This is a genomic window from Rhodopseudomonas rhenobacensis (assembly GCF_014203125.1).
In the GTDB taxonomy this organism is placed as follows: domain Bacteria; phylum Pseudomonadota; class Alphaproteobacteria; order Rhizobiales; family Xanthobacteraceae; genus Rhodopseudomonas_A; species Rhodopseudomonas_A rhenobacensis.
Genome location: NZ_JACHIH010000018.1, coordinates 54,037 through 97,351, shown reverse-complemented (window position 1 = coordinate 97,351; position 43,315 = coordinate 54,037). Strand labels below are relative to the sequence as shown.

General features: G+C 66.1%; 38 protein-coding genes (1 of these 38 cut by a window edge). 16 read left to right on the top strand and 22 right to left on the bottom strand.

The window, feature by feature from the left end; all coding sequences use genetic code 11:
* Positions 1-373: 373 nt before the first annotated feature.
* The 3 genes from HNR60_RS14795 to HNR60_RS14785 form a co-directional block, all read right to left on the bottom strand.
* Positions 374-1,561 (bottom strand): acetyl-CoA C-acyltransferase, encoded by a 1,188-nt coding sequence (locus tag HNR60_RS14795; protein WP_184258763.1) that lies wholly within the window; start codon positions 1,559-1,561, stop codon positions 374-376.
* Positions 1,558-3,243, bottom strand: coding sequence for a dicarboxylate--CoA ligase PimA (pimA, locus tag HNR60_RS14790; RefSeq protein ID WP_184258760.1), 1,686 nt, complete (start codon positions 3,241-3,243; stop codon positions 1,558-1,560). The genes HNR60_RS14795 and pimA overlap by 4 nt, the downstream gene beginning before the upstream one ends.
* 409 nt (positions 3,244-3,652) lie before the next feature.
* Positions 3,653-5,749, bottom strand: a complete 2,097-nt coding sequence (locus HNR60_RS14785) for a 3-hydroxyacyl-CoA dehydrogenase NAD-binding domain-containing protein (protein ID WP_184258758.1) — start codon at positions 5,747-5,749, stop codon at positions 3,653-3,655.
* Positions 5,750-5,888: 139 nt separating this feature from the next.
* Here HNR60_RS14785 and HNR60_RS14780 point away from each other — a divergent pair, with 139 nt between their 5' ends.
* The 6 genes from HNR60_RS14780 to HNR60_RS14755 all read left to right on the top strand — a co-directional run bounded on the left by HNR60_RS14780 (position 5,889) and on the right by HNR60_RS14755 (position 11,661).
* Positions 5,889-6,758 (top strand): IclR family transcriptional regulator, encoded by an 870-nt coding sequence (locus tag HNR60_RS14780; protein WP_184258756.1) that lies wholly within the window; start codon positions 5,889-5,891, stop codon positions 6,756-6,758.
* A 57-nt stretch (positions 6,759-6,815) separates the two neighbouring features.
* Positions 6,816-7,616: an ABC transporter ATP-binding protein gene (locus tag HNR60_RS14775; protein WP_184258754.1), complete on the top strand. Its 801-nt coding sequence runs from the start codon at positions 6,816-6,818 to the stop codon at positions 7,614-7,616.
* A complete protein-coding gene (locus HNR60_RS14770) occupies positions 7,613-8,323 on the top strand; it encodes an ATP-binding cassette domain-containing protein (protein ID WP_184258752.1) in 711 nt (236 codons plus the stop codon). Before HNR60_RS14775 ends, HNR60_RS14770 begins: the two co-directional genes overlap by 4 nt.
* A 20-nt stretch (positions 8,324-8,343) precedes the next feature.
* On the top strand, positions 8,344-9,222 hold the full coding sequence (locus tag HNR60_RS14765; protein WP_184258750.1) for a branched-chain amino acid ABC transporter permease: 879 nt from the start codon (positions 8,344-8,346) through the stop codon (positions 9,220-9,222).
* A 3-nt stretch (positions 9,223-9,225) separates the two neighbouring features.
* Positions 9,226-10,242, top strand: coding sequence for an ABC transporter permease subunit (locus HNR60_RS14760; RefSeq protein ID WP_184258748.1), 1,017 nt, complete (start codon positions 9,226-9,228; stop codon positions 10,240-10,242).
* A 195-nt stretch (positions 10,243-10,437) separates the two neighbouring features.
* Entirely contained in the window at positions 10,438-11,661 is a 1,224-nt protein-coding gene (locus tag HNR60_RS14755) for an ABC transporter substrate-binding protein (protein ID WP_184258746.1), read from the top strand.
* 18 nt (positions 11,662-11,679) lie between these two features.
* Here the strand turns inward: HNR60_RS14755 and HNR60_RS14750 are convergent, their stop codons facing one another.
* The gene (locus HNR60_RS14750; protein ID WP_184258744.1) at positions 11,680-12,243 is read right to left on the bottom strand and encodes a DUF3124 domain-containing protein; all 564 of its coding nucleotides are present in this window, start codon (positions 12,241-12,243) and stop codon (positions 11,680-11,682) included.
* Between the two features lie 48 nt (positions 12,244-12,291).
* Here HNR60_RS14750 and HNR60_RS14745 point away from each other — a divergent pair, with 48 nt between their 5' ends.
* Together HNR60_RS14745 and HNR60_RS14740 are read left to right on the top strand one after the other, a co-directional pair.
* The gene (locus tag HNR60_RS14745; RefSeq protein WP_184258742.1) at positions 12,292-14,016 is read left to right on the top strand and encodes a cation:proton antiporter; all 1,725 of its coding nucleotides are present in this window, start codon (positions 12,292-12,294) and stop codon (positions 14,014-14,016) included.
* A gap of 302 nt (positions 14,017-14,318) precedes the next feature.
* The gene (locus HNR60_RS14740) at positions 14,319-14,588 is read left to right on the top strand and encodes a GlsB/YeaQ/YmgE family stress response membrane protein (protein ID WP_184258740.1); all 270 of its coding nucleotides are present in this window, start codon (positions 14,319-14,321) and stop codon (positions 14,586-14,588) included.
* A gap of 197 nt (positions 14,589-14,785) precedes the next feature.
* On the opposite strand, the gene HNR60_RS14735 is transcribed toward HNR60_RS14740, so the two are convergent.
* The 3 genes from HNR60_RS14735 to HNR60_RS14725 form a co-directional block, all read right to left on the bottom strand.
* On the bottom strand, positions 14,786-15,538 hold the full coding sequence (locus tag HNR60_RS14735) for a ParA family protein (RefSeq protein ID WP_184258736.1): 753 nt from the start codon (positions 15,536-15,538) through the stop codon (positions 14,786-14,788).
* Positions 15,539-15,835: 297 nt separating this feature from the next.
* On the bottom strand, positions 15,836-17,263 hold the full coding sequence (locus HNR60_RS14730) for an alginate export family protein (RefSeq protein ID WP_184258734.1): 1,428 nt from the start codon (positions 17,261-17,263) through the stop codon (positions 15,836-15,838).
* Between the two features lie 254 nt (positions 17,264-17,517).
* Positions 17,518-18,417, bottom strand: coding sequence for a LysR family transcriptional regulator (locus HNR60_RS14725; RefSeq protein ID WP_184258732.1), 900 nt, complete (start codon positions 18,415-18,417; stop codon positions 17,518-17,520).
* A 118-nt stretch (positions 18,418-18,535) separates the two neighbouring features.
* Here HNR60_RS14725 and HNR60_RS14720 point away from each other — a divergent pair, with 118 nt between their 5' ends.
* From HNR60_RS14720 to HNR60_RS14710, 3 genes are all read left to right on the top strand, one after another.
* The gene (locus HNR60_RS14720; protein ID WP_184258730.1) at positions 18,536-19,195 is read left to right on the top strand and encodes a pyridoxamine 5'-phosphate oxidase family protein; all 660 of its coding nucleotides are present in this window, start codon (positions 18,536-18,538) and stop codon (positions 19,193-19,195) included.
* 339 nt (positions 19,196-19,534) lie between these two features.
* The gene (locus tag HNR60_RS14715; protein ID WP_184258728.1) at positions 19,535-20,251 is read left to right on the top strand and encodes an imm11 family protein; all 717 of its coding nucleotides are present in this window, start codon (positions 19,535-19,537) and stop codon (positions 20,249-20,251) included.
* Between the two features lie 145 nt (positions 20,252-20,396).
* A complete protein-coding gene (locus tag HNR60_RS14710; RefSeq protein WP_184258726.1) occupies positions 20,397-20,720 on the top strand; it encodes a YkgJ family cysteine cluster protein in 324 nt (107 codons plus the stop codon).
* A 12-nt stretch (positions 20,721-20,732) separates the two neighbouring features.
* Here the strand turns inward: HNR60_RS14710 and HNR60_RS14705 are convergent, their stop codons facing one another.
* The 3 genes from HNR60_RS14705 to nhaD all read right to left on the bottom strand — a co-directional run bounded on the left by HNR60_RS14705 (position 20,733) and on the right by nhaD (position 24,907).
* Positions 20,733-21,137, bottom strand: a complete 405-nt coding sequence (locus HNR60_RS14705; protein ID WP_184258724.1) for a hypothetical protein — start codon at positions 21,135-21,137, stop codon at positions 20,733-20,735.
* A gap of 130 nt (positions 21,138-21,267) precedes the next feature.
* Positions 21,268-23,475 (bottom strand): GGDEF domain-containing protein, encoded by a 2,208-nt coding sequence (locus tag HNR60_RS24180; protein WP_246432958.1) that lies wholly within the window; start codon positions 23,473-23,475, stop codon positions 21,268-21,270.
* 145 nt (positions 23,476-23,620) lie between these two features.
* On the bottom strand, positions 23,621-24,907 hold the full coding sequence (nhaD, locus tag HNR60_RS14695) for a sodium:proton antiporter NhaD (RefSeq protein ID WP_184258723.1): 1,287 nt from the start codon (positions 24,905-24,907) through the stop codon (positions 23,621-23,623).
* Positions 24,908-25,111: 204 nt separating this feature from the next.
* Between nhaD and nhaA the strand changes: the two genes are divergently transcribed.
* A complete protein-coding gene (nhaA, locus tag HNR60_RS14690) occupies positions 25,112-26,329 on the top strand; it encodes a Na+/H+ antiporter NhaA (RefSeq protein ID WP_184258791.1) in 1,218 nt (405 codons plus the stop codon).
* Between the two features lie 153 nt (positions 26,330-26,482).
* On the opposite strand, the gene HNR60_RS14685 is transcribed toward nhaA, so the two are convergent.
* The 3 genes from HNR60_RS14685 to HNR60_RS14675 form a co-directional block, all read right to left on the bottom strand.
* Positions 26,483-26,887: a DUF3307 domain-containing protein gene (locus HNR60_RS14685; RefSeq protein ID WP_184258721.1), complete on the bottom strand. Its 405-nt coding sequence runs from the start codon at positions 26,885-26,887 to the stop codon at positions 26,483-26,485.
* A 106-nt stretch (positions 26,888-26,993) separates the two neighbouring features.
* Positions 26,994-27,824: a DUF6537 domain-containing protein gene (locus HNR60_RS14680; RefSeq protein WP_184258719.1), complete on the bottom strand. Its 831-nt coding sequence runs from the start codon at positions 27,822-27,824 to the stop codon at positions 26,994-26,996.
* 14 nt (positions 27,825-27,838) lie between these two features.
* Positions 27,839-28,522 (bottom strand): Crp/Fnr family transcriptional regulator, encoded by a 684-nt coding sequence (locus HNR60_RS14675; RefSeq protein WP_184258717.1) that lies wholly within the window; start codon positions 28,520-28,522, stop codon positions 27,839-27,841.
* Between the two features lie 192 nt (positions 28,523-28,714).
* On the opposite strand from HNR60_RS14675, the gene HNR60_RS14670 reads away from it, so the two are divergent.
* On the top strand, positions 28,715-29,527 hold the full coding sequence (locus HNR60_RS14670; RefSeq protein ID WP_184258715.1) for an enoyl-CoA hydratase/isomerase family protein: 813 nt from the start codon (positions 28,715-28,717) through the stop codon (positions 29,525-29,527).
* Between the two features lie 116 nt (positions 29,528-29,643).
* Positions 29,644-30,036: a hypothetical protein gene (locus HNR60_RS14665; protein ID WP_184258713.1), complete on the top strand. Its 393-nt coding sequence runs from the start codon at positions 29,644-29,646 to the stop codon at positions 30,034-30,036.
* A 55-nt stretch (positions 30,037-30,091) separates the two neighbouring features.
* On the opposite strand, the gene HNR60_RS14660 is transcribed toward HNR60_RS14665, so the two are convergent.
* From HNR60_RS14660 to HNR60_RS14645, 4 genes are all read right to left on the bottom strand, one after another.
* Entirely contained in the window at positions 30,092-30,784 is a 693-nt protein-coding gene (locus HNR60_RS14660) for a nitroreductase (protein ID WP_184258711.1), read from the bottom strand.
* Positions 30,785-31,025: 241 nt separating this feature from the next.
* Positions 31,026-32,270: an acyl-CoA dehydrogenase gene (locus HNR60_RS14655; RefSeq protein ID WP_184258789.1), complete on the bottom strand. Its 1,245-nt coding sequence runs from the start codon at positions 32,268-32,270 to the stop codon at positions 31,026-31,028.
* A 273-nt stretch (positions 32,271-32,543) separates the two neighbouring features.
* Entirely contained in the window at positions 32,544-33,671 is a 1,128-nt protein-coding gene (locus HNR60_RS14650) for an acyl-CoA dehydrogenase family protein (protein WP_184258709.1), read from the bottom strand.
* 63 nt (positions 33,672-33,734) lie between these two features.
* Entirely contained in the window at positions 33,735-34,493 is a 759-nt protein-coding gene (locus tag HNR60_RS14645; RefSeq protein WP_184258707.1) for an SDR family NAD(P)-dependent oxidoreductase, read from the bottom strand.
* Between the two features lie 589 nt (positions 34,494-35,082).
* On the opposite strand from HNR60_RS14645, the gene HNR60_RS14640 reads away from it, so the two are divergent.
* Complete coding sequence (locus HNR60_RS14640) at positions 35,083-35,340, top strand: hypothetical protein (protein ID WP_184258704.1); 258 nt, start codon at positions 35,083-35,085, stop codon at positions 35,338-35,340.
* Between the two features lie 12 nt (positions 35,341-35,352).
* On the opposite strand, the gene HNR60_RS14635 is transcribed toward HNR60_RS14640, so the two are convergent.
* Positions 35,353-36,012: a TetR family transcriptional regulator gene (locus HNR60_RS14635; RefSeq protein WP_184258702.1), complete on the bottom strand. Its 660-nt coding sequence runs from the start codon at positions 36,010-36,012 to the stop codon at positions 35,353-35,355.
* A 252-nt stretch (positions 36,013-36,264) separates the two neighbouring features.
* On the opposite strand from HNR60_RS14635, the gene HNR60_RS14630 reads away from it, so the two are divergent.
* The gene (locus HNR60_RS14630) at positions 36,265-37,806 is read left to right on the top strand and encodes an acyl-CoA synthetase (RefSeq protein ID WP_184258700.1); all 1,542 of its coding nucleotides are present in this window, start codon (positions 36,265-36,267) and stop codon (positions 37,804-37,806) included.
* Positions 37,807-37,815: 9 nt separating this feature from the next.
* Here the strand turns inward: HNR60_RS14630 and murD are convergent, their stop codons facing one another.
* From murD to HNR60_RS14610, 4 genes are all read right to left on the bottom strand, one after another.
* Positions 37,816-39,231 (bottom strand): UDP-N-acetylmuramoyl-L-alanine--D-glutamate ligase, encoded by a 1,416-nt coding sequence (murD, locus tag HNR60_RS14625; protein WP_184258698.1) that lies wholly within the window; start codon positions 39,229-39,231, stop codon positions 37,816-37,818.
* 175 nt (positions 39,232-39,406) lie between these two features.
* A complete protein-coding gene (gene mraY / locus HNR60_RS14620; RefSeq protein ID WP_184258696.1) occupies positions 39,407-40,492 on the bottom strand; it encodes a phospho-N-acetylmuramoyl-pentapeptide-transferase in 1,086 nt (361 codons plus the stop codon).
* Positions 40,493-40,503: 11 nt separating this feature from the next.
* A complete protein-coding gene (locus tag HNR60_RS14615) occupies positions 40,504-41,943 on the bottom strand; it encodes a UDP-N-acetylmuramoylalanyl-D-glutamyl-2,6-diaminopimelate--D-alanyl-D-alanine ligase (RefSeq protein ID WP_184258694.1) in 1,440 nt (479 codons plus the stop codon).
* On the bottom strand, positions 41,940-43,315 hold the 3' portion of the coding sequence (locus tag HNR60_RS14610; protein ID WP_184258787.1) for a UDP-N-acetylmuramoyl-L-alanyl-D-glutamate--2,6-diaminopimelate ligase. 82 nt of this gene lie beyond the right edge of the window; 1,376 of the gene's 1,458 nt are visible here — the last part of the coding sequence; its start codon lies beyond the right edge, outside the window; its stop codon occupies positions 41,940-41,942. The genes HNR60_RS14615 and HNR60_RS14610 overlap by 4 nt, the downstream gene beginning before the upstream one ends.

Here is a 43,315-nt window from a genome sequence, read left to right as displayed (position 1 = left end):
CCCCCCCCCCCCGCGGGGGGGGGGGGGGGGGGGGGGCCCGCGGCGGGGGGGGGGGGGGGGGGGGCCCCCCCCCGCCGCGTTCTGCCGAAACGCCCCCTCACCCGACCCGGCTTCGCTCCGCTTCGCCGGGTCGACCTCTCCCCGCCTGCGGGGAGAGGTGAAGTCAGTGCTTGTGTCGGCGCTGTGCCTGCCCCACGATCTTCGCAAAACCGGCGCGCCCGATTAGTTCTGTCATTCCGGGATGCACCCCAGACGGCAAGGCCGGCTGGGGTGCAGGCCCGGAATCCATACTCCCTGTGGGGGTTATGGATTCCGGGCTCGCTCGCAGCTTGCGCTGCTCGCGCCCCGGAATGACGCATTCTGTTGCGCGTGCTTACTGCACGATCTCGAACAGACCGGCCGACCCCATGCCGCCGCCGACGCACATGGTGACGACCGCGTACTTCGCCTTGCGACGACGGCCTTCGATCAGCGCGTGGCCGGCGAGCCGCGCGCCGGACATGCCGTAGGGATGGCCGACCGCAATCGCCCCGCCGTCGACGTTGATCTTGTCCGGATCGATGCCGAGCTTGTCGCGACAATACAGCACCTGCACCGCGAAGGCTTCGTTGAGCTCCCACAGGTCGATGTCCTCGATCTTCAAGCCGTGGCGCTTGAGCAGCCGCGGCACCGCATAGACCGGGCCGATGCCCATCTCGTCCGGCTCGCAGCCGGCGGACACGAAGCCGCGGAAGATGCCGAGCGGCTTCAGGCCCTTCTGCGCGGCGAGCGTATCGCTCATCACCACGGTGGCGCTGGCGCCGTCGGAAAGTTGGCTGGCGTTGCCGGCGGTGATGGTGAAGCCCTCGCCGCGCACCGCCTTCAACGCCGCCAGGCCTTCCGCCGAGGTGTCCGGGCGCGGACCTTCGTCCTGCGACAGCGTGATATCCTTGAACGACACCGCGCCGGTGGCCTTGTCGACCACGCCCATCTTGGTGCTAATCGCAGCGATCTCGTCGGCGAACTTGCCGCCCTGCTGCGCCGCCGCGGTGCGGCGCTGGCTTTCCAGCGAATACTCGTCCTGGCGTTCGCGCGAAATGCCGTAGCGCTTGGCGACGACTTCGGCGGTGTCGAGCATCGCCATGTAGACGTCGCCCTTGATCGCCTGCAGCGCCGGATCGACGGCGTGGAAGGTGTTCATCTTGTCGTTCTGCACCAGGCTGATCGACTCGCCGCCGCCGGCGACCGCGATCTCGACGCCGTCGAACAAGACCGAGCGCGCCGCGAGCGCGATCGCCTGCAGGCCGGAGGCGCATTGCCGATCGATGGTGGTGCCGGCGACCGACACCGGCAGCCCGGCGCGCAACAGCGCCTTGCGGGCGATGTTGCCGCCGGTGGCGCCCTGCTGCAAGGCGGCGCCCATCACCACGTCCTCGACCTCCTTGGGGTCGATGCCGGCGCGCTTCACCGCGTGCTCGATGGCGTGGCCGAGCAAGGTCGCGCCCTCGGTGGCATTGAGCGCGCCGCGATAGGCCTTGCCGATCGGGGTGCGCGCGGTGGAAACGATAACGGCCTCGGTCATGGGCGACCTCCTGTGGTGATTTGTTGTTGTTGAGTTGGGACGTTGGGTTGCTTGGCGCGCAGTTCGTGGCGCGACAATTTGCCGACCGGGGTGCGCGGCAATTCGTCGACGAATTCCAGCGCCGCCGGCAGTTCGTGCTTGCCGAGCTTGCCTTTGAGAAATTCCCGCAGCGCGTCGACGCTGAACGGCGCGGCGCCGCCGCGCAGCTTGATGAAAGCTTTCGCCGCCTCGCCGCGATACTGATCGGGAACGCCGATCACGATCACTTCCTGCACGCTGGCGTGTTCATAGATCGCCTGCTCGATCATCTGCGGATAGACGTTGAAGCCGCCGCAGATGATCATGTCCTTCTTGCGGTCGACCAGGAAGAAGTAGCCGTCGCGGTCCATGGTGCCGATGTCGCCGGTGAGAAAGCGGTCGCCGACAAACGCCTCCGCGGTCTCCTGCGGCCGGTTCCAGTAGCCGCGGGTCACGTTGGGGCCGCGGATCCGCAACTCGCCGACCTCGCCCGCCGGCAAAGGCTTGGTGCTGTCGTCGAGCGACACCACGTCGAGTTCGATGCCGGGCAGCATCAGCCCGATCGAGCCCGGCTTGTCCGGGCCTTCGAGCGGATGCGAGGTGCCGGGCGAGCAGGTCTCGGTCATGCCCCAGCCGCTCTTCAGCGTCAGCCCGGTCTTGCGCTCGAACACTTTGGCGACCTCGACCGGCAGCGGCGCGCCGCCCGAGCCGCAAGTCGCCAGCGACGACAGGTCGCGCGCCTCCAGCGACGGATCATTGGCGAGCGCGATCCACATCGTCGGCACGCCGGGAAACACCGTGGCGCGCTTCTCCTCGATGTCGCGGAAGATCGCCGCGACGTCGAAGCGCTGATGCAGCGAGATCAGGTCGCCGTTGCTGAGCGAGCGCAACAGGATCACGGTCAGCGCGTAGATGTGGAACAGCGGCAGCACGCAGATCACGCGTTCCACCGTGTTGCGCGCGGCGCGGTCCTTGGCGCCCCACAGATCGTAGATCGAAACCGCCGCGGTGAGATTGCCGTGGCTGAGCATCGCGCCTTTCGGCAAGCCCGTGGTGCCGCCGGTGTATTGCAGCACGGCGACGTCGTCGGGCGTAAGCGCCGGCCATTGCGCCGGCAGCGGCACATCTTTGGTGAAATCGGCGTAGCGGATGATGCGCGGATCGTCGGGGATCGGCGTATGCGGATTGCCGACCCCGCCCCAATGATCGTCCTCGCAGACGATCAGCCGGTCGAGCAGGCCGGCCGCGAGAAATTTCAACGCCATCGGCAGCAGCGCGGCAAGATCAGTCGTGATCAGGATCCGCGCGCCGGAATCGCTGAGCTTGTGCGACAGCGCGCGTTCGCCGTCGAGCGGCGACAGATGCACGACGCGGGCGCCGGCCTTCAGCGTGCCGAAGAAATTGATCGGATGATCCGGCAGGTTGCCGAGATAGAGCCCGACCGAACAGTCCTTGCCATAGCCGGCGCGTAGCAGCGCCGCCGCCGCGGTCTCGACCAGCGCTTCGAGTTCGGCGAAGCTGATCGCGCGGTCGCGAAATTCGATCGCCGGCCGCGCGGCGTATTTCGCCGCCGCGGTTGATAGCAGATCGGGCAGCGTACCGCGCGCAACCGGCGCGTCCCAGGTGAGCCCCGCGGGATAGAATTGTTCGCCGGGATGGGTCATGGGCGATGGGCCCCTTCGACTCCAAGGTGATGGGCCTCTTCGACTCCAAGCAGAGCCTTTCCGTTCCCTCCCCCCTTGCGGGAGAGGGGCAGGGAGGGGGGTAAACCACAAGCACTGCGACTCGAAGACCCCCACCCCCGCCCCCTCCCCGCAAGGGGGAGGGGAGCAGTGTGGCGACTCCACGTCGTACCGACTTGTGCGTTGCGCTTGACACGGAGCACGGCGAGCTCCCTCGCCCCGCTTGCGGGGAGAGGGTTGGGGTGAGGGGGCGATGCGGCAGGACGAGACGGCGCGACACATCGCAACGCCCCCTCACCCGACCGGCTTCGCTTGCGGTCCGCCGGTCGACCTCTCCCCGCAAGCGGGGAGAGGTGAGGCAGTGCTCGGAGCGCAGTCCGCAAATCTCCCATCACGCGGCTTTCGCCCGCTGCGTCAGCGTGGCGAAGCTGCCGTCCTCGGCGGCGAGCCGTGCGAGCAGCGGTGCCGGCTCGAGCGTGGGATCATTGGTCGCCTTGGCGTAGTACGAAAGCCGCTCGGCGATGTGCTTGAGGCCGACGCTGTCGGCATAGAACATCGGGCCGCCGCGATAGATCGGCCAGCCGTAGCCGTACAGCCAGATCACGTCGATGTCGGAGGGCCGCGCGGCAATCTTCTCTTCGAGAATCCGCGCGCCTTCGTTGATCATCGGATACATCATCCGCTCGAGGATCTCTTCGTCGGGCACCTCGCGGCGCTTCAGGCCGAGCTTGTTGAGCGTGTCGTTGATCAGCGTCTCGACCTCGGGATCGGGCAGCGGCGCGCGCGAGCCGGCTTCGTATTTGTAGTAACCCTTGCCGGTCTTCTGGCCGAACCGGCCGGCCTCGCACAGCGCGTCGGCGATTTCCGATTTGATGCCGCGATCCTGCCGCGAGCGCCAGCCGATATCGAGCCCGGCGAGATCGCCCATCGCGAACGGCCCCATCGGCATGCCGAACTTGGTCACTACGGCGTCGACCTGTTGCGGCAGCGCGCCTTCGAACAACAGCTGTTCGGCTTGCTTGCCGCGCGCCGCCAGCATGCGGTTGCCGACGAAGCCGTCGCAGACCCCGACCACCGCCGGCACCTTGGCGATTTTTCGCGCGATCGCCACCGCCGTTAGCAGCGCGTCCGGCGCGGTCTTGTCGGCGCGGACGATCTCGCACAGCTTCATCACATTGGCCGGCGAGAAGAAATGCATGCCGAGCACGTCTTCCGGCCGCTTGGTGACCTGGGCGATCTCGTCGATGTTGAGATAGGAGGTGTTGGAGGCCAGCACCGCGCCGGGCTTGGCGTAGGCGTCGATCGCGGTGAACACTTCCTTTTTCACCGCCATGGTCTCGAACACCGCCTCGATGATCAGGTCGGCGTCCTTGACGTGCTCGAGCCCGACCACGCCATTGATCAGCGCCATGCGCTTGGCGGGCGCGTCGGCGGGGATTCCTCCCCGCGCCGCGGTGGAGTCATAGTTCTTCTGCATCACGCCGAGGCCGCGCTTCAACTGCTCCTCGCCGGTCTCGATCAGCGTCACCGGAATCCCGGCGTTGGCAAACGACATCGCGATGCCGCCACCCATGGTGCCGGCGCCGATGATGGCGACGCGCGTGACCGGCCGCGGCTTGGTGCCTTCCGGCACGCCGGACACCTTGGCGGCTTCGCGCTCGGCGAAGAACGCGTAGCGCTGCGCCTTCGACTGTTCGCCGGTGACGAGCTTCATGAAGCCGTCGCGTTCCTTCTTCATCCCCTCGTCGAACGGCAGGTCGATCGCGGCGGCGACCGCGTCGGCGGCGGCGAACGGCGCTTCCAGCCCCCTCGCCTTCTTGGTCATCGCCGCCACCGCCTGGGTGAAGATCGAGCGATCCGCCTTGGCGGCCTGCAATTTCGAATCGTCGTCGCGCAGTTTGCGCAGCGGCCGGCTCTCCGCCAGCACCTTGCGGGCAAAAGCTTCGCCGCCCGCGGCGGTGGCCTCGACGATCTCGTCGATCAGGCCGTGCTCGAGCGCAACTGCTGCGCCGATCGGATCGCCGCCGACGATCATCTTCACCGCGAGCTCCGGGCCGACCGCGCGCGGCAGCCGCTGCGTGCCGCCAGCGCCGGGCAACAGCCCAAGCTTCACTTCCGGCAGGCCGAGCTTGGCGTCTTTTACCGCGACGCGGAAATGACAGCCGAGCGCGACTTCGAGCCCGCCGCCGAGCGCGGTGCCGTGGATCGCGGCGACGATCGGCTTCGGCGAATTTTCCAACTCGGTGATGACGTCGCCGAGGCCGGGCGACTGCGGCGGCTTGCCGAATTCGGTGATGTCGGCGCCGGCGATGAAGGTGCGGCCGGCGCAGGTCAGCACGATCGCCTGCACTTCGGGATCGGCGATCGCCTGCTTGACGGATTCGGAGATGCCGCGACGCACCGCCGCGCTGAGCGCGTTGACCGGCGGACTATCCACCGTGACGATGGCGATCGCATCATGGCATTCCAGCTTGACGACGTCAGTCACGCAACTCTCCTTGTGCTATTTCCGTGTGTCGTTTTTTGTTAATTTCGCATTGCGAAATTTAATTCCACATCTTGACAGCGAGGGTTATTTTGAAGAGCGTCGCTTGTCAACGTGATCGATCCAATCGATACGGCAGGGCATGAAACGTCCAGGCAAAAAGGTGGCGACCGATCGCAACTTCGTCGTCGCGTTGTCCCGCGGCCTCGATGTGCTGCGGGCATTTCATCCCAATGATGGGCTGCTTGGCAACCAGGAGATTGCCGCGCGCACCAATTTACCCAAGCCGACGATTTCAAGGCTGACCTACACGCTGTGCAAGCTCGGCTACCTGACCCCGGTTCCGCGCTTCGAAAAGTACCAACTGGCGCCGGCGGCGCTGGCGATCGGCTATGCGGCGCTGGCAAATCTCGGCCTGCGGCATTTGTCGGAACCGTTCCGCGAGGAACTGATGCGGCAGACCGGCGGCGCGGTGGCGATCGGCGGCCGCGACCGCCACAGCATGATCTATTTCGGCCAGGCACGCTCCAGCCTCACCGTCGGCGTGCAGCTCGACGTCGGCTCGCGGGTTCCGATCGCCACCACCGCGATGGGACGGGCCTATATCTGGGCGCTGCCCGACGACGAACGCGCCGCGTTGCTGCGCGACCTGCGCGAGCATTACGGCGCGAGCCGCTTCGCCAAGATGAAGGACGGCATCGAACGCTCCGGCGAGCTGGTCGCCAAGCGCGGCTTTGCGATCTCGGCCGGCGAATGGCAGGACGACGTCCACGCCGCCGGCGTCTCGCTGAAATTGAACGACGGCACCGGGCCCTACGCATTCAATTGCGGTGCGCCGGCATTCCGCTTCACGGAAGATCGGCTGCTCAACGACATCGGCCCGCGCCTGGTGGCGATGGTCCGCAACATCGAAGCGGCGCTCGGCGGCCAGGTCGCGCCGCCGACAAAAAAGCCCGACAGCAAGAAAGCCAAGCCGGGAGGCAAAGGTGCGCGCGTGGTCGAGGGGATCTGATAGCCGGCAGCGCCTGAGGCGCGAGCGCAACGCCGGGCCGGCGCGGCGCGGCCGCGGATGAGCCCGCGGGCCGCTGCCGCGAGGACGCGCGCGCCGCTGGTTGCGGTGCGCGAGGTCAGCGTGGCGTTCGGCGGCATCAACGCGCTGAACGGCGTGTCGTTCGACATGCAGCAAGGCCAGATCCTCGGCCTGATCGGACCGAACGGCGCCGGCAAGACGACGCTGTTCAACTGCCTGTCCCGGCTGTACCAGCCCTGCCGCGGCGACATCCTGCTCGACGGCGACAGCATCCTGAAGCGCCCGGCGCACAAGATCGCCGAAATCGGCATCGGCCGCACCTTTCAGAACGTCGCGCTGTTCGGCAATCTCAGCGTGCGCGACAACGTCCGGGTCGGCGCCCATGCGCGTAGTTCCAGCGACATCGTTTCGGATGCGCTGCGGCTGCCCTGGGTGCGCCGCGGCGAAGCCAAGACCAACGCGACCGTCGACGAGATTTTGGACTATCTCGCGCTGCATGAAGTCGCCGACCTCGCCGTCGCGGGGCTGCCGTTCGGCACCCAGAAGCGCGTCGAGCTCGCCCGCGCGCTCGCAGCAGAGCCAAAGATCCTGCTGCTCGACGAGCCCGCCGGCGGGCTCAACCATGAGGAGGTGTTTTCGCTCGGCGCGCTGATCCGCCGCATCCGCGACGAACGCGGCGTCAGCGTGCTGCTGGTCGAGCATCACATGGGGCTGGTGATGTCGATCGCCGACCACGTGGTGGCGCTGAATTTCGGCAGGAAGCTCGCCGAAGGCCCGCCCGGCGCGGTGCAGAACGATCCCGAGGTGATCAAGGCCTATCTCGGGAGCAAGCAGCCGTGAGCGCGCTGCTCAGCGTCAAGGATCTGCGCGCCTATTACGGCCCGGTGCAGGCGCTGCACGGGCTCGACTTCGCGCTGCAACAAGGCAGTCTCACCGCCCTGCTCGGCGCCAACGGCGCCGGCAAGACCACGACGCTGCGCGCGATCTGCGCCATGGTGCGCGCCACCGGCGCGATCTCCTTCGACGGCACGCCGCTCGCCGGCCGCGCCACGGAAAACATCGTCCGGCTCGGCATCGCCCATGTGCCGCAGGGCCGCGGCACCTTCGCCACCATGAGCGTCGCGGAAAATCTGCAGCTCGGCGCCATCAGCCGCGGCGACAACAAGATCGGCGCCGACATCGAGCGGATGTACGGACATTTCCCGGTGTTGAAGGAGCGTCACCGTCAGCAGGCCGGCACGCTCTCCGGTGGCGAACAGCAGATGCTGGCGGTGGCGCGCGCGCTGATGCTGCGGCCGCGGCTGTTGCTGCTCGACGAGCCGTCGTTCGGCCTCGCGCCTCTGGTGGTGCGCGAGCTGTTCGGCATTCTCGGCAAGATCAACCGCGACGACAACGTCACCATCCTGGTGGTGGAGCAGAACGCCGAACTGGCGCTGGCGCTCGCCGACCAGGCCTACGTCATCGAGACCGGACGCATCGTGATGGCGGGACCGGCCGCCGAGATCGCCGCGAACCAGGACGTCCGCAAATCCTACTTAGGCTATTGAGGGCACTCGAGGGGGCGGCCATGGAGCTACTCGGCAACCAGATCCTGGCCGGCGTCGCCACCGGCGCGATCTATGCCTGCATGGCGCTCGCCGTGGTGATGATCTTCCAGGCGATCGATCAGCTGAATTTCGCACAGGGCGAGATGGCGATGCTCTCAACCTTCGTCGGCTGGCAATTGATGCAATGGGGCGTGCCGTATTGGGGGGCCTTCGCGCTGACGCTGCTGCTGTCGTTCGCCGGCGGCGTCGCGATCGAGCGGCTGTTGTTCAAGCCGCTCGCCGACGCCCCGATCCTGACCCATGTCGCCGGCTTCATCGCGCTGTTGGCGATCCTCAACTCGGTCGCGGGACAGACCTGGGACTTCACCATCAAGCAATTCCCGACGCCATTCGGCTGGTCGCCGTTTCTCGGCAGCAAGCTGATCTCGACGCATCAGGCCGGGATGATCGGCGTGACTTTGGTGCTGCTGGCGCTGCTGTACGGCTTCTTCCAGTTCACCCGCATCGGGTTGGCAATGCGGGCGGCGGCGTCCATGCCGGAGTCCGCGCGTCTGGTCGGCATCAACACCTCGTGGATGGTGGCGCTGGGCTGGGGCATGGCGAGCGCGATCGGCGCCATCGCCGGCATGCTGATTGCGCCGGTGGTGTTTCTCGAGCCGAACATGATGGGCGGCGTGTTGATCTACGGCTTCGCCGCCGCGGTGCTCGGCGGACTGTCGAGCCCGCTCGGCGCGGTGGTCGGCGGCTTTCTGGTCGGCGTCTTCGAGAACCTCGCCGGCACCTACATCCCGGGCGTCGGCAACGAATTGAAGCTGCCGATCGCGCTGGCGCTGATCGTCACCGTGCTGGTGCTGCGGCCGCACGGCCTGTTCGGCCGCGCCGTCGTCAAGCGGGTCTGAGCGGTGAGCGCGCTGCAGGACCTCGTCACCGACGTGGCCGCGGTGCCGGCGACGCCGACCAAGAGCCTCAGGCTCGGCATGCTCGCCTCGCTGGCGGTGCTGCTGCTGTTGCTCGGCGCGCCGCTGCTGCTGAAGAGCTTCGTCATCTTCCAGATCACCATGGTGCTGATCTACGCCATCGCGATCCTCGGGCTGAACATCCTGACCGGCGGCTCCGGCCAGGTCTCGCTCGGCCACAGCGCGTTCTACGCGATCGGCGCCTACTCATCGGCGATCCTGATCGAGCATTACGACGTGCATTACGGGCTGACGCTGCCGGTCGCGGGCGTCGTGTGCTTTGCGTTCGGCTTCCTGTTCGGGCTGCCGGCGCTGCGGCTCAGCGGCGTCTATCTGGCGCTCGCCACCTTCGCGCTCGCCATAGCGATGCCGCAGCTGTTGAAGCTCAGCGTGTTCGAGCGCTGGACCGGCGGCGTGCAGGGCCTGGTGGTGACCAAGCCGGACGCGCCGTTCGGGCTGCCGATCTCGCAGGACGTCTGGCTCTACGGCGTCACGCTGGCGATCGCGCTCGCGGTCTATCTGACGGCGGTCAATCTGCTGACCTCGCGCTCCGGCCGCGCGATGATGGCGATCCGCGACAACGAGATCGCAGCCTGTGCGATGGGCGTCGACGTGGCGCTGTACAAAACGCTGGCGTTCGGCATCTCGGCCGGCATCACCGGCGTCGCCGGCGGGCTGGGCGCCATCGCGGTGCAGTTCGTGGCGCCCGACAGCTACACCATCCAGCTCGCCATCGCGCTGTTCGTCGGCATGGTGGTCGGCGGCGTCGGCTGGCTGCCGGGCTCGCTGGTCGGCGCCGGCTTCATCGTGTTCGTGCCGAATCTCGCCGAGGGCATTTCCAAGGGATTGTCGGGTGCGGTGTTCGGGGTGATCCTGATCCTGGTGATCTTCCTGGCGCCGCACGGCGCGCGGCAGATCGCCACGCGCGTGCAACACTGGATGCACAGGCTGCGATCAAAATAACCGGGAGCGGCGTGAGCATGGAAACGCGGCGTGTGAGTTCGTCATTGCGAGGAGCTCTTGCGACGAAGCAATCCAGCGGCCCCGTGCTGGACGCCCCTGGATTGCTTCGCACAGCGCCGACCCGTTGGCTCGCAATGACGAAGAGAGAAACCTGGTTTCAAGAGGATCAGTCAACGAACCTCAAGAGGAGACGACATGATATCGATTCAGACCCTGCGTTGCGCCGTTCTCTCGACCGCGTTGATCGCCCTCACCGCCACCGCCGCGCTTGCGCAGAAGAAATACGACACCGGCGCCAGCGACGCCGAGATCAGGATCGGTAACATCCTGCCCTATTCGGGGCCGGCCTCGGCCTATGGGGTGATCGGCCGGATCGAGGCCGCCTATTTCAAGATGCTCAACGAGCAAGGCGGCATCAACGGCCGCAAGATCAATTTCATCAGCTACGACGACGGCTACAGCCCGGCGAAGGCCGTGGAGCAGGCCCGCAAGCTGGTGGAGAGCGACGAGGTGCTGTTCATCGCAGGCGCGCTCGGCACGCCGTCGAATTCGGCGATCCAGAAATACATGAACGCCAGGAAGGTGCCGCAGCTGTTCGCGGCGAGCGGCGCCACCAAATTCGGCGATTACAAGACCTTCCCCTGGACCATGGGCTGGCAGCCGGCCTATCAGAGCGAGGGGCGGATCTACGCCGCCCACCTTTTGCGCGAGAAGCCCGACGCCAAGATCGCGGTGCTGTATCAGAACGACGATTTCGGCAAGGACCTGCTGAAGGGGCTGAAGGACGGGCTCGGCGACAACGCCGCGATGATCGTCGCCGAAGACAGCTACGAGGTCGCCGAACCCAGCATCGACAGCCACATCGTCAAGCTGAAGTCGAGTGGCGCCGACGCCTTGGTGTCGATCACCACGCCGAAATTCGCCGCCCAAGCGCTGAAGAAGGCCGCCGAGCTCGACTGGAAGCCGACCTACTTCCAGAGCAACGTCGCCTCCTCGGTCGGCGGCGTGCTGAAGCCCGCCGGCTTTGCGATCGCGCAGGGCGTGCTGTCGGCGAACTACGCCAAGGACGGCGCCGACGCGCAATGGGACGACGACGCCGGCATGAAGAATTTCTACGGCTTCCTCGCCAAATACGCCCCCGACGCCAACCGCGCCGACGGCGCCGTGGTGTACGGCTATGGCCACGCCCAGACCGTGGCGCAGGTGCTGAAGCAGGCCGGCGACAATCTGACCCGCGACAACATCATGAAGCAGGCGGCGAACCTCAAGGATTTTGCGCCCGACACGCTATTGCCCGGCATCACCATCAACACCAGCGCCAGCGATTTTCACCCGATCGAGCAATTGCAGATGATGCGCTTCGAAGGCGAGACGTGGCAGCTGTTCGGCCCGATCGTCACCGCCGAGATCGGCGGGTGAGGTTTAGGGCCCCGCCGGCTACTTGCCGACGCTGCGGATCGGGCGGCCCTGGCTGATGAAGGCGTAGTGGCCGTTGGCGATCGAGCCGATCGTCAGCGCCTCCACCACCGGCTCGGCGATCTCGCCGGCCGCCGCCCAGTCGACCACGAAATTGGCCCCGGTGCCGCCGCGCACGTCGGTGGCGGCGATGAACGCTTCGATGGTCGAGAACGGCTTCAGCGCCACCGGCGCCTTCAGATAGTTTTCGACCAGCTTGCCCGCGGTGTCGAAATAGCCGACCCGCCGGATCACCAAGGGCTTGGTCTCGGAGGCGTTGTGGATGCTCAGCGTCACCGAGAAATCGCCGCGCAACCGGCCGTGGCTCATCGACACGCTGGAATAGGCCGGCACGTAGAACGCGCCGCTGGCGCTCAGCGGCTCCGACGGCAGCGCGGTGAGCGAGCCGGCAAAGCTCTGCTCGATCGGCGGCGCGCTCTGCGCATAGCTCGCCGGGACCGGCAGCAGCGCCAGCAGGCCGAGCGCCGCCAGGCCGTGCCGCCAGGCGCGGCGTGGCGCGCCCGGAATTAATGCTTTGACCGACATGGCTGCGCCCTTACTGTGGGAGTCCGAGGATCGATCAATGGCCACCCTATGCACGAACTCATTCGCGATATCACCCTGTGCATCCTGTTTGCATGGATGCTCGGACTTCTGGCGCATTTCTTCCGGCAGCCGCTGATCCTCGCCTATCTTATCGCCGGCTTCCTGATTGGTCCATTCGGCTTAAAGTGGGTGAAGTCGCAGGAGTCGATCGCGATCATCTCCGAGCTCGGCCTGATCTTCATGCTGTTCATGATCGGGCTGGAGATCGACCTCAAGAAAATCGTGCGCGCCGGCCCGGTGATCCTGTTCGCCGCCGGCGGGCAATTGCTCGGCGGCGCGCTGCTCGGGCTCGTGCTGTTCGCCGGCATCGGGCTGTCGCTGGCTGCCGGGTTCGACGCGATCTATCTGTCCGTCGCCTGCGCGCTGTCCTCCACGGTGATCATCGTCAAGGTGCTGTACGAGAAGCGCGAGCTCGACACCCTGCCCGGCCGCGTCACGCTCGGCGTGTTGGTGCTGCAGGACGTCTTCGCGATCCTGTTTCTGGCGGTGCAGCCGAGCCTCGGCAATCTGCAGATCGGCGTGTTCCTGCTGTCGATCGGCCGCGTCGGCGTGCTGGTCGTGACCGCGCTGGTGCTGTCGCGCTATCTGCTGCCGTGGCTGTTCCACCGCATCGCCCGGACGCCGGAGCTGGTGTTGCTCGGCGCGCTGGCGTGGTGCTTTCTGATCGGCGAGATCGCCGAACAGCTGCATTTGTCGCGCGAGATGGGCTCCTTGGTCGCCGGCGTCTCGCTGTCGACCTTTCCCTACGCGCTCGACGTCACCGCCAAGGTGACGACGCTGCGGGATTTCTTCATCACGCTGTTCTTCGTGGCGCTCGGCATGACGATTCCTGTTCCCAATCTCTCGGTGATCGGGCTTGCGCTGTTGATCGCCGGCTTCACCGTGGCGAGCCGGCTCGTCACCACCTTCGTGCCGCTGTATCTGATGAAACAGGGGCTGCGCGCCAGCCTGCTGCCGGCGATCAATCTGGCGCAGATCTCGGAATTCTCGCTGGTGGTGATCCAGACCGGCGTCGTCGCCGGCCACATCCAGACCGCGACCGCGAGCGCGGTGTCGTTCGCCTTCGTGATCCTCGCGGTGCTGTCGACCTTCGTGATGGTGCGCAGCGACGCGCTGACCCGCCGGGCGATCCCCGCGCTGAAGCGGCTCGGGCTGCGCGACCTCGACCACGGCCGCGACGCTGAGGCCGCGGAGACCGGCGGCCACGGCGCGGCGCGGCGCATCGTGCTGCTCGGCTTTTTCCGAGCAGCCTCCGCGCTCGTCGCCGAGATGGAACGGCAGAACGTCTCGCTGTTGAAAGAGATCACCGTGGTGGATTTCAATCCGATGGTGTTCCGCACTCTGGCGGACCGCGATGTCCACGTGATCTATGGCGACATCAGCAATGTCGACACGCTGCTGCACGCCGGCATCGGCCACGCCGAGATCATCATTCTCAGCGTGCCGGATTCGCTGTTGAAGGGCGCGACCAACGAAAAGCTGGTGCGCCACGTCCGCTCGCTCAATCCGGCGGCGAAGATCGTCGCCACCGCGGATCTGTTGGCCGACGTCGATCAGCTCTACGCCGCCGGCGCCGACTACGTCACGGTGCCGCGGCTATCCGACGCCCACGAGCTGTTCAGCGTGATCGAGGCCGCCGACCAGGAGCTTCTGGCCGACAAGCGCGCCGAGATCGACGCCCGGCTCGGCGAACGCCGCGAAGTGCTGCCGTAGTCCGCATTGCCAAATGCCGTCATTCCGGATTGCGAGTTCGAAGAACGAGCAAGTCCGGAATCCATATCCCCTACAGGGGGTATGGATCCCGGGCTCGCTCGCAGCTGAAGCCGCTCGCGCCCCGGGATGACCAGTCACATTTTGCAGCGAGCGCCGACTGCCGGCGGCGGCCATTCAGCATAATTAGTTCCGTCACGGAACTCTGCCCGGCGCGCCGACTTGTCGTGCACCGTACATACGTTGCGGCAATATCGCGACCCGTCGATCTGCGACCTCGCACAGCCCTCCAAAGGAACGCCGCCATGCATCTGTCCAACGAAAGCCTTCTGGTCATCGTCTTTGTCGGCATCGTCGCCGGCTGGCTCGCCGGCCTGATCGTGCGCGGCACCGGCTTCGGGTTGATCGGCGACCTGATCATCGGCGTCGGCGGCGCGCTGCTCGCCAGCCTGCTGTTTCCCCGGCTCGGCCTGCATCTCGGCTCGGGCCTGGTGTCGGCGATCATCTATTCGGCGATCGGCGCGGTGCTGCTGCTGCTGATCGTCCGGCTGATCCGCGGCCGCGGACGATTCTAGCGCGACGCCGTCACCCTCGGCAGACAAAGCAATGGCCGGACCGCTTGCCCGGTCCGGCCATTTCGTCGCCGGGTCTGCCCCAAACCGCAGTGAATTCTAGAGCAGGATGACGTTTCGGCGAAACGCCATCCTGCTCTCGCTTTTCAACTGAGTATGATCTCATCCGAAAACCGGGATCCACTTTTCGGGATCATGCTCTATTCGGCGGTGGCGACGATCTCGTCGGCCGCCGCGTCGAGCTGATACGACGCCGGCGTGATGTCCGGCGACGGCTGGAATTCGATCAGGATGTCGTGGGTCAGCGCCGGCGCCTCGACGCCGAGCCGCGTTTCGATCCACTGCCACAGTCCGCGGATCTCGTCGGCCGATTTGCCGCCGGGCGCATATTCCGAGACGGCGAGGCCGAGTCCGAGCGCATCCTGATGGTCGTTGCGCATCACGATATAGGGCAACGCCAGCACGCCCGCGGCATCCAGCGCGGCCTCGTCGGCGAGCGCGGTCGCCGCATGGGCGATGCGCTGGCCGCGGCACGGGGTCTGGTTCAGCACATAGGCGAACGGCCGGTCGCAGCCGCGGATCGCCGCCAGCGTCGCAGCGGTGGCCTCGACGTCGGCGACGCTCGGCCGCACCGGAATGAGGCAGAGATCGGCCGAGGCCAGCGCCGCGTCGGTCAGCGCGCTGAGCCCGCCCGCGGTGTCGATGATGGTCAGCGTCACCCCGGCGCGCTCGAAGGTTGCAAGGCGCTGCGCCAATTCGTCGGCCGCCGCCAGCGTCTCCACCACCGGCTGCGCATTGTCGCGGCGACGGCGCCAGTTCGACAGCGTGCCCTGCGGGTCGGTTTCGATCAGCCGGACCGCGTGGCCCTGCTGCATCGCGGCGAGCGCCAGCCCGATGGCCAAGGTGCTCTTGCCGCTGCCGCCCTTTTGGGTGGCCAGAACGATGGTGTGCATGATGAGTCCTTTGAATTGGTGATTGCGAAACACGCGATTGACGCGGCATTCCAACCAATTCTTGGCTTGGACCTTCGGGGTCGATCTGCAGACTTTGGCACGATCGCGCCGCCCGAATCGGCAACATCCATACGATGCGGCAATTTGCCGGGTAGCGCTAGTGAGTACGATTACTTGTTATGACGACTACTTGTCAGCAGATAGCGCTTAGCACCCGGATGAACGCGGATACTCCACGCGTAGCGACCGCCCTCGCCCACACAACGCTGCCGGCGAAGCGCTGCCGGCGAGAACTTTTCACCACCGCGCCATCAGTTGCAGCCGATAATAATCGAAGTCGCGACCGCCCGCCGCGACCACATAGCTGCCGGCATAGACGTGCGAATACAGCGCGTGGAACTGCAGGAACCTAGAGACGTCCCACACCGCGTCGAGCTGGGCGATCTGGGCGACGTCGAGCGAGGCGGAGTCCTTCGCGGTGATCATCGTGTTGGACGGACCATAGACGGAATCCGCGATCGTCGCCTTGCGCAGCACGTTCCAGCTTGCCCCCAGCGTCAGCTTAGGGCCGACGAACAGCTGCAGATAGGGCTGCCAATTGATCAGGTTGGAGACCGAGATCAGCGACATTTCCGACACGATGCTCGCCGCCGGATAGGCCGCAACGAAGGTGCGGAAGGTGGCATCCTTGAGGTTGGAATCCCCGGAGCCGTAGTGCGCGCGCAGCCCGAGCTTCGGCACCACACGCGCACCGCCGAGCGCGACCGCGGCGAAGCGCTGGCCGAGATCGGCGTAGGCACCGACCGCGTCGATGCTGGCGGTGCCGAAGCTGCCGCCCTGCTTGGCCGCCTCGGCCGCCATCTCGAAGCCGCGCCACTTGAACGCCAGCCGGCCGCCCGCGGTCCAGCGGTCCTCGGGCGCGGTGCCGCGGCGATAGCCGGCGCTGTCCTGCTGCTTGGCGTAGCCGTAGAGATCCAGCGTGCCCGGCAGCCCGAGCGGCGATTTCAACGTCAAGTAACCGCCGCGAAACGCCTCCGCGCCGTTGGTCGTGTCGTCGAACAGCCCGTCCATGATCTCGACCGGCCGCGCCGCGAAGCCGCGCAGCGTCAGCGCGGCGTCGTCGTATTCGGCGAGCCCGCCGTCGAAGGTGCGGCGCAGATTGGTCGGATCGCGCACCGCGAGCCAGCGCGACGGGCCGAGCCACAGCTCCTGCCGGCCGCCGCGCAACGTCAACTTGCCGTCGCCGGCCGGCAGCGTCGCATCGACAAAGCTGTTGCGCAGATCCGGGCTGCTGCGATCGAAGGCGCGCTGCACCGGGCGGCCGTCTTCGGTGGCGGCATCGAACTGCACGAAGGCGCGAAACGCATTCCAGTGCAGATCGACGTGCTGCAGCACCCGCTCCTGGCTGGACGCCCAGGCATGGCCGCTGCGGCCGATGCCGAACAGATAGCGATCGTAGCCGTCGAGCCGATAGCGCACCTCGCCGCCGAGCGACAGAAAGGCGCCGCTCCAGCCGGCGATCGGGATGTATTTCAGGGCCTCCCAGCCTGATAATTGCTTGCCGGCGAGGTCGGCGTAGTCTTCCTGCCAGCGATACAATTTGAACGCGGCTTTGCGTTCGGTGCCCTCCGGCTCGTCCTGCGCCTTGACGGCGCCGCCGCCGCACAGCCACGCCAACGTCGCCAGCGCGGCGCTGGTCCTTGTTATCCAGTGACTGAGCTTCAAGCAGGTCCGCCATTGCCGAGAGGAAGTGACCGGCGAATTGTGCGGGCTTCGGCGTCAGCGATAAAGTGCTGATTGCCGAACGCGGAGCGATTGCGGCTATTCGACGCGCACGCGACGGTGATAACAACTCCGGATGCTAACAACTCATCGAAATGCCGCCTCGTTCGCGCTGCGTTGCAGCAGCAAACCCTCGTCGATCCGCGTGATAACGGTAATGCAATCCGCAGTAATTTGCGCGGTGCGATACAACGACTTCAGCGCGCGCCGAACCGCCAATTCGCTGTCTCGATCACCAGATCGATGAAGGTGCGCACCTTGGCCGACAATAGCCGCGAGGTCGGATAGACGATGTGGATCGGCAAAGGCGGCGGTTCGTATTTGCGCAGCACCACTTTCAATCGCCCGGCGGCGAGCCCGTCCGCGGCCTGATAGGCCAGCACGCGGGTCAATCCGCCGCCCTGCTCGGCGTGCCAGATCGCGGCGTCGGCGACGTTGGTGGTGAAGCGCGGCGTGCAACTGATGCGGATCTCGCGGCCGGCCTCGCTGAAGCGCCATTCCGGCGCCGCCGCCAGCGCGCCGAACTGGATGGTGTCGTGCTTGGCCAACGCGGCCGGCGTCTTCGGCACGCCGCGCGCCGCGAGATAGTCCGGCGACGCCACCACGATGCGGCGCATGTCGCCGACCGCGCGCGCCACCAGGCTGGAATCCGGCAATTGCCCGATGCGGATCGCGCAGTCGACGCCGTCCTCGACCAGGTTGATGACGCGATCGGTCAGCCGCAATTCGCCGGCGACGTCCGGATAGCGCTTCAGCCAGGCCGAGATCAGCGGCGTGACGTGGACGCGGCCGAACCCGACCGGCGCCGACACCACCAGCCGCCCGGCCGGCTTCGTGCGCTCGGCCTGCGCCGAGCCTTCGGCCTCCTCGACGTCGGCGAGAATGCGCCGCGCCCGCTCCAGATAGCGCGCGCCGACATCGGTCAGCGTCACCGAGCGCGTGGTCCGCTGCAACAGCCTTGCGCCGACGCGGTTTTCCAGCGCCGCCACCAGCCGCGTCACCGCGGACGGCGACAGCCCGAGCTTGCGCGCCGCCGGCGCGAAACCCTGCAGGTCGGCGACTGCCACAAAGGCGGTCATGGCGTCGAGACGGTCCATGGAGCTATTTCATATCCTGCAACAATGAAGTGTCAATCCGCCTGATTGCTTCATTCCGCCGCCCGGCCATATTGACCCCACGAGGCGCCCGGCGGCGCCGGAATCGGGAGGACATCCGATGAGTGAGGTTCTGAGCGCTTCCAGCGACGTCGCTTTCACGCCCGCGGTGAAGGCGATCCAGACCCGCAAGGGCTCGCGCGACGGCTACGCGCAGGTCGAGCGGCACGGCGGCTGGCGCAGCGCGGTCGATGATCAGCTGGCCCACTTTCTCGCGGCGCAGACCAGCTTCTTTCTTGCCACCGCATCCGCCGACGGCCAGCCCTATATGCAGCACCGCGGCGGCCCCGCCGGCTTCATCCACGTGCTCGATCCGCACACTCTGGCGTTCGCCGATTACAGCGGCAACCGGCAATACATCACCCAGGGCAATCTGTCGGAAAATCCCAAGGCGCATATTTTCGTGATGGATTACGTGCACCGCCGCCGCATCAAGATCTGGGGCGAAGCCCGCGTCGTCGAGGACGATGCGGCGCTGCTGCAGACGCTGATGCCGCAGGGCTACAAGGCGCGGCCCGAACAGGTGATCGTGTTTACGATCAAGGCCTGGGACAGCAATTGTCCGCAGCATATTCCGCAGAAATTCGACGCCGCCGACGTCGCCGCGGCGCTCGCCGCGCGCGACGCCCGGATCGCCGAGCTCGAAGCGGCGCTGGCGGCGGCGCAGCCGATATCGACCGCGCAGCCGGCGTCGGGTGAGTCAGGCGCCGTTGCGCCGTAACCGAGCTTCGTGAGCCGCGATCCGGAGCCGGCGGGTTACGCGCTGCGCGCTAACCCGCGCTACTACGCGCTGATACCAAATCAGGCTGCTTCGCCACGATGATGCCAAGTCCACTATCTTGTACCATCGGTTGACGACGCAATTGCTCCCCGGCCGGCATTACTTGAGTACTTCTCTGCGTTTTTTCGTCGCAATCGCTGAGATTCCTGTTGCGTCATCGCCGAAAAAGAGGTGGTTACTAGGCGCATTCGTGTCGATGGATTTATCCGAAACGCGATTGCTGCATGCGCTCCGTTTCGGACCTCGAAAGTCCACGACCTTCGGTAGAAGGATCGCCTGATGGCTTGGATGATGACGGTCGAGATGCACGTTCGGTCGCCGAAGTTTGACTTCGACGAGCTCGATCGATTGAAGCTGTTCAAGGACCGAAGCGGCCGCACAATGGAGAGGGGGATTCGCTTCGATGGCGTCCCGCCAGTCAACCTCACGGCGCGACAGCAAGACACGAAGAAGTTTTGTGACGCATTCCACATTATCGGATTCATATGTGTAAGCGAAAAGTTTCGCGAAATTATCGAGGGGTTTGAACCAAACGCGCATCAGTTCTTTCCGATCACGCTTGAAGCGAAGGACGGCACGCGCCATGCAGGGCCTCAGTACTACATCTTCAATCCATGCGCGGTCATCGACGCCTATCTCGATGTTGGGAATGCGCCGGGTTGGCCGGAATTGCGGAATCTTCATCGCCCCTACCGAGCCGGCTACGAGGACGTGGCGCTCAGTTCCCAAGAGATTGCGGGACGTCACGTTTGGATGGGCGGGTTCTTGGGTGCAGGGAATCTCTTTGTGTCGGATGCCCTCCACGCCAAACTCGTGAAAGAGAAAATCCGCTACTTGTGGTTCAGGCCCCTGAAGGAGCGCGATGCTCCATGGAATGCCGAGGCTGAAATGCCAATGGTGCTGGCTTGGCTGGAAGCTGATCCGGCAAGAGTTCAAGACTTGATCAATCGGCGACCTGATTGGGTCAGAAAGCATCGGGCCGACTGGATGCTCTAGGGGCGGATTGCGGACGACGCGGCGTAACGGAGGGGCAATGGCATTTCCCCCAGCAAACCGATCACCAGAGGCGCGGACAGTAATCCGAGTTGCGCGGGGTCGCACACGTCTATCGCCACGCCGCGCTTCGCGCTAAAGCGCTGGCATGACCAGCGACACCCTGCCCCCCGCGGAGAGCCCGTGCCAGCCCTGCGGCGCCTGCTGCGGCTATTCGGAGAATTGGCCGCGCTTCACCACCGAGGACGACGCCGCGCTCGATCTCATTCCGGAGCAGTTCGTCAATGCCAAGCTGTCGGGGATGCGTTGCGACGGCGACCGCTGCAGCGCGCTGACCGGGCAGATCGGCGTGGCGACGGCGTGCGGGATCTATCAGTTGCGGCCGGAGGTGTGCCGGACCTGCCAGCCGGGCGATCCGGAATGCGCCATGGCGCGGCGGCGCTTCGGAATGGCGCCGCTCGCCCTAGCCTAGCCGGCCGTTCGCTCAGGCCGTCGCCGCGTGACCGTGATCGTCGTCGAGGTCGTGCATGACCTGCGGGAAACTCGACAACGGCTTGGTCGACAGCGTGATCGGCTTGCGGTGGCCGGAATAGGCCGCCGCGGTCGGCCGAAACGACTTGGCGTCGCGCGACAGCGCGTACAGCGTCGACCCGACGCGGCCGCCGAGCTGGATCAGGTCGCGCTCCTCGCAACTCGAGGCGATCGACAAGGCCAGCGAATGCAGATGGCTGCGGCGGTAGCAGAACAGCGCCAGCATCGCCCGAACCTCGGACGAGACGCTTTCTACGAGTTGCGGAAGTCCGCTTTCGCTGGCGCGATACATCTCGCCCAGCAGATCCTCGCGGACCGGGCAGAAATCGTTCTCAAACGCTTCTCGGCTGGACCACATGAGCTTTTCTCCACAACCATAGAATGCAGTCGAATTCGTTAATGAGCGGTTAACCGAACCCTATTTTACCGCCGGATGGAACTTGAATTCGATTGACGAATCAGTCAGGGGCGGAACCCGCCGGTTCCATTCAGGCGCTGGGCGCGAGCAACGGCGACTCCGCCAGCGGCGCCGAGGCCAGCTCGACGCGGTTACGGCCGTTCATCTTGGCCCGGTACAGCGCGTTGTCGACCCGGGCCAGCAGGCTCTCCGGCGTGTCGCCGGGCACGCATTCGGCGACGCCGAAGCTGCAGGTCAGGCAGCCGATCTCGTCGAACGCGGTGTGGGCGATGGTGTTGCGCAGCTTCTCGGCGAACTCGACCGCGACCTTCTCGTCGGCGCCGACCAGCAGGATGACGAATTCCTCGCCGCCCCAGCGCGCCAGGAAATCGGTCTGCCGAACGCTGCGCGACAGAATCCGCGCGAGATGCACCAAAACCTGGTCGCCGATCAGATGGCCGTGCACATCGTTGATCTCCTTGAAATAATCGATGTCGCACATCACCGCGGAAAACGCCGTCTGGAAGCGATCGAAGCGCACGATCTCTTCGACCACGCCCTGGTTGAACACCCGGCGATTGAACAGCCCGGTCAACGGGTCGGTGGTGGCCTGCACGTGCAGCCCGCGCGCCAGCTCCTGCAGCTCCATGCGCTTTTCGGCGTGGATGCTGTCGCGGATGCCGTGCTCGCGGCCGTAGAAGTAGAACAACGCCATGATCGAGAATTGCAGCGTGATGACGATGCCGAGAAACCTGGTCGGAAAGATTCCGGCGACCGGAAACACCATCAGCAACGACCAGCCGCCCTCGCTGGCGGGGCGGCGCAGGACGTAGGACGGCACTCCGTCGGCCGTGGTCCAGACCGAGTCGACGATCTCGCGCGGCACCATGGGCTTGGCCGCCGAACGCGGCGCCGCCAGCCGCAACGCGTCGACCGCGCGCGGCCACAGCGCCTGCCGCAACCTGTTGCTGCGATTGGACAGCATCACCACGCCGTCGGCGTCGACGAAGTAGAACGCCTTGTCGAACGACAGCAGGCTGGCCTCGAGGGCCTCCAGCGATTTCTGCAGCATCGCAACGCCGACGACGTTACCCTCGCGATCGCGAATCGGCGCACTGGAGGTGTAGCTCCGCGCCCCGGTGATCGGATCGAGCTGGAAACGACGGCTGGCCAACCCGGCGATCGAATTCTGAAAATACGGCGCGGCACTTTCGTTCGCCAGAGCGAGCGTCGCCGCTTCGCTGCGATCGGACGAAGCGATCACCGCGCCGGAGCGGTTGAGCACCATGCCGACCAGCGCTCCGGCGGCTTCGACATCGAGCTGCAGCACCTCGTCGATGTGTCGATCCCGCGCGGTGCTGCTGCCATTCAACATCGGCAGCAGCGTCGGCGACCTCGCGAGCGCTTTCACCATGGCGTCGAGCACCGCGGCTTCGCCGGCCAGACGGCTGACCAGCAATTCGGCGTCGCCCCGCGCCTCCTGCTCGACGGCCTGTTTGTAGAGCCCGCCCAGATAACCCGTCAGCGCCCATCCGCCGGCCAGGATCGCGATCAGCGCGACCATCGTCCAGATCAGCTGCCGGCGCAGATACGCCGTATAGCGCGCGGCCGCCACCGTCTCGACCAGCGTTTGTCCCCAGAACGCCCAGCACAGCCCGGTGAGCAGGCAAGCGAGCACGCCGCGCAGCAATTGAATGGGAATGCCGGTCAGTCCGACAAACCATGCCGTATTGACGACGTTGGCCGGCCAGAACGGGGCCGGCGACACGATCAGACCGGCGGCGCCCCCGTAGAGCGCCAGCACGATCGCAAACAGCGTCAGCAGCCCCTTTTTGATAGGCGAATGCTGCCTGGCGCGTTGCGCCAGCACCAAACCGCCGCCGATCGCGCCGACGAATCCCAGGCTGTAGCGCGACACGGCCCTTGCCGCGGGCAGACCCTCGAGCACGCCCACGCCGATAATCAGTCCGACGATAAGTGGGTAGATCCAGATGTCCGGCACTCTGTAACCCAACCGGGTGGCGCCGCTGCGGGTAAACTCCATCAAGAACAGGAAGGAGGCAATGAGCACCGCAAGGCGCAGCGTCGCGAACAGCTGGTTGTCGCCGAGCATCAAGGCGGCGAGATCGAGCCATTCGGCGCAGCCGTGAACCAGCGCGAAACTTCCGAACAGCCAAAGGTCGACGGTGCCACCGAGCCTACCGCGCGCCATCGCCAAACAGGCGGAACCGAGCAGGATAAAGGCCATGCCGTAGAAGAAATAGATGAAGTCCAGCTGTGACTGCAGGAACGAGGCCATGGTCCACGCGGGTTACGATCCGGCCCCCCCCCCGTCGCGAACACCGCTTCGTCGAAAGGTTCTGCCGCCTCAGCAGCATAGCCATGCCCCTGCGCGAACCAGTTAATTTCCTACCTGGTAGAAATACCGGGGCACGCCCATGGTCTCAGTGCAGCAGGTTGTACTGCACGACATAGGCCGCGGCGCCGGCGAAATAGCCGAGCATCGCCAGCACGCTGACGCGTCGCAAATACCAGAAGAACTCGATCTTCTCGAGCCCCATCGCGGCGACGCCGGCCGCCGAGCCGATGATCAGGATCGATCCGCCGGTGCCGGCGCAATAGGCGATGAACTCCCACAGGAAGCTGTCGGGCGGATATTGCGCCAGGCTGTACATCCCCATCGACGCCGCCACCAACGGCACGTTGTCGACGATCGCGCTGATCAGCCCGAGGATGACGACGATCAGGTCCTGCCGCCCGACGGTCTGGTCGAGCCACGCCGCCAGCGCGGTGAGGATGTGCGAATGTTCCAGGGTGGCGACCGCCAGCAGGATGCCGAGGAAGAACACCACCGAGCTGAGGTCGATCCGGGTCAGCGCGTGGCCCAAGGTCAGTTGTTCGCGCTGCTTCGGCGGCTTGTGGCGGTGAATGATTTCCGCACTGACCCAGAGGATCCCCAGCCCGAACAGGATGCCCATGAACGGCGGCAGCCCGGTGAGCGTCTTGAACGCCGGCACCATCACCAGAATGCCGAGCCCGAGGAAGAAGATCAGGTTGCGCTCGAACCCGTTGTTGTCGGCGCTGCGGCTGGTCTCGGCGTCGACCTCTTTCAACGCGAAGGCCCGGCCGCGCAGCTGCCAGGTCACGATCAACAGCGGCACCAGCAGGTTGACGATCGAGGCCAGGAACACGCCCTTGATAATCGCGGTTGCGGTGAGCTGGCCACCGATCCACAGCATCGTCGTGGTGACGTCGCCGATCGGCGACCAGGCGCCGCCGGCATTGGCGGCGATCACGATCATCGCGGCGAAGAACAAGCGGTCGCCGCGATCGTCGAGCAGCTTCTTGGTCAGCGAGATCATCACGATGGTGGTGGTCAGATTGTCCAGCACCGCGCTGAGGAAGAACGTGACGAGCCCGACCAGCCACATCAGCGAGGTCAGCCGATTGGTGCGGATCTGCGAGGTGATCACCTCGAAGCCGTTATGCGCGTCGATCACCTCGACGATGGTCATGGCGCCCATCAGGAAGAAGATGATCTGCGCCGACGACGCCACCGATTCGTCGAGCTCACGCATCACCGCGGCATGATCGGGGCTGGATATCGAATACAATGTCCACAGCAGCCCGGCGCCGAGCAGCGCGGTGGCGCATTTGTTGATGCCGAGCGGATGTTCCAGCGCGATCGCCGCATAGGCGACGACGAATACGGCGATGATCGCGATTTGCATTCCCGACGGCCCCTTGGTCTCCGACTCTGAATAGCAGAACAATCCCGGGCGACAAACCCGGGACCTGGATAAGCCCGCAAAGGTTGCTCATGATGCCATGGCTCCGCGCCGACGTGTTCGCCCTCCGCGCTGCCGCGACGGCCGCGCGACGCTGCTTCAATTCGCCGGCTTGCCGCCCCACAAGGATGATGCTCAGTGCAGCAGATGCTGAAAAATTCGATAATCTATCGACCCGTCGCCGAACTGCGCGATTTCCTGCGCGGCGAGACCGCCGGCGGCGTGATTCTGATCGTCAGCGGCGCGCTGGCGATGCTCGCTGCGAATTCGGCGCTGGCGCCGCTCTATCTCGAGACGCTGGCGACGTATCTCGGCGGCCTCAGCGTGCTGCACTGGATCAACGACGGCCTGATGGTGCTGTTCTTCCTGCTGGTCGGGCTGGAGATCAAACGCGAATTGCTGGAGGGACAGTTGCGGGCCTGGCCGGCGCGGGCGCTGCCCGGGGTCGCGGCGATCGGCGGCATGGCGGTGCCGGCGCTGATCTATGCGGCGATCAACTGGCAGGAGCCTTCGACGCTGCGCGGCTGGGCTATTCCCGCGGCCACCGACATCGCGTTTTCGCTCGGCGTGCTCTCGCTGTTCGGCTCGCGGGTGCCGGTGTCGCTGAAGATCTTTCTCACCGCGCTGGCGATCCTCGACGATCTCGGCGCCATCGTCATCATCGCGGTGTTCTACACCGCCGACCTGTCGCTGCCGATGCTGGGCGGCGCGGCGCTGGTGCTGGCGCTGTTGGTCGGGCTCAATCTTGCCGGCGTGCGGCGGCTCACGCCCTATCTGCTGCTCGGCGTCGTGCTGTGGTGGCTCACGCTGCAATCTGGGGTGCATGCCACGGTGGCCGGCGTGCTGCTGGCGCTGACCATTCCGCTGCGCCGGCGCGACGCCGCGGTCGACGAGGCCCATTCGCCGCTGCAGCGGCTGGAGCACGCGCTGCACCCGTGGTCGGCCTATCTGGTGCTGCCGCTGTTCGGCTTCGCCAACGCCGGGGTGTCGCTGACCGGGGTGACGTGGCCGAGCCTGTTGCAGCCGGTGACGCTCGGCGTGGCGCTCGGCTTGCTGATCGGCAAGCAGATCGGGGTGTTCGGCGCGGTGCTGCTGATGGCCAAGCTCGGCTGGGCGCGGCGGCCGGCGCGCGCCACCTGGCTGCAGGTCTACGGGGTCTCGTTGTTGTGCGGCGTCGGCTTCACCATGAGCCTGTTCATCGGGCTGCTGGCGTTCGCGCGTACCCCCGAGCTGGAAGCGGCGATGAAGATCGGCGTGCTGAGTGGTTCGCTGCTGGCGATGCTGGCCGGCGCGCTGGTGCTCGGGCTCGGCAGCAGTAAGCCGGTGCCCGCGACGTCCGGCGAGCGGATCACGCCGCAGCCCTGACGCGCGTCGCCATCGCGCGCCGTCATTCCGGGGCGCGAGAGCGACAGCTCGAGCGAACCCGGAATCTCGCAGCACGGGACGGACTCCTGCCCGCGCAGCAAGATTCCGGGTTCGCGCGCAGCTGCGCTGCGCCCGCCCCGGAATGACTGCGTATCAGCCGTTGGCGGCGAGCCAGATCGACAGCGCAAAGCCGGTGAGATGATGCAGCGCCTGGTCGGTGCCGATCAGCCACCAGAACCATTGATGATCGCGCGTCACGTCGAAGGTCGCGACACAAAAGCCCTTGGCGCGGTCGATCAGGATGTGAACCGCAAAATCGATCAGCCCGATGAACCAGAACCGCGGCGCGATGATCAGCATCAGCGCGGTGGTCAGCCCGAGATGAATCGAGCAATGCACCAATAGCGGCCAGGCCCAGCCGGTCTTGCCGTCCTTGCCGATCGCCATCCAATGGGTCTGCAGAAAGAAATCCGCCACCACATGCTTGGCGGTGAGCACCAGCATCCATCCGATCAGCGCGCCCACGGCGACCGACGACGACAATGATGGAAACACCAAGCGAGCGCCCTTTGCTGGCTGACGGACCGAACGGCTCTGTGGAACCCGATTTATGACACTTCGCTGTCCGGAATGCACGCGGAGAACCGGCGACGCGCCGTCCGCGTCAGGGTGACGCGCGCGCCCGGATTTCGCGAACGCAGCGCTTCAGCGCCCGCTGCTGCGGGTCTGGCGTCACCGCGGCGCGCGCTTGCGCGATCGCCGCGGCAAGGTCGGGCAATTCGAGCACGCCGTCGAAGCAGGGCTTGGCGAGGCTATCGATGATCAGGCACCAGTCGGCCTGCCGCTGCCGCAACGGCTCGCCGCAGCCGTGAATCATCGTCGCGGTTTGCACAATGGCGGCTGCGGCCGCCGGCTGCTTGGTCAGCGCGCGATCGATCATGTGCAGCCAGCGCTCGACCAGCGCGCGCTCCTTGGCATAGCGCGGCGACAGCAGCCGCCAGCGCCGCAACGAGGCCTCGAGCTCGAGCCGGCGCACCGCGAACCAACTCGCGGTGCTGAAGCGCAGCCGCACCTTGCGGCGCGACAGCCCGGCCCAGCCGACCAATTCCAGCGCCTGTCCGGAGATCACCTCCGGCAGCGTCGACACCAGTTCGTCGAGCCGGAAGGTTTTGACCTCGCCCGGTCCCGGCGGCTGCTGCAAGGCGAGCTGCGCCAGCCGGATCACGTCCTCGTAGCACATTCGCTTGGCCAACAGCCGCGCGATCTCCGCGAACAGCTCCTCGCCGACGCCGCGGCGGCCGACGAAGCGGCGCAGCCGGTCGAGATAAAGCTGCGCGTAGCTCGGGCCTTGATAGTCGATCAGCATGAACACGGCGTCGCTGGCAACCGGCCGCACCGCCTCCGGCAGACCCTCGGGCAGAAACGGCGCGTCGCGGCCGTCCTCGCCCATCCATTCGGCGAGCGTGGCGCGGATCGCCTCGATGAAGCCGGCCATGGCGGCGGCTCTCGCTAGGCCGAGCCCTGTGCGGCGGGCGCTGGCGCGGCAGCGGGCGCCGGCGTTTGCACCGTATACTCGGCCAGCCGCTGCTCCAGCCGGCCGATGTTCTGGAACAGCCGGGCGCTCGCCAGCCGCAGGAAGTAGAAGCCGAACTCCGGATTCTGCACGTACAATTCCTCGACCTGCCGATAGCTGACGCCGAGCACGGTGCCGCCCTCGATGCATTCCAGCGTCTGCGTCCGCTCGTTGAGCGGCGACAACATGCCGAGCTCGCCGACGATGGCGCCGACCGGCAGCTCGATGCCGGACTCCACCAGCCGGTAGCGGCCGCTGACGATGTAGAACATGTCCTCGGCCTTCTCGTCCTTGTAGAACAGCACCTCGCCGGTCGCGCAGCAGCGCTCGGTCATGAACGGCTTCAGCCATTCCATCGACAGGTCGCTGTTGACCGATTTCTTGACGTCGCGCACCAGCTGCAGCATCTGGTGCAGCCGGTAGCCGTTCAGCGGCAGCAGCACGGCGTGCAGCAGCAGCGTCGGATAGGCGTGGCTGAAGATCGAGGTGGTGATCAGGATCACATTGGTGATGATGCCGAACACCCGCAGCGGGATCATCGTGCGCATCGTGGTGGTGGCGACGACGAAGATCGAGGCGAAGAACGTGCCGGCTTGTACGGCGATATGCGGCGAATCCATGGGGCCAACCAATTCCTGATAGCGGACGGTTTCCCGCGAGGCGATCGCGGGCGCTGGGCTTGCGGCGGTAATATAGCCGATCCGGCGCGAATTGCCGCCCCGCAACTTCAGCGTCGCACCCCGCCTGGTTCCGGCGGCGTTGACGGCCGCCCTCCGCGCAGGGCAGGTTCGGACCCTAGCCAGGAGACCGCGATGTCGGACACCACGACGATGACCACCCCCGCGCATGACGAACCCGCCGACACCACGCCGATCCTGACCATCGCCGGCGCCCGCGCCGAGATCCGGCTGAACCGGCCGCGGCATCTCAACCGGCTGTTGCCGGACGACCTCGACGCGCTGATGCAGCTGTTCGACACCATCGAGACTGACTCCGCGGTGCGGGTGCTGGTGCTGACCGGCACCGGGCGGGCGTTTTCCGCCGGCTTCGATCTCGGCAAGGTTGCCGAGCGCGCCGCCGCCGACGCGGCGCAGCCGAGCGCAGGTGCCGCGTTCGAGGTGGTGGCCAACCGGCTCGAGGATCTCAAACTGCCGACCATCTGCCGGCTCAATGGCGGGGTCTATGGCGGCTCCACCGACCTGGCGCTGGCCTGCGATTTCCGCATCGGCGCCGAGGGCTGCGAAATGTTCATGCCGGCAGCACGGCTCGGGCTGCACTACTACAAGAGCGGGATCCGCCGCTACGTGTCGCGGCTCGGCGTCGACAACGCCAAGAAGCTGTTTCTCACCGCGCAGAAGATCGACGCCCGCGAGATGCTGCGGATCGGCTATCTCACCGCCCTGGTGCCGATGAAACGGCTCGACTCCGAGGTCGACGCGCTGGCGAACATTCTCGCCGGCAACGCGCCGCTGGCGATGGCCGGGATGAAGCGCGCGATCAACGAATTCGCCCGCGATCAGCTCGACGAAGCCGCCGCCGACCAGCGCGCCCGCGACAGTATGCAGAGCGCGGAGATCAACGAAGGCATCGCGGCGTTCAAAGAGAAGCGCGCGCCGCGGTTCTGAGCGCACCTCTACACTAACAAAGACGACCTTGCGCCAACAGGCGCCGGGCTTAAATATTCTCTGTCAGCGGCCGAGCCCACCACATTTGACCAACGATTGAAGTCTTGGGGGAGACAATGAGAGAATTCCATTTCAGGGCGCCAACGCTTTTCGATGCATCGGTAAAGTCTTCTGTGGAAGACGAACTGATATTGCACGATTCCCGTGGCACGGCCGAACATCTTGCGAAGTTCAAAAAGCTCGCCCTTTGGCTGAAGTCCGAAATGGTCAATGCAGGGTTGGCCGCAGATGGCCCCGGTTTTGACGAAGGCGGCAGTTGGATGATCCAGGTTCCGTCCAACGACGGCGCCTTCGTACTTTGCACCGTCTCAGCGAGTGGCGGTGATGATCCGCGGTTCGTCTTGCTCGTGGACGAATTTGGCGGCGCGCCCGAAGACGTGGGCCACGTTATCGAAAAGATCCTGCGCAATGCGCGCGAGATTGGCGAGTTGAGGAATATTGACAATTAATGTCGCCGGCGCGGATTTGCCTGTTGGCGCCCTCATCCGGGAAGATCGCGCGCGCTCACTCCCCCACGAACGTCACGACCTCGCCGAGCGATGCGCGCGAGGTGCGGTAGCTGTTGATCTTGTGGTCGCGGTCGGGATAGCCGAACGAGATGCCGCACACCACGCGGCGATCGTCGCCCAAGCCGAAATGCCGGCGCACCACCGCCGAATGCATCGCCAGCGCCGCCTGCGGCACGCTGGCTATGCCGAGCGCCTGCGCCGCCAACATGAAGTTGGCGACATAGCCGCCGCAATCGACCGCGCCATAGACCCCGAGCGCCTCGTCGGTGCTGATGATGGCCACATGCGGCGCGCCGAAGAATTTGAAATTCTCCAGCATCTGTTTGGCGTAGGCCGCCTTGTCGCCCTTGACGATGCCGAGCGTGTCGTAGAGCTGAAAGCCGCTCTCGCGGCGGCGCTGCAGATACACCCCGCGATACTCCCGCGGAAATTCGAAGTCGCCGCCGGGCGCCGCGCCGGACGCCGCCACCGGATACAACGCGTCGCGGAATTTCTCGGTCTCCTCGCCCGAGGTGATCACCACCTGCCAGGGCTGGCTGTTGCACCACGACGCGGTGCGTTGCGCGGCGCCGAGAATCCGCTCGATGATTTGGCGCGGCACTTGGTCCGTCTTGTAGGCGCGGCACGAATAGCGCTGCGCCAACAGATCTTCCAGCACGTCGATCGGGGCGGAGGAGTCGTGGGTCATGGTTCAACCATCATAAGTAACAGGGTTGGCAAGAGTTCTCACGCGGCACCGCTTCGCCTCTCCCCGCTTGCGGGGAGAGGTCGACCCGGCGAAGCGTCAGCGAAGCCAGGTCGGGTGAGGGGGCGTCTCGGCATAACGCGGCGCCCCCTCACCCGACTCGAACGCGCTACGCGCATTCGAGCCACCCTCTCCCCGCAAGCGGGGCGAGGGAAGAGGCCGCCCTGGTCGGCGAGCGATAATCCTATCCCCGCCCCCGCGTGGGAATCTGGTTGAATGGCACGTCCTTGTCGACCCGGATGTCGCCGGGCAGCCCGAGCACCCGCTCGGCGATGATGTTGCGCATGATCTCGTCGGTGCCGCCTTCGACGCGGGTGCCCGGCGCGCGTAGCAGCATCGCCTGGAATTTGCCGGCGGCGTCGGCTTCCGGCCCGGAGAGCACGCCGGCGGCGCCCTGCAAGTCGAGCGCATACATCGCGACTTCCTGGATCATCGAGGCGGCGACCAGTTTGCCGATCGAATTCTCCGGCCCCGGCCGCTCGCCTTTCGACAGCGCCGAGATCGCCCGCAGGCTGGTGTATTTCAGCCCACTCGCCTTCACCGCCCAGTTCGCCAGTTTGGAGCGCACGGCGCGGTCGTCGATCGCCGGGCCATCCTCCAGCATCAGGTTGCCGCAGTAGTCGAACAGCTCCGGAACGCCGGTGGTGATCTGGGTGCCGATCGACATCCGCTCGTTCATCAGCGTGGTCAGCGACACGTTCCAGCCGTCATTGACGCTACCTAACCGCTGCGCATCGGGAATCCGCACGTCGGTGAAATACACCTCGTTGAAGTCCGACTGGCCGTTGGCCTGCTTGATCGGCCGCACCTCGACGCCCGGGCTCTTCATGTCGAGGAAGAACATGGTGAGCCCCTTGTGCTTCGGCACGCTGGGATCGGTGCGGGTGATCAGGATGCCGTAGTCCGAATAGTGCGCGCCGGAGGTCCAGATCTTCTGGCCGTTGATGATCCAATCGTCGCCGTCGCGCTCGGCGCGGGTGCGCAAACCGGCGACGTCGGAGCCGCTGGCCGGCTCGGAAAACAGCTGGCACCAGATCTGTTCGCCGGACGCCAGCGGCGGCAAATAGTTCCGCTTCTGCTCTTCCGAGGCGTAGGCCATCATGGTCGGGCCGCACATGCCGTGGCCGATGATGAACAGGAAGCTGAGCTTGCCGAACACGCCCTCCTCCTGCTGCCAGATCACCCGCTCGATCGGCGTGGCGCCGCGGCCGCCGTAATCCTTCGGCCAATGCAGGCAGGCCCAGCCGGCTTGCGCCTTCTTCTTCTGCCAGGCCTTGGCGACCTCGAGCGCGGTCGCGCCGTCGAGCGCGAGCCGGCCGAGCGAGGCTTTGCGCAACGGCTCCTCATATTGCTTCGGCGCGTTGGCGGCGATCCAGGCGCGCGCCTCGGCGCGAAACGCGGCTTCCTGCGGGGTGTCGTCGAAGTTCATGGCATCGCCTTTCATCCCGGAGCCTTGCCCCGAACGCATTCGCAGGATGGGTTGAGCCCTTGCGAAACCCAACACCGCATGGCCCGGAGCCGATGGGTTTCGCTGCGCTCAGCCCATCCTACGGGGCTTCACTCTCGCTCCGCGTGTCCCGGGCGCGGTGCGGCGTTCTTCACGCCGCGCCGCCGACCCGGGACCGTTTCAGACGATGCCTTCGTTACGGTCCCGGCTCTGCGGAGCAGCGCTGCGCGCTGCACCGCGTCCGGGACACGCGCGTTACGCCGCATTCCTTTGCCGCATCCGCTCGATCAGCTGGTCTTCCCAATACGACTGACTGCCGAGCGCCAGCGCCAGCGCGTTGGCGCGGCGGTAGTACAGATGGCAGTCGAACTCCCAGGTGAAGCCCATGCCGCCGTGCACCTGGATGTTGTTCTTCGCGCAATGCTGGAACGCCTGCGTCGCGCTGATCCGCGCCGCGGCGGCCGCCTCCGGCAATTCCGCAGCGTCGGTGGAGAGCGCCCAGGCGCCGTAGTAACAATTCGAGCGCGCCAAAGTGGCGGCGACATACATGTCGGCGAGCATGTGCTTGATCGCCTGGAACGAGCCGATCGGGCGGCCGAAGGCGATGCGGTCGAGCGCGTAGTCGCGGCCCATCTCCAGCGCGCGATCGGCGCCGCCGACCTGCTCGAAGCCGATCAAGACCGCGGCGCGGTCGAGCAATCTTGTAACGAGGCTCCAGCCCTCTGACGCTTCGCCGAGCGGCTCGGCTTCTGCATTATTGAAACGAATCTCGGCCTGGCCGCGCGACGGATCGAGATTGGCGAGCTCGCACGCTTCAATGCCGTCGGCGGAGAGATCGACCAGATACAGCGCGATGTCGCTGTCGCGGCCGGTCGAGGCCGAGCGCGCGGCGACGATGGCGACATGCGCGATGGCGCCGTCCGGCACCGGCAGTTTCACGCCGCTGAGCCGGCCGTCGGAGGCGGCGAGCTTGATCGCGGCCGGCGACGGCTGGCCGCGGCCCTCGAACAGCGCCAGCGTGCCGATCGCCTCGCCCGACGCGATCCGCGGCAGCCACTTCTTCTTCTGCGCCTCGGAGCCCGCCATCAGCAAGGCCTCGGCGGCGAGATACACCGTGGAAGAAAACGGCACCGGGGCCAGCGCGCGGCCGACCTCTTCGGCCAGCACGCAGAGCTCGAGCTGGCCGGCGCCGGCGCCGCCGTACTGTTCGGGAATCGCCACGCCGAGAAATCCCATCTCGGCAAAGCCCTGCCACAGCGCGCGGTCGTAGGGCGCCTTGCCGTCGAGCACCTCGCGCACCGCTTTCGGCGGGCACTTCTCGGCGAGGAAGCGCCGCGCCTGCTCGCGTAGTTGTTTCTGTTCGTCGGAGAAATCGAAATTCATGGCGTTGGTCCCATGTTTTTTGCCGCGCGCACCGCGCGGCGCATCGTCTCCGGATCGCCTCTTCTAGCGCGGCGCCATGCGAATCGCGCCGTCGAGCCGGATGGTCTCGCCGTTCAGCATCGGGTTCTCGACGATGTGCACGGCCAGCATGGCGTATTCGGACGGATCGCCGAGCCGCGCCGGATGCGGCACCTGGGCGCCGAGGCTCTTCTGCGCTTCTTCGGGAAGGCCCTTCAGCAGCGGCGTCAGAAATAGGCCGGGCGCGATGGTCATGACGCGGATGTTCAACGAGGCGAGATCGCGCGCCACCGGCAGCGTCATGCCGACGATGCCGCCCTTGGAGGCGGAATACGCCGCCTGCCCGACCTGGCCATCGAACGCCGCCACGCTCGCGGTGCTGATGACGACGCCGCGCTCCTCGCCGATCGGCGGCGCGCTCTGCATCCGCTCGGCGACCAGGCGAATGCAATTGAACGAGCCGATCAGATTGACCTTGATGACGCGGGAGAACTGATCGAGCGGCAGCGCGCCGTTCTTGCCGACGGTCTTCGCCGCGGCGCCGATGCCGGCGCAATTCACCAGCACGCGGATCACGCCATGCGCGGCTTCCGCCTTGGCGATCGCTTCCTGCACCGGGGCTTCTTCGGAAACATCGCCGACGCAGGCCACCCCGCCGATCTCGGCGGCGACCGCTTCGGCATTATCCTTGTTCATGTCGAGCACCGCGACCTTGGCGCCCTTGGCGGCCATCGCCCGCGCGGTGGCGGCTCCCAGTCCAGAGCCGCCGCCGGTGATCAGGACGGAGACGTCTTGCAACTGCATCGTAGCGAACCTTTCCTTGCCCCTTGCTTTGGGCGTTTCCCGACTTGGCTGTCGAGACCGGCTTGAAGCAAATCTTGCAGCACAGATGTCGCGCGCGGATCCTTGTCGCCGGATCCTTCGATCGATTCTTTGAGTGTTACGTCGCCGCGCGCCGAGGCGGCGCCCGCTCGGCAAGCGAAGCATCCAGGGCATCGCGTGGTGCCCTGGATGCGTCGTCGCAACAACGCCGCGTCATCACGATTGCCCCATGACGACGTCGAAGTCCTGACTTCGTTGAAGCTGTGAGTCAGGTTTTCGGAAAGACAAGTCCTTGGGCGTTTCCGTATCGGTTTTTGTTTTGTTATGTCGTCTCTTCCGTCCTTGGGCGCGTCCTGATCTGATGCCGGGATCGCGCGCGTCGCTGCTTGTCGCAGTCTGTGGTCATCCGCTGAAGCTGGTTCGGCGGCCGCCATGACGTCTGCTTTGAAGTCTCCCTGGGTCCTTGGGCGTTTCCGTATTTTGTTCTGTTGTTGTGTTGCGAAGTCCTTTGTTGCGAAGTCCTTGGGCGCTCCCCCAATCTGGTGCCGGGGTCAGCGTGAAGGCGAAGTCCTTGGGCGTTTCCGATTGGTCTTGGTGTTCTTGTTACTTGTTGTCAGTGTTCTTGTTGGTCTTGGTCGCGCTGCTTGAATTGAAGTCCTTGGGCGTTTCCGTGGTTTCTTGTTATCAACCTGTCCTTGGACGCTTCTTATTTTTGAAATCTTTGAAGTCTGTCCTTGGGCGTTTCCGTATTCATTTTGATGCTGCGAAGTGGGTGGTGCCGTTTCTTCTTGGTGTTGAACTGGTTGGTGTTGAACTTGGTGTTGTCTGATGGCGTGGGCCGCTAGCTGACCGCCCGCTCCGGCCGCAACAGGCCGTCGAGGATCAACGTCTCCATGTGGGCGATGTAGTCGCGGCAGACCTGATCGGTCACCGGGCCGACGCCGATCGCGCGCGTCATCGAGTGGCGGCTGAAGAACAGGTGATCGCAGGCGCCGACCAGGCTGGTGTAGAACAGCACCGGATCGACGTGGCGGAATTCGCCCGCGGCAACGCCCTGCGCCAACAGCCGGCGCTGGAAATCCAGCAGCGGGCCGACGAAGAATTTCGACACCTCGTCGGCGGCCTCGCCGCCGCTCTCGTGCAGCATGTAATGGATCAGCCGGTTCATGTAGGGAAACTGGTGATAGGTCTTGATGATCCCGGCGATGTGCAGCCGCATCTTCGCCGAGGGCGAGATCGGCTGCGCCAGCAGATATTCCAGATTGGCCATCTCGGTGACGGCGTCGCGCTCGAGCAGCGCCAGCATCAAGCCGTCCTTGTTGCCGAAATGATATTTCACCAGCGCGGCGTTGACGCCGGCCTTCTCGGCGATGTCGTGCAGCGACACGTCGATGGAGTTGCGCTCGGTCATCAACTCGCCGGCCGCCACCAAGAGCCGATCGGCCGTGGTGGTCTTGCCCGACGGCAACCGATGCATAACGCTGGTACTCAGATGAGGCATTCCAATTCCAAATCGATCAACGTGATGCGCACATAATCCGATGTTGCGGCGAAGCTCAAGTGTTTTAATTGACCGATTGACTAAAAGCTAATTGGCCGATTAACTCCGCCTATCATCCAGGCACAGACCGGAAATGCCGCCTGCAGGTCAGGACCTCCGCCGAACCACTCGGCCCTGCTCGCGGTGCGCGAATTGACCCCCGCCGACACGCCACGAGCGGAAACATCCGCCGTCTTCAGGGAGGACATGCCGATGACCCACCCCTCGATCCTTGCAAAGACCCAGCCCGACAAGATCGCCTACCAGATGGCGGGATCGGGCAAGGCCCTCACCTATCGCGAGCTGGACGAGCGCTCGAATCAGGGCGCGCAGCTGTTCCGCGCGCTGGGCTTGCAGGCCGGCGCGCATATCGCGCTGTTGCTGGAGAACCGCCTCGAATTCATGGAGATCTGCTGGGCGGCGCAGCGCTCAGGGCTCTACTACACCGCGATCAGCCGCTATCTGACGCCGGACGAGATCGGCTACATCGTCAAGGATTGCGGCGCCCGCGTCGTCATCGCCTCGGCCAAAGGCGTCGCCACGCTGGCGCCGCTGCTCGCCGAGTTACCCGAGGTGGCGTTCTTCAGCGTCGACGAGGCGCAACCGGGCTTTCGCTCCTGGCACGAGGCGCTGGCGACTCAGCCGGCAACGCCGATCGCCGACCAGGTCGCAGGCAGTGACATGCTGTATTCGTCGGGCACCACCGGCCGGCCGAAGGGCATCAAGCGCGGCTTCGAGAACAATCCGATCGAGCTGCCCAATCCGTTCCTGAAGATCCTCTGCGCCGGGATGTGCGGCATGAGCGCCGACAGCATTTATCTCTCGCCGGCGCCGCTGTATCACGCCGCGCCGTTGCGCTTCAACATGATGGCGATCACGCTCGGCGGCAGCTCCATCATCATGGAGACTTTCGACGCCGAGGCGTTCCTGGCGCTGGTGGAGAAGCACAAGGTCACGCAGTCGCAGCTGGTGCCGACCATGTTCGTGCGGATGCTGAAGCTGCCGGAAGAAGTCCGCGCGCGTTACGACGTCTCCTCGCTGAAGGGCGCGATCCACGCCGCGGCGCCCTGCCCGATCGACGTCAAAGCCAAGATGATCGAGTGGTGGGGGCCGATCCTGATCGAGTACTACGCGGGCTCCGAGGGCAACGGCGTCACGGTGTCGAATTCGCAGCAATGGCTCGGCCATCGCGGCACCGTGGGGCGGCCGGTGGTCGGCCAGATCAAGATTTTGAACGACAACGACGAGGAACTGCCGGCCGGGCAGATCGGCACGGTGTATTTCGCCGGCGGGCCGTTGTTCAGCTATCACAACGATCCGGAGAAGACGAGCCGCGCGTTCAACGCCCGCGGCTGGTCGACGCTCGGCGACGTCGGCTATCTCGACGCCGAGGGTTTTCTGTATCTCACCGACCGCAAGAGCTACATGATCATCTCCGGCGGCGTGAACGTCTATCCGCAGGAGACCGAGGACGTGCTGCTGACGCATCCCGACATCGCCGACGTCGCGGTGTTCGGCGTGCCGAACGAGGAGATGGGCGAAGAGGTCAAGGCGGTGGTGCAGCCGCGCGACATGGCGCTGGCGGGGCCGGCGTTCGAAGCCGAGCTGATCGCCTATTGCCGGCAGAAGCTGTCGCCGATCAAATGCCCGAAGAGCGTCGACTTCGAGGCCGAACTGCCACGCACGCCCACCGGCAAGCTGGTGAAGCGGCATCTGAAAGACCGCTACTGGCCGAACAAGGCGTGTGCGGCGTGAGCAATTCCCTCACACCACCGGCACGACATGCGGCAGCGCGGTGACCAGTTCGCGAAACCGGTTGCCGCGGATTTCGAAATTGCGGAACTGATCGAACGACGCGCAGGCCGGCGACAAGAGCACCACCGGGTCGACCAGCTCGGACGCCGCGGCGTCGCGCGCGGCGTGCGGCACCGCGACCTCCAGCGTCTCGCAGATCTCGTACTCCACCTTGCCCTCAAGCGTCGCGGCGAATTCCTGCGCGGCTTCGCCGATCAGATAGGCCTTGCGGATCTTCGGAAAGAACCCGGCGAGGCTGTCGATGCCGCCGGTCTTCGGCTTGCCGCCGGCGAGCCAGAAGATCTCCTCGAACGAGCCCAGCGCCTTGGCGGCGGCGTCGGCATTGGTGGCCTTGGAGTCGTTGACGAACAGCGTCTCGCCCTGGCGGCCGACCTGCTCCATGCGATGCGCGAGACCCGGGAAGCTGCGCAGCCCTTGCTGCAAGACGTCGCGCGAGACACCGAGCGCCAGCACCGCGGCGGCGGCGGCGGCGGCGTTCTGGGCGTTGTGCGCCCCGCGCAGCGAGCCGATGCCATCGATCCGCGCAAGCTCCTCGCGCGCGCCGTCATGGACGCGATAGATCACGTTGCGATCCACCACGATGCCGTCGGCGAGCGGCCGCTTCACCGACAGCCGCAGCACGGTGCGGTCGGGAAACTTGCGGCCGCCCAGCGCGACGCGCTCGGCAGCGGTGGCGCTGAAATCGTCGTCGACGCCGACGATCGCGGTGCCGCCGTTCTGCACCCCGGCGACCAGCCGCTCCTTCACCGCGGCGTAGTGCTCGATCGAACCGTGGCGATCGAGATGATCCTCGGTGACGTTGAGCAGGATGCCGACCGACGGATCGAGCGAAGGTGTGAGATCGATCTGATAGGACGACATCTCGATGACATGGACGCGGCCGTCGGCCGGCGGCTCCAGCGACAGGATCGCGGTGCCGATATTGCCGCCCATCTGAGTGTCGAAGCCGGCCTGCCGCAACAGATGCGCGATCAGCGCCGTGGTGGTGGACTTGCCGTTGGTGCCGGTGATGGCGACGAACGGCGCGTGCGGCGCGAGCAGCCTGCGCTCGCGGCAGAACAATTCGACGTCGCCGATCACTTCGACGCCGGCGGCCTGCGCCGCCAGCACGCTCCAGTGCGGCGCCGGATGGGTCAGCGGCACGCCGGGGGTGAGCACCAAGGCTGCGATGTTGCTCCAGTTCACGCTGTGCAGATCGGCGGTGATGAAGCCGGCCTGCGCCGCCTCGACCAGCCGGTCGATATTGTCGTCGCTGGCGACGACGTCGGCGCCGCCGTCCTGCAAGGCGCGGCAACTGGCGAGCCCGGAGCCGCCGAGACCGAATACGGCAACCGTCTTGCCGGCGAAGGATGTAATGGGGATCACAGGACAGCTCCAATCAAGACCACGGCCAACGCCCCGCCCTCATCCTGAGGAGCGCGCAGTTGCGCGCGTCTCGAAGGACGAGGGAGGCCCGATCCTTCGAGACGCGGCCCTACGGGCCGCTCCTCAGGATGAGGCCGCGCGTGCGGCACAGTTCGTATCATCATCTGGGATCTATTCACCGCAGCTTCAGCGTCGACAGGCCGGCGAGCGCCAGCATCACCGCGATGATCCAGAACCGGATCACGATCTGCGGCTCGGTCCAGCCCTTCTGCTCGAAATGATGGTGGATCGGCGCCATCTTGAACACCCGCTTGCCGGTGAGCTTGAACGACGCCACCTGCACGATCACCGACACCGCCTCCAGCACGAACAGCCCGCCGATCACCGCCAGCACGATCTCGTGCTTCACCGCCACCGCGATCGAACCGAGCATGCCGCCGAGCGCCAGCGACCCGGTGTCGCCCATGAAGATCGAGGCCGGCGGCGCATTGAACCACAGAAAGCCTAAGCCCGCGCCGAGCAGCGCGCCGCATAACACGGATAATTCGCCGGTGCCGGCGACGTAATTGATTTGCAGATAATCCGCGAACACCGCGTTTCCGGCGAGATAGGAGATCAGCCCGAAGCTCGCCGCGGCGATCATCACCGGCACGATGGCGAGGCCGTCGAGGCCGTCGGTGAGGTTCACCGCGTTGCCGGCGCCGACCACGATGAAGGCGCCGAACGCCACGAAGAACCAGCCGAGATTGATCGCGACGTCCTTGAAGAACGGGATCACCAGCGAACTCGACAACGGGTCGCGGCCGAGCCGCACCAGCGCGTAGCAGGCCGCAGCGGCGATCACCGCCTCGATCAGCAGCCGCCAGCGGCCGGCGAAGCCGTTCTGGCTGCTCTGCTTGGTCACTTTCAGATAGTCGTCATAGAAGCCGACGAAGCCGAAGCCGAGCGTCACCGCCAGCACGATCCACACATAGGGGTTGAGCGGGTTGGCCCACAGCACGGTGCCGACCACGAGACCCATCAGCACCATCAGCCCGCCCATGGTCGGCGTGCCCTTCTTGCTGAGATGCGATTGCGGACCGTCGCTGCGGATCGGCTGGCCCTTGCCCTGGCGCAGCCGCAGATTGTCGATGATCCAGGGGCCGCACAGGAACACGAACAGCGCTCCCGTCACCATCGCGCCGCCGGTGCGGAAGGTGATGTAGCGAAACACGTTGAACGCCGGAAACGCGCTGGAAAAATCGATCAGCCAATAAAGCATGCAAGCCGCCCTTACACCGCAGCGTCGCTGAGCGCAGCATTGCCGGGATAGCGCCGCTCCAGCGCGGTGACGATGGTTTTCATGCGCGAGCCGAGCGAGCCCTTCACCATGATGACGTCGCCGCCGCGGATCGCGGCGATGACCTGTAATTCGAGCGCGGCCGCAGTCTCTGCATAGCCGCCGCGCTTGCCGGGGGAAAGCGCGTCCCACAATTGCCGCATCAGCGGACCGCAACAGAACACCGTGTCGATCGCGTTGGCCTTGACCGCGTCGTTGAGGCCGCTGTGCAGCTCAGGCCCGCGCGGTCCCAGTTCCAGCATGTCGCCGAGCACCGCGATGCGGCGGCCGTGCGGACCGACCGCGGCCTGGCCGAGCACGTTGAGCGCCGCAGCCATCGACGCCGGGTTGGCGTTGTAGCTCTCATCGATCAGCGTCGCCTCGCCATGGGCGACCTGCAACGCGCGGCGCACGCCGCGCCCCGCGGCGGGCTGCACCTGCGACAGCGTCAGCGCCGCCAGCGCCAGATCGGCGCCGACCAGCTCCGCCGCGGCCAGCACCGCCAGCGAATTGATCGCCATGTGGCGGCCGGGGATGCCGAGCTTGTAGGTGACGTCGTCGCCGAAGATCGCCGCGCGCACCGCCGAGCAGTCCGCCTGCAGCGCAATGTCGAGCAGCCGGGCGTCGGCCTTGGGGTCGGCGCCGAACGACACGATGCGGCTGATGCCGAGCGATTTGGCGCGTTTGCGCAGACGCGCGAATTGCGGATTGTCGCGGTTCAGCACCACGGCGCCGTTCGGCTCCAGCCCTAAGAAGATTTCCGCCTTGGCGTCGGCGATCGCCTCGACGCTGGCGAAGAATTCCAGATGCACCGGCTCCACCGTGGTGATGATCGCCACATGCGGCCGCACCATCGCCACCAAGGGCTCGATCTCGCCCGGATGATTCATGCCGATCTCGAACACCGCGAATTTCGCCGAGGCCGGACAGCGCGCCAAGGACAGCGGCACGCCCCAGTGATTGTTGAACGACGCGACCGAGGCGTGGGTCTCGCCCTGCGCGGCGAACACCGCGCGCAGCGCCTCCTTGGTCGAGGTCTTGCCGACCGAGCCGGTGACCGCGACGACCTGACCGCCGAGCCGCGTCCGCGACGCGCGCGCCAGATCGCGCAGGCCGTCGAGCACGTCGTCGACCACCAGCAGCGGCGCGTCGGCGGGGAATTTGTCGCGCTGCGCGCGCTCCACCACCGCGAGCGCGGCGCCGGCATTCAGCGCAGCGGCGACGAAATCATGGCCGTCATGGACATCGCCGTGAATCGCGAAGTACGCGTCGCCCGGGGAAAGCGTGCGGCTGTCGATCGAGAGGCCGAGGATCGCGTCGGGCAGCGCGCCGCTCGCGGTCGCGCGCATCGCCTCCGCCATCGCCGAAGCCGTCCAGAGGGGCATCTTATTCATGCAGCACTCGATGAAAGGGCCGCCGCGGCGGCCTCGTGATCGCTGAACGGCAGCACCTGGCCGCCGATGATTTGTCCGGTCTCGTGGCCCTTGCCGGCGATCAGCAGCGCGTCGCCGTGCTGCAGCGCGCCGATCGCTGTGCGGATCGCTTCGGCGCGGTCGCCGATCTCGGTGGCGCCGCGCGCCGCCGCCATGATGGCGGCGCGGATCGCGGCGGGATCTTCACTGCGCGGATTGTCGTCGGTGACGATGACGCGGTCGGCCGCTTCGGCGGCGATCGCGCCCATCAACGGCCGCTTGCCGGCGTCGCGGTCGCCGCCGGCGCCGAACACCACGATCAGCTTGCGTCTGGCGTAAGGCCGCAGCGCCTGCAAGGCTTTCGCCAGCGCGTCGGGCTTGTGCGCGTAGTCGACGAAGATCGGCGCACCGTTGCGGTCGCCGACCAGTTCGAGTCGGCCCTTGGCGCCTTCGAGATGCTGGAGTGCCGCGAACACCTGCTCGGCGTCGCCGCCGGTGCCGATGACCAGACCGGCCGCGATCAGCGCGTTCTCGATCTGGAATTCGCCGACCAGCGGCAGCCGCAAGCCGCGCTCGCGGCCGCGATGCTCGATGACGAGGCGCTGCGCGAAGCCGTCGATGCTCGCGGCGCGCAGCTTGATGCTGTCGGGCCCCTCGGCGTTGCGGCCGATCGCGATCAGCCGCAGCCCGCGGGCGCGCGCGGCGGCGATCACCGCGGCGGAATGCTCGTGGTCGGCGGAAATCACCGCGGCGCCGCCGTCGCTCACCAGGTCGGTGAACAGCCGCAGCTTTGCCGCAAGATAATGCGCGACGTCGGGATGGTAATCCATATGGTCGCGCGACAGATTGGTGAAGCCGCCGGCGCCGATCCGCACGCCGTCGAGCCGGAACTGATCGAGCCCGTGCGACGAGGCCTCCAGCGCCAGATGGGTGACGCCCTCGCCGGCGATCTCGTCGATCTCCCGATGCAGCGCGATCGGGTCCGGCGTGGTCAGCGAGCCGTAGACGTTGCGATGCGGGGTGACGAGGCCGATGGTGCCGATGCTGGCCGCCGCAAAGCCGAGCCGCTGCCAGATCTGCCGCGTGAACGCGGCGACTGAGGTCTTGCCGCTGGTGCCGGTGACCGCCGCGATGGTGGCGGGCTGGCGCGGGAAAAAGCGTGCCGCAGCCAGCGCCAGCGCGCGGCGCGGATTGGCCACGCGCACCAGCGCGACGCGACAGTCGTTGTCGGCAAGCTGCTCGCCGACAACCGCCACCGCGCCGTTGGCGATCGCCTGATCGACGTAGCGCGCGCCGTCGGTCTTGGTCCCGGCCAGCGCGAAGAACACGTCGCCGGGCATCACCGCGCGGCTGT

Excerpts from the sequence above, each read along its gene's own strand:
- HNR60_RS14655 (WP_184258789.1), bottom strand. The coding sequence starts at position 32,270 with ATGAACTTCGACGACACCCCGCAGGAAGCCGCGTTTCGCGCCGAGGCG.
- HNR60_RS24180 (WP_246432958.1), bottom strand. The coding sequence starts at position 23,475 with ATGGCCTCGTTCCTGCAGTCACAGCTGGACTTCATCTATTTCTTCTAC.
- HNR60_RS14715 (WP_184258728.1), top strand. The coding sequence starts at position 19,535 with ATGGCTTGGATGATGACGGTCGAGATGCACGTTCGGTCGCCGAAGTTT.
- HNR60_RS14725 (WP_184258732.1), bottom strand. The coding sequence starts at position 18,417 with ATGGACCGTCTCGACGCCATGACCGCCTTTGTGGCAGTCGCCGACCTG.
- mraY (WP_184258696.1), bottom strand. The coding sequence starts at position 40,492 with ATGCTTTATTGGCTGATCGATTTTTCCAGCGCGTTTCCGGCGTTCAAC.
- HNR60_RS14705 (WP_184258724.1), bottom strand. The coding sequence starts at position 21,137 with ATGTGGTCCAGCCGAGAAGCGTTTGAGAACGATTTCTGCCCGGTCCGC.
- HNR60_RS14650 (WP_184258709.1), bottom strand. The coding sequence starts at position 33,671 with ATGAATTTCGATTTCTCCGACGAACAGAAACAACTACGCGAGCAGGCG.
- HNR60_RS14795 (WP_184258763.1), bottom strand. The coding sequence starts at position 1,561 with ATGACCGAGGCCGTTATCGTTTCCACCGCGCGCACCCCGATCGGCAAG.
- HNR60_RS14765 (WP_184258750.1), top strand. The coding sequence starts at position 8,344 with ATGGAGCTACTCGGCAACCAGATCCTGGCCGGCGTCGCCACCGGCGCG.
- HNR60_RS14720 (WP_184258730.1), top strand. The coding sequence starts at position 18,536 with ATGAGTGAGGTTCTGAGCGCTTCCAGCGACGTCGCTTTCACGCCCGCG.
- HNR60_RS14635 (WP_184258702.1), bottom strand. The coding sequence starts at position 36,012 with ATGCCTCATCTGAGTACCAGCGTTATGCATCGGTTGCCGTCGGGCAAG.
- pimA (WP_184258760.1), bottom strand. The coding sequence starts at position 3,243 with ATGACCCATCCCGGCGAACAATTCTATCCCGCGGGGCTCACCTGGGAC.
- HNR60_RS14750 (WP_184258744.1), bottom strand. The coding sequence starts at position 12,243 with ATGTCGGTCAAAGCATTAATTCCGGGCGCGCCACGCCGCGCCTGGCGG.
- HNR60_RS14630 (WP_184258700.1), top strand. The coding sequence starts at position 36,265 with ATGACCCACCCCTCGATCCTTGCAAAGACCCAGCCCGACAAGATCGCC.
- HNR60_RS14615 (WP_184258694.1), bottom strand. The coding sequence starts at position 41,943 with ATGAATAAGATGCCCCTCTGGACGGCTTCGGCGATGGCGGAGGCGATG.
- HNR60_RS14680 (WP_184258719.1), bottom strand. The coding sequence starts at position 27,824 with ATGGCCGGCTTCATCGAGGCGATCCGCGCCACGCTCGCCGAATGGATG.
- HNR60_RS14645 (WP_184258707.1), bottom strand. The coding sequence starts at position 34,493 with ATGCAGTTGCAAGACGTCTCCGTCCTGATCACCGGCGGCGGCTCTGGA.
- HNR60_RS14740 (WP_184258740.1), top strand. The coding sequence starts at position 14,319 with ATGCATCTGTCCAACGAAAGCCTTCTGGTCATCGTCTTTGTCGGCATC.
- nhaD (WP_184258723.1), bottom strand. The coding sequence starts at position 24,907 with ATGCAAATCGCGATCATCGCCGTATTCGTCGTCGCCTATGCGGCGATC.
- nhaA (WP_184258791.1), top strand. The coding sequence starts at position 25,112 with ATGCTGAAAAATTCGATAATCTATCGACCCGTCGCCGAACTGCGCGAT.
- HNR60_RS14780 (WP_184258756.1), top strand. The coding sequence starts at position 5,889 with ATGAAACGTCCAGGCAAAAAGGTGGCGACCGATCGCAACTTCGTCGTC.
- HNR60_RS14670 (WP_184258715.1), top strand. The coding sequence starts at position 28,715 with ATGTCGGACACCACGACGATGACCACCCCCGCGCATGACGAACCCGCC.
- HNR60_RS14675 (WP_184258717.1), bottom strand. The coding sequence starts at position 28,522 with ATGGATTCGCCGCATATCGCCGTACAAGCCGGCACGTTCTTCGCCTCG.
- HNR60_RS14665 (WP_184258713.1), top strand. The coding sequence starts at position 29,644 with ATGAGAGAATTCCATTTCAGGGCGCCAACGCTTTTCGATGCATCGGTA.
- HNR60_RS14755 (WP_184258746.1), top strand. The coding sequence starts at position 10,438 with ATGATATCGATTCAGACCCTGCGTTGCGCCGTTCTCTCGACCGCGTTG.
- HNR60_RS14745 (WP_184258742.1), top strand. The coding sequence starts at position 12,292 with ATGCACGAACTCATTCGCGATATCACCCTGTGCATCCTGTTTGCATGG.
- HNR60_RS14735 (WP_184258736.1), bottom strand. The coding sequence starts at position 15,538 with ATGCACACCATCGTTCTGGCCACCCAAAAGGGCGGCAGCGGCAAGAGC.
- HNR60_RS14710 (WP_184258726.1), top strand. The coding sequence starts at position 20,397 with ATGACCAGCGACACCCTGCCCCCCGCGGAGAGCCCGTGCCAGCCCTGC.
- HNR60_RS14775 (WP_184258754.1), top strand. The coding sequence starts at position 6,816 with ATGAGCCCGCGGGCCGCTGCCGCGAGGACGCGCGCGCCGCTGGTTGCG.
- HNR60_RS14660 (WP_184258711.1), bottom strand. The coding sequence starts at position 30,784 with ATGACCCACGACTCCTCCGCCCCGATCGACGTGCTGGAAGATCTGTTG.